This window comes from Stenotrophomonas sp. YJH_SMC_64 (genome assembly GCF_059371375.1).
Window position 1 is genome coordinate 1 of sequence record NZ_JCAFUN010000005.1, and the last position, 54,941, is coordinate 54,941.

A 54,941-nucleotide genomic window follows, 5' to 3' on the forward strand; every position below is an offset into this window, starting at 1 on the left:
GCAGTTCTACTTCCGCACCACCGACATCACCGGCGCAGCTGCTCTGCCGGAAGGCGTCGAAATGGTGATGCCGGGTGACAACGTCAAGATGGTCGTCACCCTGATCAACCCGGTGGCAATGGACGAAGGCCTGCGCTTCGCTATCCGCGAAGGCGGCCGTACCGTCGGCGCCGGCGTGGTCTCGAAGATCATCGAGTAATCTGGTAGTATCTGCGCCCCGATGTTGCCTGGGTAGGGCATCGGGGCGTATCAAATGGGAAAGCAGGCACAGGATGTGCCTTGTGTTCCCCGGACCAGGAAGGGTCAATGCCATTCAGGCGGCGTCAACAGGCGACTGTTGACAGCTGCCTTGCGTGCCATTATGCTTCTACGTCTGGGCAGGCCGGGAAACTGGTCTGCCTACGTTTTTGAGGTCTATGGATTGACCTTGGCGGCCTGCAGGAGTGCGGGCCGTCCGTATTCAGGAATTTCATGGGGCAAAGCAACCCAGAGGCTTTGTCTGTCGCTCTTTTAACGAAGGAACCTACCGCCATGGCGGACCAAAAGATCCGGATCCGGCTGAAAGCGTTCGATCATCGTCTGATCGACCGTTCGGCCAGCGAGATCGTTGAAACGGCAAAGCGGACCGGCGCGCAAGTGCGTGGCCCGATCCCGCTGCCGACCAAGATCGAGCGTTACACCGTTCTCGTTTCCCCGCACGTCGACAAGGACGCGCGTGACCAGTACGAGACCCGCACGCACAAGCGCGTGCTCGATATCGTTGACCCGAATGACAAGACCGTGGACGCGCTGATGAAGCTCGAACTGGCTGCCGGCGTCGACGTTCAGATCAAGCTGACCTGAGGACTACGACCATGACGAAGAAGTATTCGTTGGGCTTCGTGGGCCGCAAGGCTGGCATGAGCCGCGTGTTCACTGAAGATGGCCGCTCCATCCCGGTGACCCTGATCGAAGCAACCCCGAACCGCATCGCGCAGATCAAGACCGTCGAAACCGACGGCTACAGCGCCGTGCAGGTGACCGTCGGCGCGCGTCGCGCTGCCCTGGTCAACAAGCCGGAAGCCGGCCACTTCGCCAAGGCGAAGGTGGAAGCGGGTCGTGGCCTGTGGGAATTCCGCGTTGAAGACGCGCAGCTCGGCGATTTCGCCGTGGGCGGCGAAGTCAAGGCGGACATCTTCGAAGTCGGCCAGATCGTCGACGTCCAGGGTGTCACCAAGGGTAAGGGCTTCCAGGGCACCATCAAGCGCCACAACTTCCGTATGGGCGATGCAACCCACGGTAACTCGCTGTCGCATCGCGCGCCGGGTTCGCTGGGTCAGCGCCAGACCCCGGGTCGCGTTTTCCCGGGCAAGAAGATGTCGGGCCACATGGGCGCGGTGCAGCAGAGCACCCAGAACCTGGAAGTGGTCAAGGTCGACGTCGAGCGCGGTCTGATCGCCGTTCGCGGCGCCGTTCCGGGCGCGGCGGGTGGCGACGTGATCGTCCGTCCGGCGAGCAAGGCATAAGGAGAGATGACGATGGAACTCGTTATCACGGGTAGCAACAACAAGGTCTCGGTCTCCGACGCCGTGTTCGGTCGCGATTTCAGCGAAGATCTGGTCCACCAGGTCGTCGTTGCCTACCGCAACGCCGGTCGCGCCGGCACCAAGGCACAGAAGACTCGCTCCGAAGTGGCTGGTACCACCAAGAAGTCGAAGAAGCAGAAGGGCGGCGGCGCGCGTCATGGCGCACTGACGGCTCCGATCTTCGTCGGCGGCGGTGTCACCTTCGCGGCCAAGCCGCGCAGCTTCGAGCAGAAGGTCAATCGTAAGCAGTACCGTGCCGCCATGTGCGCGATCCTGTCCGAGCTGAACCGTCAGGGCCGTCTGACCATCGTGGAGTCCTTCGATGTCGAAGTGACCAACACGAAGGGTCTGATCGCCAAGCTGGCCGGCCTGGAAGTGGGCAAGCGCCCGCTGATCGTCACCGAAGAAGCGTCCGAGCACCTGTACCTGTCCGCCCGCAATCTGCCGTACGTGCAGGTGCGTGACGTCCAGGGTCTGGATCCGGTCTCGCTGGTGGGTGCCGACACGGTCGTCATCACCGCTGACGCGGTCAAGAAGGTCGAGGAGTGGCTGGCATGAACAGCAACGAAAAAATCTTCAGCGTGCTGCGTGCCCCGCGTGTCTCCGAAAAGACCGCGCGCCTGCAGGAACTCTCCAACCAGTATGTCTTCGAAGTTTCGAACGAAGCCACCAAGGCCGATGTAAAGGCCGCGGTTGAGCAGCTGTTCGACGTCAAGGTCGAAGCCGTCAACGTGGTCAACGTCAAGGGCAAGAACAAGTCCTTCCGTAACCGTGCTGGCCGCCGCGGCGATTGGCGCAAGGCGTACGTTCGCCTGGCCGATGGCCAGTCGATCGATGTAACGGCCAAGGCCTGAGGTACATCCCATGCCATTGATGAAATTCAAGCCCACTTCCCCCGGCCGCCGTTCGGCCGTGCGCGTGGTCACTCCCGACCTGCACAAGGGTGCTCCGCACGCTGCGCTGGTCGAGTCGCAGAGCCGCTCGGGTGGTCGTAACCACCATGGCCGCATCACCGTGCGTCACGTCGGTGGTGGTGCCAAGCAGCACTACCGCATCATCGACTTCAAGCGCAACAAGCTGGGCATCCCGGCGCGCGTGGAACGCATCGAATACGATCCGAACCGCACCGCGCACATCGCTCTGCTGTGCTACGTCGACGGTGAGCGTCGCTACATCATCGCCCCGAAGGGCCTGAAGGCCGGTGATCAGGTGATCGCTGGTTCGGATGCCCCGATCAAGGCTGGCAACACCCTGCCGCTGCGCAACATCCCGGTCGGCACCACCATCCACTGCATCGAACTGAAGCCGGGCAAGGGCGCTCAGATCGCTCGCGCCGCTGGTGCGGCCGTGCAGCTGGTGGCTCGCGAAGGCATCTACGCCACCCTGCGCCTGCGCTCGGGTGAAATGCGTAAGGTTCCGGTCGAGTGCTGCGCCACCATCGGCGAAGTCGGCAACGACGAGCACAGCCTGGAAAAGCTGGGCAAGGCCGGTGCCAAGCGTTGGCGCGGCGTCCGCCCGACCGTTCGTGGTGCTGCCATGAACCCGGTTGACCACCCGCACGGTGGTGGTGAGGCGAAGGCCGGCCAGGGTAACCCGCATCCGGTCACCCCGTGGGGTGTCCCGACCAAGGGTTACAAGACGCGCCATAACAAGCGCACTCAGCAGTTCATCGTCCGCGATCGTAGGGGCTAATCGACCATGGCACGTTCACTCAAGAAGGGCCCGTTCGTCGATCACCACCTCGTCAAGAAGGTGGAGGCCGCTGCGGGTAGCAAGAAGCCGATCAAGACCTGGTCGCGCCGTTCGATGATCCTGCCTGACATGGTAGGCGTCACCATTGCCGTGCATAACGGCAAGAACCACATCCCGGTTCTCGTCAACGAGAACATGGTCGGCCACAAGCTCGGCGAATTTGCCATCACCCGGACCTTCAAGGGTCACGGTGGTGACAAGAAGTCGGGCAAGTAAGGAGAGATGACAATGGAAGCGAAAGCCATCCTGCGCACTGCGCGCATCTCCCCGCAGAAGGCTCGTCTGGTCGCTGACCAGGTGCGCGGTCTGCCGGCCGAGCGTGCGGTCAACCTGCTGAAGTTCTCGGACAAGAAGGCTGCCCACCTGATCAAGAAGGTGGTGGAGTCGGCTATTGCCAACGCCGAGAACAACCAGGGCGCCGACGTCGACGAGCTGAAGGTTCAGACCATCATGGTTGATGAAGGTCCGACCCTGAAGCGTTTCATGGCGCGGGCGAAAGGCCGCGGTACCCGCATCCTCAAGCGCACCAGCCACATCACTGTGGTTGTGGGCGCCGCCAAGTAAGCGGATAAGGAAAAGACCATGGGTCATAAAGTTCATCCGATTGGTATCCGCCTCGGCATTTCCAAGGACTGGAACTCCAAGTGGTACGCCAACAAGGCCGAGTTCGCTGGTTACCTGGCAGCCGACCTGAAAGTGCGCGAAATGCTGCGCAAGAAGCTGGCTCAGGCCGGCATCAGCAAGATCCTGATCGAGCGTCCGGCCAAGACCGCTCGCGTGACGATCCACACCGCCCGTCCGGGCGTGGTGATCGGCAAGCGCGGTGAGGACATCGAGAAGCTGCGCAAGGAAGTGAGCGAGATGATGGGCGTCCCGGCGCACATCAACGTCACCGAAGTGCGCAAGCCGGAACTGGACGCGCAGCTCGTTGCCGAGTCGATCGCCCAGCAGCTGGAGCGTCGCATCATGTTCCGCCGCGCAATGAAGCGCTCGGTCGGCAACGCGATGCGCCTGGGTGCCCTGGGCATCAAGGTCAACGTGGGTGGCCGCCTCAACGGTGCAGAAATCGCCCGTTCGGAGTGGTACCGCGAAGGCCGCGTGCCGCTGCACACCCTGCGTGCCGACATCGACTATGGCTTCGCTGAAGCCAAGACGACCTACGGCATCATCGGCATCAAGGTCTGGATCTACAAGGGCGAGGTCTTCGATTTCTCCCAGGTTGGCCAGGAAAAGCAGGACGACACCCCGTCGCGCAACGATCGTCACGATCGCGGCGACCGTGGTGACCGTCAGCGCCCGGCCCGTGAAGCGAGGTAACGACAATGTTGCAACCCAAGCGAACCAAGTACCGCAAGGTACACAAGGGCCGTAACGATGGCCTGAGCTGGAGCGCCAACGCTGTCAGCTTCGGCGAATACGGCCTGAAGGCAACCGCACACGGTCAGCTGACCGCGCGTCAGATCGAAGCGGCCCGCCGCTCGATCAGCCGCTACGTCAAGCGCGGCGGCAAGATGTGGATCCGCGTGTTCCCCGACAAGCCCATCACCAAGAAGCCCATCGAAGTCCGAATGGGTTCTGGTAAGGGTAACGTGGAATACTGGGTGGCCCAGATCCAGCCCGGCCGCATGATCTATGAAATCGAGGGTGTTTCCGAGGAAGTGGCTCGCGAGGCGTTCCGCCTGGCCGCCGCCAAGCTCTCGGTCACCACCACTTTCGTGACCCGTACGGTGCGCTGATGGATATCAAAACTCTCCGTGAAAAGTCGGCTGACGAACTCAAGGCCCACCTGATCGACCTGCGTAAGGAACAGTTCTCTGTCCGTATGCAGCAGGTCACCGGCCAGCTGCCGAAGACCCACGACATTCGCCGGGTCCGTCGCGAGATTGCTCGCGTCAAGACCCTGCTCGGCAGCACGAAGTAAGGATGGCCGCTATGAGCGACAATACTGAAAAGAAGACGCTGCGCACGGTCGAAGGCCGTGTCGTCAGCAACAAGATGGACAAGACGGTTACCGTCCTGGTTGAGCGTCAGGTCAAGCACGCGCTGTACGGCAAGTACATCAAGCGCTCGACGAAGCTGCACGCCCACGATGCCGACAACGCCTGCAAGGAAGGCGATGTCGTCCGCGTGACCGAGATTGCTCCGATGTCCAAGACCAAGAACTGGCGCGTGGTGGAAGTCATCACGCGCGCGGCTGAATAAGGAGCTGAATCATGATCCAGATGCAGAGCTACCTTGACGTCGCGGACAATTCGGGTGCCAAGCAGGTGATGTGCTTCAAGGTGCTGGGTGGTTCCAAGCGCCGTTACGCCGGCATCGGCGACATCATCAAGGTCACCGTGAAGGATGCGATTCCGCGCGGCAAGGTCAAGAAGGGTGAAGTGTATGACGCCGTCGTGGTGCGTACCCGCAAGGGTGTGCGTCGCGCCGACGGCTCGCTGATCCGCTTCGACGGCAACGCTGCCGTTCTGCTGAACAGCAAGCAGGAGCCGATCGGTACCCGTATCTTCGGGCCGGTGACCCGTGAACTTCGTTCGGAGAAGTTCATGAAGATCGTCTCGCTCGCTCCCGAAGTGCTGTGAGCGACAGGAGATAATCATGGCTAACCGTATCAAGAAGGGCGACCAGGTTGTCGTCAACGCTGGCAAGGACAAGGGCAAGCAGGGCGAAGTCGTCCGCGTCGACGGCGACCGTGTGGTCGTCGCCAACGTGAACATCGTCAAGCGCCACACCAAGCCGAACCCGCAGGCAGGTGTTGCCGGCGGCGTGGTCGAGCGCGAAGCTTCGATCCATATCTCCAACGTGAATGTTCTGAACCCGGCTTCGGGCAAGGGCGAACGCGTTGGCTTCAAGGTGCTGGAGGATGGACGCAAACTGCGTGTGTTCCGCTCCAGCGGTGAGGCGCTCGACGCCTGAGGAATGAGAAGATGAGTTCCCGTCTCGAAAAGTTCTACAAGGACGAAGTGGTGCCGGCGCTGATGAAGCAGTTCGGCTACACCAATCCGATGGAAGTGCCGAAGCTGGTCAAGGTCACCCTGAACATGGGTGTCGGCGAAGCGGCCACCAACAAGAAGATCCTGGAAAACGCCGTCGGCGACATGACCAAGATTTCCGGCCAGAAGCCGGTTGTCACCAAGTCGCGTGTGTCGGTTGCGTCGTTCAAGATCCGCGATGGTTGGCCGATCGGCTGCAAGACCACGCTGCGTCGCCACAAGATGTACGAGTTCCTGGATCGCCTGATCAACATCTCGCTGCCGCGCGTGCGCGACTTCCGTGGTGTTTCCGGTCGTTCCTTCGACGGCCGCGGCAACTTCAACATGGGTGTGAAGGAGCAGATCATCTTCCCGGAAATCGACTTCGACGCCGTCGACGCGATCCGCGGTATGGATATCGCCATCACCACCACTGCGAAGACCGACGCGGAAGCGAAGGCGCTGCTGGCAGCGTTCAAGTTCCCGTTCCGTAACTGATCTGTCGAGGAAACCGAAATGGCAAAGACCTCCATGGTCAACCGCGACATCAAGCGGGAAAAGCTGGCAAAGAAGTACGCTGAAAAGCGTGCAGCTCTGAAGAAGATCGTGTCCTCCGTGGACGCGACCTACGAAGAGAAGATCGACGCCGCAACCAAGCTGGCCAAGCTGCCGCGCGATTCGTCGCCGAGCCGCCAGCGCAACCGTTGCGAGCTGTCGGGTCGTCCGCGTGGCGTCTACAGCAAGTTCGGCCTGGGCCGTAACAAGCTGCGTGAAGCCACCATGCGTGGCGACGTCCCGGGTCTGCGCAAGGCCAGCTGGTAATCCCAGCCGGCCCTGCGATCAGGAGCCCCTTCGGGGGTTCCTGAACCGGGCAGGGGAGGCATTCAGCTTTCCCGGCGCAAAAAAACCGAAGAGCCCGGCGCAAGCCGGGCTCTTTTGGCGTATACTCCCGCGTCTTGCCCTGTGCAGACGGGGTTGTAGGAGTGGGCTTCCGGCCCACTGCAACAAGGGACCTGGCCCGTTTCCAGGAGACAACAGATTTTCGCGAAAGCGGATATCGGTGCACTCAAAGGTACTCATATGAGCATGACTGATCCCATCGCCGACCTGCTGGTCCGCATCAAGAATGCGGCCGCGGTTGGCAAGCAGACGGTGAAAGCCCCGTCGTCCAAGATCAAGGTTGCGATTGCCCAGGTCCTGAAGGACGAGGGTTACATCACCGACCTGCGCGTGACCCAGCTGGAAAACAACAAGTCCGAGCTGGAAATCGTGCTGAAGTATTTCGAAGGCAAGCCGGTCATCGCGACCCTGAAGCGCTTCTCGCGTTCGGGCCTGCGCCAGTACCGCGGCAAGAGCGAGCTGCCGAAGGTCATGAACGGCCTGGGTATCTCCATCATTTCCACCTCCAAGGGCATCATGACTGATGCGCAGGCGCGCCAGCTGGGCGTCGGCGGCGAAGTCCTGTGCTTCGTGGCCTAAGGCGAAAGGAGTAGAACTATGTCCCGCGTAGCCAAGAAGCCGATCGACCTGGGTAAGGTTGAACTGAACGTCCAGTCGGACAGCGTCACCGCCAAGGGCCCGAAGGGCACCCTGTCGCTGGCCAAGCCGGCCGGTATTGCCATCAACGTCGACAACGGCGTTGCCACCCTGAGCACCGAGAACGCTGACCTGGTCGCACTGACCGGTACCGTGCGTGCGATCCTGTCCAACATGGTCAAGGGCGTGTCCGAAGGCTTCGAGCGCAAGCTGGAGCTGGTCGGCGTGGGTTACCGCGCTGCCATGCAGGGCAAGGACCTGAGCCTGTCGCTGGGCTTCTCGCATCCGGTCGTGTTCGTGGCGCCGGAAGGCATCACCCTGTCGACCCCGACCCAGACCGAGATCCTGGTCCAGGGCGCTGACAAGCAGGTCGTCGGTGAAGTTGCCGCCAAGATCCGTGCGTTCCGCAAGCCGGAGCCGTACAAGGGCAAGGGCGTGAAGTACTCCGACGAAGTCATCATCCGTAAGGAAGCCAAGAAGGCATAAGCGCGAGTCCCTCGCAAGAGCCCGCACATCCCTGTGCGGACTTCTCAGGGAAAAGCTCTTCCTTCAGCTTTCAAGGAATAATCAAAATGAACAAGAACATCGCCCGCCTGCGTCGCGCCAAGTCGACCCGCGCCCACATCCGTGAGCTCGGCGTCGCCCGCCTGTCGGTGCTGCGCACCGGCCAGCACCTGTACGCCCAGGTCTTCACCGCCGACGGTTCCAAGGTGCTGGCTGCCGCCAACACCACCCAGACCGACGTCATGGAAGGCCTGAAGAACGGCAAGAACGCCGATGCCGCCGCCAAGGTTGGCCGCATCGTCGCCGAGCGCGCCAAGGCCGCCGGCGTCGAGAAGGTTGCCTTCGATCGTTCGGGCTACCGCTACCACGGCCGCATCAAGGCCCTGGCAGAAGCGGCCCGCGAAGCCGGCCTGCAGTTCTAAGGGACAAGGGCAGGGGGCCATTGGCCTCCTGCCTGCCTGCTCGCCAGCCTGAGTGAGGCTGGACGGCGCCGCTCTTCTGCAGCGGCCCACCGGAACGCCGCGTCACGCCACAACCATAAGCGGCTTCGAGCCGTACATACCCAAACAACCAAGGAATCAACATGGCAGAAGAGCGTCAGCAGCGGGGTCGCGATCGCGACCGTAACCGCGAAGAGAAGATCGACGACGGCATGATCGAAAAGCTGGTCGCGGTCAACCGCGTCAGCAAGACCGTCAAGGGTGGCCGCCAGTTCACCTTCACCGCCCTGACCGTTGTCGGCGACGGCGAAGGCAAGGTCGGTTTCGGTTATGGCAAGGCACGCGAAGTGCCGGTCGCCATCCAGAAGTCGATGGAACAGGCCCGCAAGAACCTGGTCAGCGTTGACCTGAACAACGGCACCCTGTGGCACACCATCAAGGATGGTCACGGCGCAGCCCGCGTGTTCATGCAGCCGGCTTCGGAAGGTACCGGCGTCATCGCCGGCGGTGCCATGCGCGCCGTGCTGGAAGCGGTTGGCGTGAAGAACGTGCTGGCCAAGGCCACCGGTTCGCGCAACCCGATCAATCTGGTGCGTGCCACCGTGAAGGGCCTGTCTGCTGCGCAGTCGCCGGCCCGCATCGCGGCCAAGCGCGGCAAGAAGGTGGAGGAACTCAACCATGGCTAATGAGTCCAACAAGACTGTCAAGGTCCGCCTGGTGCGTGGCCTGCGTGGCACCCAGTCGCGTCACCGCCTGTCGGTGCGTGCCCTGGGCCTGAACAAGCTCAACGATGTGCGTGAACTGAAGGACAGCCCGCAGGTGCGCGGCCTGATCAACAAGGTTCAGTACCTCGTCCAGGTTGAGGAGTAATCGACCATGACTCTGCGTCTCAATGAACTGAGCCCGGCACCGGGCGCCCGCACCGAGCGTACCCGCGTCGGTCGCGGTATCGGCTCGGGCCTGGGCAAGACTGCCGGCCGCGGCCACAAGGGTTCGTTCGCCCGCAAGGGTGGCGGCAAGATCAAGGCTGGCTTCGAAGGCGGCCAGACCCCCATGCAGCGTCGTCTGCCGAAGATCGGCTTCCGTTCGCCGATCGCCAAGGACACCGCTGAAGTGCTGCTGTACGCGCTGGACAAGCTGCCGGCCGGTGAGATCGACTTCGCCGCCCTGCGTGCTGCCAAGCTGGTCCCGAGCACTGCCAAGAAGGCCAAGGTCGTCGTCAAGGGCGAAGTGACCAAGGCGTTCACCCTGAAGGGTATTGCTGCCACGGCAGGTGCCAAGGCCGCGATCGAAGCTGCCGGCGGCAGCGTAACGGAGTAAGAAAATCATGGCGCAAGCTGGCATCGGTAACCTCGCGGGCGGAATGGGCAAGTTCACTGAACTTCGCCAACGTTTGCTGTTCGTCGTCGGGGCTTTGATCGTCTATCGCATCGGCTGCTACGTGCCGGTGCCGGGCGTCAATCCCGATGCCATGCTTGCCATGATGCAACAGCAGGGCGGCGGCATCGTGGACATGTTCAACATGTTCTCGGGCGGCGCCCTGCACCGTTTCAGCATCTTCGCGCTGAACGTGATGCCGTACATCTCGGCATCGATCGTGATGCAGCTGGCCGTGCACATCTTCCCCGCCCTGAAGGCGATGCAGAAGGAAGGTGAGTCCGGCCGCCGCAAGATCACCCAGTATTCGCGCATCGGCGCCGTGCTGCTGGCAGTGGTGCAGGGCGGCTCGATCGCGCTGGCCCTGCAGGGCCAGGTCTCGCCGTCGGGCGCTCCGGTCGTGTACGCGCCGGGCATGGGCTTCGTGCTCACCGCCGTGGTCGCGCTGACCGCCGGCACCATGTTCCTGATGTGGGTCGGTGAGCAGGTCACCGAGCGCGGCATCGGCAACGGCGTGTCGCTGATCATCTTCGCCGGTATCGTCGCAGGCCTGCCGGGTGCGATCATCCACACCTTCGACGCCTACCGCGACGGCAACATCCAGTTCATCCAGCTGCTGCTGATCGCCATCGTCGTGCTCGCCTTCACCTTCTTCGTGGTGTTCGTCGAGCGTGGCCAGCGCCGGATCACGGTCAACTACGCGCGCCGCCAGGGCGGTCGCAACGCGTACATGAACCAGACCTCGTTCCTGCCGCTGAAGCTCAACATGGCCGGCGTCATCCCGGCGATCTTCGCCTCGAGCCTGCTGGCCTTCCCGGCCACCCTGGCCATGTGGTCCGGCCAGGCTGCCAACCAGAGCAGCTTCGGCCAGGTCCTGCAGAAGGTCGCCAATGCCCTCGGCCCGGGCGAGCCGCTGCACATGATCGTGTTCGCTGCGCTGATCACCGGTTTCGCGTTCTTCTATACCGCGCTGGTGTTCAACTCGCAGGAAACCGCCGACAACCTGAAGAAGTCGGGCGCGCTGATTCCGGGCATCCGTCCGGGCAAGGCCACCGCCGATTACATCGACGGCGTGCTGACCCGCCTGACCGCAGCCGGCTCGGCCTACCTGGTGATCGTCTGCCTGCTGCCGGAACTGATGCGCACGCAGCTGAACGCCTCGTTCTACTTCGGTGGTACTTCGCTGCTGATCGTGGTGGTGGTGGTGATGGACTTCATCGCCCAGGTGCAGGCGCACCTGATGTCCCACCAGTACGAGAGCCTGCTGAAGAAGGCCAACCTGAAGGGCGGCAACCGCGGCGGTTTTGCCCGCGGCTGATTGGCCTGTTATACTTTCGTCTTCCTGACGTGATGGTCCCTCCGCTTCGCGGACTCCGGCCACACAAACGAAGGGCGGCCCCCGCAGCGGTTCCGGGTGGGGGTGTGATGAGGTGGTCCCGCGCTGGAGTAGCGCGGGCGGCCCCGGGGGAAACCCCAGGTCCAACCCCATCCGGCGCCGGAGCCTGGGCACACTCCCCAGGCCGGGTTCATGAAACCAATGGTTTCACGGGCTTCCATGTAAACCGGAACCTTGTTAGTATCGCTAGTTCACTTTTTTGATCCATCCTGCCGGATTGGCGTGCCCGAGGCGCGCTGTCGGCCATCACTCAGCTGGAGAACCGCGTCATGGCGCGTATTGCAGGCGTCAACCTGCCAGCCCAGAAGCATGTCTGGGTCGGGTTGCAAAGCATTTACGGCATCGGCCGTACCCGTTCGAAGAAGGTCTGCGAAGTCGCAGGCGTTGCTTCGACCACCAAGATCCGCGATCTGTCGGAGCCGGAAATCGAGCGCCTGCGCGCCGAAGTCGGCAAGTACATCGTGGAAGGCGATCTGCGCCGTGAGATCGGCATCGCGATCAAGCGCCTGATGGACCTGGGCTGCTACCGCGGCCTGCGTCACCGTCGTGGCCTCCCGCTGCGTGGCCAGCGCACCCGTACCAACGCCCGCACCCGCAAGGGTCCGCGCAAGGCGATCAAGAAGTAAGGGACTGAGAAATGGCTAAGCCCGCTGCTAAGACCAAGAAGAAGATCAAGCGCGTCGTCACCGACGGCGTTGCCCACGTCCACGCTTCGTTCAACAACACCATCGTCACCATCACCGACCGCCAGGGCAACGCTCTGTCGTGGGCGACCTCCGGTGGCGCTGGTTTCCGCGGTTCGCGCAAGTCGACCCCGTTCGCTGCCCAGGTGGCCGCTGAAAAGGCCGGTCGTGCTGCGCTGGACTACGGCGTGAAGTCGCTGGAAGTCCGCATCAAGGGCCCGGGTCCGGGCCGTGAGTCGGCCGTGCGTTCGTTGAACAACGTCGGCTACAAGATCACCAACATCATCGACGTGACGCCTATCCCGCACAACGGGTGCCGTCCGCCGAAGAAGCGTCGCGTCTAAAGGGAGCGATAAGAAATGGCTCGTTATATCGGTCCTACCTGTAAGCTCGCCCGTCGCGAAGGCGCCGACCTGTCCCTGAAGAGCCCGGCGCGTGCGCTGGACTCGAAGTGCAAGCTGGAGCAGAAGCCCGGCCAGCACGGCGCCACTGCCCGCAAGGGCAAGCTGTCCGACTACGCCACCCAGCTGCGTGAAAAGCAGAAGGTCAAGCGTATCTACGGCCTGCTGGAGCGTCAGTTCCGCAACTACTACAAGAAGGCCTCGACCAAGAAGGGCAACACCGGCGAGAACCTGCTGCAGCTGCTGGAAACCCGCCTGGACAACGTCGTCTACCGCATGGGCTTCGCTGTGACCCGTCCGGCTGCCCGTCAGCTGGTGTCGCACCGCGGCGTCACCGTGAATGGCAAGTCGGTCAACCTGGCTTCGTACCAGGTCAAGGCTGGCGACGCCATCGCTCTGTCTGAAAAGGCTGCCAAGCAGCTGCGCGTCCAGGAAGCCCTGACCGTCGCCGCCCAGCATGACCTGAGCCCGTCGTGGGTTGAAGTGGATTCCGGCAAGTTCACCGGCATCTTCAAGGCTGTTCCGGATCGTTCGGATCTGCCTGCGGACATCAACGAAGCGCTGATCGTCGAGCTGTATTCGAAGTAATTCACATTGGAGAGCCCCCGGCGACGGCCGGGGGTTCACTAGGAGAACCCGCAACATGACGGTTACCGCCAACCAGGTTCTGCGTCCTCGCGGTCCGCAGATCGAACGCCTTACCGACACTCGTGCAAAGGTCGTTATCGAACCTTTGGAGCGGGGTTACGGGCATACGCTGGGTAATGCCCTGCGTCGCGTGCTGCTGTCGTCCATCCCGGGCTTCGCCATCACGGAAGTCGAAATCGACGGCGTGTTGCATGAGTACACCACGGTCGAAGGTCTGCAGGAGGACGTGCTCGAAGTCCTGCTGAACCTCAAGGACGTGGCCATCCGTATGCACTCCGGCGACAGCGCCACCCTGTCCCTGTCCAAGCAGGGCCCGGGCGTTGTCACCGCTGCCGACATCAAGGTCGACCACAATGTGGAGATCCTGAACGGCGACCATGTGATCTGCCACCTGACCAAGGACACGGCAATCAACATGCGTCTGAAGATCGAACGTGGTTTCGGCTACCAGCCGGCTGCCGCGCGTCGTCGTCCGGACGAAGAAACCCGTGCCATCGGCCGCCTGGTCCTGGATGCCTCGTTCTCGCCGGTCCGCCGCGTCGCCTATGCCGTGGAAGCGGCCCGCGTCGAACAGCGTACCGACCTGGACAAGCTGGTCATCGATATCGAGACCAACGGCACCATCGACGCCGAGGAAGCCGTGCGCACCGCCGCCGACATCCTCAGCGACCAGCTGTCGGTGTTCGGTGACTTCACCCACCGCGACCGCGGTGCGGCCAAGCCGGCCAACAACGGCGTGGATCCGGTGCTGCTGCGCCCGATCGACGATCTGGAGCTGACCGTGCGTTCGGCCAACTGCCTGAAGGCTGAAAGCATCTACTACATCGGCGATCTGATCCAGAAGACCGAAGTGGAGCTGCTGAAGACCCCGAACCTGGGCAAGAAGTCGCTCACCGAGATCAAGGAAGTGCTGGCTCAGCGCGGCCTGTCGCTCGGCATGAAGCTGGAGAACTGGCCGCCGGCCGGTGTCGCCAGCCACGGCATGCTGGGCTGATATCGGTAATGCCTGAAGGCTCCACCGTTCGCGGTGGGGCCTTCAACGCAACACACCATGCCATGACGAACCGCAGGTTCGCGCGGCAGGTCGTCCAGGACGGGCGGCCAGGACCATCCGCAGTCCGCGCAGCAACGCCAGGATGGCGACAACGATCCACACAGCCACATCATTAACCAAGGAATATCACCATGCGTCACCAGAAGTCTGGCCGTAAGTTCAGCCGCACCAGCGCCCACCGCGAAGCGATGTTCAAGAACATGGCCGCCTCGCTGTTCAAGCACGAGCTGATCAAGACCACCCTGCCGAAGGCCAAGGAACTGCGCCGCGTTGCCGAGCCGCTGATCACCCTGGCCAAGGTCGACTCCGTCGCCAACCGCCGTCTGGCCTTCGCCCGCCTGCGCGACAACGAAGCCGTGGGCAACCTGTTCACCATCCTGGGCCCGCGCTACGCGAACCGTCCGGGCGGCTACCTGCGCCTGCTGAAGTGCGGCTTCCGCGCCGGCGACAACGCGCCGATGGCCTACGTCGAGCTGGTTGACCGTCCGGTCGTGGCCGAGGAAGTGGCCGAGTAATCGGACCGCTCCAACGCGACACAGCGAAAGCCCGGCCTCCGCCGGGCTTTTGCGTTTCCAGGGCTCGGATCCCTTTCCGCAGGAAAGGGCCCTGACCCCGGGCAGGCAGCACCGCAGGCCAGAGCCCTTTGCATTCGCACTGGGATCTGACCCGCACCGTTCCGACAGGCGTCACCTGTGGCGGTTCGAATGGCACGCACTCTCGGTTACGCTTGGCGCCTGATCCATTTGAGCGTTGACGATGAATCCACTGCGCTGGCCCTTCCGCGCCCAGTTCTTCCTGGGCTTCCTGATCTGCGCGGGCCTGCTTGGCTACGCGATCTTCCTGCAGTTGAAGATGGGCCTGGAGCCGTGTCCGCTGTGCATCTTCCAGCGCCTGGCCTTTGCCGCGCTCGGCCTGCTGTTCCTGATCGGTGCGCTGCACGGGCCCTCCAACCGCCCGGGACGCGCGACCTATGGCGTGCTGGCGTTCATTGCCGCCGCAGTGGGGGCCGGCATCGCCGCGCGCCACGTCTACGTGCAGATGCTGCCCCCGGAAATGGGTTCCACCTGTGGCCCGCCGCTGGCGTTCCTGAGCGAGACCATGGGGCCGCTGGAAGTATTCCGCACGGTACTGACCGGTACCGGCAACTGCGGCAACATCGACTGGACCTTCCTGGGCCTGACCATGCCGATGTGGTCGGGCGCGTGGTTCGTGCTGCTGGCGTTGTGGGCGCTCGTGGTGTCGCTGGGCAAGGTCAAGCGCTGAAAGCGAAACGGGGTCGCGTCCCTTGGCATCGCAAAGGGCTCTGACCCCAATCGTTGACGCAGGGTAGTGCCGGCCGCTGGCCGGCACACCGTGAGGATGCCGGCCAGCGGCCGGCGCTACCTCAGAAGTCCTGCTGCAGGCTCAGGTAAGCACCTCGGCGCGGTCCCCACTGCGGGGCGAAGACGCCGACACCGCCACCGTCGCGCAGTTGATAGCTGCGATCCAGTGCGTTGATCACGGCCAGTTGGACGTGCAATGGATGGCCGCTGTCGGCATTGAAGTCGTGCCCGGCGCTGAGGTTCACCTGCAGGTACGACGGCAGCTCGCCGCCGTTGGGTACGCCTTCGATGTCCGAACGCAGGCCGCTGCCGAACACGTAGTTGGCGCCGATCCGGTTGTGTCCGGCGAAGGCGTAGCTGAGACCACCCGATGATGTCAGCTTCTGGTCGTGGTCGAGGTGGATCCAGTGGTTGGCCACATAGGCCAGCGCTTCCGGGTCGAGGTTGTACTGGCTGGTGATGACGTCGGTACCGATGGCCTTGTTCAGCGCGGCGTTGAAGTAGGCACTGAACGGACCGTTGCTGTAGTCGGCGCTGAACTCCAGGCCGCGGATGTGGCCACGGCGGTAGTTGAAGGTCGAATAGATGTAGGCAGCGCCGAACTGGCCTTCGTCCTGCAGGCGTGCGACGCGTCGGTCATACGCGTCCAGGCCCAGGGTCAGGTGCTCGCCCAGTTGCTGCGAGACGCCGATGTCGTAGTAGTCGCTGCGCTCGGCCAGCGGCGTGTTGTTGCCGCCGCTGGGCTGCTGGTTGGTGGTGCCGTCGTACAGCGCGATGTCGCTGCTGGCAATCAACTCGCTGGCCGGTGGCGTGAAGTAGCGCGAATAGCCGGCGTGCACGGTGGTGCTGTCGCTGGCATTCCAGACCACGCCCACGCGCGGGCTGAGCTGGCCTTCGGTGCGGCCGAAGGCCTTGTAGCGGTCGCCACGCAGGCCGTAGTTCACGGTCCAGTCGTCGCCGATCTTCCACTCGTCCTGTACGTACAGTGCCAGCGTACTGGCGTGGAACGCGCTGCGGTCGGGGATCAACAGCGGCGTCGTGCCGGACTGCTGGCCGCCGTCATCAACCGGGAACACCCAGCTGTTGCTGTTCGCCCGCGCGTTCTCGTAATTGCCGTACAGGCCATAGCGCAGCGTGTGGTCGTTGCCCAACGGCGTTGAGAAGTCGGCCTGCAGGGTGTTGGCGCGGTTGCTGCGCTGGACCTGCGAGGCGACGCCGCTGAACACCAGGTCGCCCACCACGTCCGGGTTGAACGCCACGTCGCTGTAGCGCTGTCCGGCCGATAGCTGGTACGCGGTGCTGCCCAGCGTGCCCTGCAGCACCAGCATGCCGAAGCGGGTGGTCTCGCGCTGGGTCTCATCCAGCTGGCTGGAGTCGAAGGTGGTGGTGTCCAGATATCCGAACTGTGGCGTCTGGCCCGGGTTGACCGGGATCTGGAAGCGGTTGTTGGCGAAACCGGCGAACACACTCAGGCGGGTGTTGTCGTTGACCAGGTAGGTGAGGTCGGCGAAGGCCTTTCCCTGGTGAGTATCGTCGTGCAGCGGCTTGCGCGAGTTGGTGGGGTTCTCCAGGCCGACCTCATGCTGGTCGTAGTTGCCGGTCAGGAACCAGCTCCAGCGCCCCTGGTTGCCCCACCAGGAGGCGTTCGGATTGATCTTGCCGAACGAGCCGGTGGTCAGCCCCGCGCTGCCGCCATTGCCCAGCTCGGCACCGTTGCGGGTGGTGATGTCGACCACCGCTGCGGTGCGCTCGCCGAACTGCGCCGGCAGTGCGCCGTCCATCAGGCGGATGCTCTTGATGGTGCGCGCGTCCAGGGTCTGGCCGAAGCCGGAGATCGATTCGGGCAGCAGCACGCCGTTGATGCGGTACTGCAGGTTGGCGTGGTCGCCACGCACATGCACGCCGCCATAGGAGTCCTGGACCACGCCAGGGGCCTGCAGCAGTACCTGGCTGAGTGGCGCGGAGGCACCCAGCGGCTGCTTCTGGATGTCCTCGGCGGTGATCTGGTACTGGCTGCTGCCGATGTCCGGCGACAGCGTGTTGCGGGCCTGGTCGAGCCGGGCGTGGACGGTGACCGCATCCAGATCCTTGACGGACGAAGCGGGGGCGTCGGATGCCGAGGCGAAGGCGGGCAGGCTGGCCAGGGCCAGGGCGAAGGTGATGCCGGTAGCGAGGGGCGAGGGCTTCATGGTGGGAGAGGTGGCGGCTGGATGTGGAAGGGGCCGGTCCATGACATTGAAGTGTTACTCCGTAACAAAGCATGCGCCTGTCCCGGGTGGCTGACCATGCAGGATCTGGCCGCTGGCGTCGGCCTTTCTCTGCCGTTCAGGCGAGCCGGTAGGCCGGACCGGCCCTTTGCGTCAGCGGCCGGCTCTGCGACCATGACCGCCCCCCATCCCGGAAGTCTGCAATGAGCCTGTCCGCCGTTCCGCCCGTGCCCGATCCCGCCGCGACCGCCGCCGGCGCTGCCTGGTCGCCGGAGAGCTGGCGGGGCAAGACCGCGCTGCAGATGCCGACCTATCCCGACCCGGTAGCCCTGGAGGCGGCCCTGCACGAGCTTAAGCGGCTGCCACCGCTGGTCACCTCATGGGAGATCCTGGCGCTGAAGCAGCAGTTGGCCGAGGCCCAGGAAGGCAAGCGCTTCCTGCTGCAGGGCGGCGACTGCGCCGAGAACTTCAGCGACTGCGAATCGGGCACCATCTCCAACCGGCTGAAGGTACTGCTGCAGATGAGCCTGGTGCTGGTGCACGGCCTGCGCCAGCCGGTGATCCGCGTTGGCCGCTTTGCCGGCCAGTACGCCAAGCCGCGTTCGGCCGATACCGAGACCCGCGACGGCGTAACCCTGCCGAGCTACCGCGGCGATGTGATCAACGCCCCCGCTTTCACTGAAGCAGCGCGTCTGCCGGACCCGAAGCGGATGCTGCAGGCCCACGCGCATTCGGCGATGACGATGAACTTCGTGCGTGCGCTGATCGACGGTGGTTTCGCCGACCTGCACCACCCCGAATACTGGAACCTGGAGTGGGTAAGCCACTCGCCGCTGGCGGCCGATTACCAGAAGATGGTGGCCTCGATCGGCGATGCGGTGCACTTCATGGAGACCCTGGCCGGGGCCCGCGTGCACAACCTCAACCGCATCGACTTCTACACCTCGCATGAAGCGCTGCTGCTGCCCTACGAGCAGGCGCTGACCCGCCAGGTGCCGCGCCAGCAGGGCTGGTTGAACCTGAGCACGCATTACCCGTGGATCGGCATGCGCACGGCTGCGCTCGATGGCGCGCACGTGGAATACCTGCGTGGCGTGCGCAATCCGATTGCGATCAAGGTCGGCCCGTCGGTGACGCCGGACCAGCTGCTGCGCCTGATCGACGTGCTCAACCCGCACGACGAACCGGGTCGACTGAGCTTCATCCACCGCATGGGTGCGGCGCAGATCGCCGAGAAGCTGCCGCCGCTGCTGGATGCCGTCAAGCGTGATGGCCGCCGCGTGCTGTGGGTGTGCGATGCGATGCATGGCAACACCGAAAGCACTGCCAATGGCTTCAAGACGCGTCGCTTCGACAACGTGCGTGGCGAAGTGGAGATGTCGTTTGATCTGCATGCGGCCGCGGGAACGCGCCTGGGTGGCGTGCACCTGGAGCTGACCGGCGAGGACGTGACCGAATGCACCGGTGGTGCGCGCGAACTGACCGAGCGTGACCTGGAGCGTGCGTATCGCTCAACGGTGGACCCGCGGTTGAATTACGAGCAGTCGCTGGAGATCGCGATGGCGATCGTGCGCAAGCAGGAGCAAGTGCGGTAATGGGTTTTCGGCAGGGCTTGCATCCCTGCACCTGCTGCAATCAACGTCAACGGCAAAAGCTGAAGCAGCGGCAACAGCATGCATTCCGTGGGCTGGCGGGGCGGTGTCGGAGTGCGGGGGCGCTGCAAGTACGTCCCTGTAAGCTTGGCAGCCGCATCCATGCGGCTGACACCCCGCACTCCGACACCGCCCCACCTTCGACAGGTTCAGGTCGCTATTGGTGGGTGCCGACCGTTGGTCGGCACATCTGTCAGATGTCGAATGAATCATCCACGCATGGCGTGGATCTACTGGTAACTGCGGCGATTGGCATGCGCGGCTGTTGGTAGGTGTCGACCGTTGGTCGATACGATTTTTCTGTCAGATAGCAGTATTCAAAATGGGCTCCGACCCCGTGCCGACCAACGGTCGGCATCCACCATCAGCAGCAGGTTCCGACAGATCGCAGAAAACTGTCGAAGGCGGGGTGGGTCCGGTTGCGGGGGCGTGAGCCGCATGGGCCCGAGGCATGCCTCGGGCGGGTTGGGCAGGACGCCCAACCCCGGTCTTGCCGTGTGCGCAGGACTGCGCACACGAGCAAGCGGCGACCGAGCTTACATGGGTGAGGGCGCTTTGCTTGCGAAGCACTGCTTCGCAAGCGCCCGAACGCACAGCCGCCGACGGCTGGGCCGGGCCCCGGAGGGGGACTTGCAGCGACCCCCGCAACCGGACCCACCCCGCCATCCCACAAGAAATCCGCTTCTGCTTCTGCTTCGGCTGTTGCTCCAGCACGCAGCAGGTGCAGGGCTGCAAGCCCTGCCGACCAACACCCTGCTTACGAACGGCTGACGTGACGCTCATGCGCCATGCGCGAGGCTGTCCACCTGGTTGTCCGACTGGAGGTGGCAACGGTGCACTGGCAGAGCGCACAGGCCTACGCATGGCCGTTGGGATTGGCCGTAGTGGTGGGCGGCATAGGCGCATGGCTGATCCTGTGGATCTATCACCGGCTGAAAGGGCGTGATCGCCGACGTGCGCGTATCGGTCGAGTACTCGGGTTGCCGCTGGCCACCGCGTGGCCGCTGCTGCTGCTGATTCCCGCCTTGCAGGCGACGCCGCTGCAGGATCCGTTGCTGGGCCATCTGCAGCACGGACTGCACATTGCGTTGATGGCCTGCTTCGTCTGGCTGCTGGTACGCGCGGTGGCGGCGGGCGAGCGCGCGATCCTGCGCAGCCATCCCATTGATGTCTCCGACAACCTGGAGGCACGCCGCATCCAGACCCAGACGCGCGTGCTCAGCAGGGTGTTGATGGGCGGCATCATCGTGCTCGGTGCGTCGCTGGTGCTGTTGACCTTCCCGATGGTGCAGAAGATCGGCACGGCGCTGCTGGCGTCGGCAGGCCTGATCGGGCTGGTGGCGGGCATCGCCGCCAAGCCGGTGTTCGGCAACCTCATCGCCGGCCTGCAGATCGCACTGACGCAGCCGATCCGCCTGGACGACGTGGTGATCGTCGAAGGCGAGTGGGGACGCATCGAGGAGATCGGCAGCAGCTACGTGGTCGTGCGGATCTGGGATGAGCGGCGGATGGTGGTGCCCTTGACCTGGTTCATCGAGAACCCGTTCCAGAACTGGACGCGGCGCAGTGCCGATCTGCTCGGCACTGCGTTTCTGTGGCTGGACTATCGGGCACCGATCGCGGCGATCCGTGCCGAGCTGGAGCGCATCTGCCATGGCCAGGCGCTATGGGATGGGCGCGTCTGCGTGACACAGGTGACCGAAACCAACGAGCGCGCGATCCAGGTGCGCCTGCTGGTCAGCGCGCGCAGTTCCGGTGATGCTTTTGATCTTCGCTGCCTGGTGCGCGAACGCATGCTCGATTTCCTCGCACGTGAGCATCCGCAGTCGCTGCCGCAGGTGCGTGCGCGGCTGCAACACGAAGACGAGCTGGATATGCCGCGTGGTCCACGTGCACGCACTGCGGATGTGCGTTCGCCAGGTGCTGAAGATGGTGAGGCGGCGATCGTGCCGGTGGAGCCACAGGATCGGTAGTGCCGGCCGCTGGCCGGCAACGCCGGAGCGATCGAGCTGCCGGCCAGCGGCCGGCACTACCGGAAGCAAGATGTCGCGGCGTCACCGGAGCTCACGGCTCGCCGGCGTCGATCAGCGCATCGGTATCAAAGTGTGGCGGCCGCCGCGCACGGGTGCGCTGCTCGTAGGCGTAGGCCATTTCGATCAGCTTCGGCTCGCTCCAGGCGGTGCCCATGAACAGCAGGCCGACGGGAAGGCCGTTGATCTGGCCCATCGGCACGGTCAGGCTGGGGTAACCGGCCACGGCAGCGGCGCTGTAGCTCTCGCCGGGGAAGTCGTCGCCTTCGCTGCGGATCGGCCACGCCACACCGGTGGTCGGCGCCACCAGCGCATCGAGCTGATGGGCGGCGAGAGCTGCATCGATGCCTTCCGGGCCGGCCAACCGGCGCGCATCACTGCGCGCGCGGATGTAGGCAGGGTCTGCCAGGCCGGTGGTGGCATCGGCCTCCACCAGCAGCTCCTGGCCGAACAGGCCCAGTTCCTGCTTGCTGTGCGCCTGGTTGAAGGCGATCAGTTCGGCCAGGCTGCGCAGTGGCGCGCGGTGGGTGCTGAAGTAGCGCTCCAGCCCGGCCTTGAACTCGTACAGCAGCAGCGTGCGCTCAGCCTCGGCCCACGCGCCCTGGTTGGGCAGCTCCACTGGCACCACCACGGCGCCGGCGCGACGCAGCTCGGTCGCTGCCTGATCGATCAGCGGCGGCATGCCGCGGTACTTCAGCAGCGGCGTCTGCAGCAGACCGATGCGTTTGCCGCGCAGGCCCTGCGGGTCCAGGCGCGCGGTGTAGTCGTAGACCGCACGGCCGGGCATGGTCGCGGTGGCGGGATCGGCGTCATCGCGGCCGGCGATCGCAGTCAGCACGGCAGCAGCATCGGCGACGCTGCGGGTCATCGGGCCGGCGGTGTCCTGGCTGAAGGAGATCGGCACGATGCCATCACGACTGACCAGCCCGACCGTCGGCTTCAGACCGACCACGCCGTTGATCGCGGCCGGGCAGACGATGCTGCCGTCAGTTTCGGTGCCGATCGCCACGCTGGCCAGGTTGGCGGCCACGGCCACCGCGCTGCCGCTGCTGGAACCGCACGGTGAATGGCTGATGCGGTAGGGGTTGCGGGTCTGGCCGCCGCGCGCGCTCCAGCCGGAGATGGAGTCATTGCCGCGGAAGTTGGCCCACTCGCTGAGGTTGGTCTTGCCCAGCACTACGGCGCCAGCCTCGCGCAGCCGGCGTACCAGGTAGGCATCGTCCGGACGGAAGCCCTGCAGGGCCAGTGAGCCGGCACTGGTGACCATCGGTGCGGCGTTGATGTTGTCCTTCAGCAGCAGGGGGATGCCGTGCAGCGGCCCACGCAGGCGCCCTTCGCGGCGCTCGCGGTCGCGTGCGGCGGCTTCCTTCAGCGCGTCGGGGTTGAGCTCGATCACCGCGCGCAGGCGGGGCCCGGTGCGGTCCAGGGCGGCGATACGCTGCAGGTAGGCCTGGGTCAGGGTGGTGCTGTCCAGATCTCCGGCAGTCATCCGCGCCTGCAGGTCGGCGACATCGGTTTCGGCGTACGGGAACGGCACGTTGCGGCTCGCAGGTTCGGCCGCATGCGCGCTGGGCGTGGCCGGGCTGCAGCCAGCCGAAAGCAGCGCCGGCAGCGCGGCGAGCAGGCAGGTCAGCAGAGGCGGCAAGGACGGGCGCATGGGGCGGCTTGGTCGGCTCCAATCCCCAGTGTAGCCGGTGCTCAGCGGTGGCGCTTGCGCAGGTCGCGGGCGAGGACGTAGACCACGATCAGGTTGATCGCAAGGATCGTCCATGACGGCCAACCGGGATGGCGGATGATCGCGAAGATGTCGAAAGGCAGGTACAGGGCGGCGGTCAGGCAGCCGAGCCAGGACGCCCAGGCCTTGGCCCGCCACAGGCCCCAGGCTTCGACCAGGTGCAGCAGGCCGTAGCCGATCATCCCCGCCGCGGCCAGGTGGACCGCGTCGGGACTGATCATATGCAGCAGCGAGGGCAGGGTGCCATGGTCCGGATCCAGGCTGAAACGCCGGATCAGGGCCATGATGCCGTGCCGCAGCGGCTGCGGTCCGAGCACTTCCAGCCCGGTGGCGGCCAACAGCGCCAGCATCGCCTTGCTCGCTTCGAGCAGGGCGATGACGTGCAGACCCGGATGCCGGTGTGGATCCGGGTTGTAGCCGCTCTGGTTCACGGGGTGCTGGCTCAGCCGCCGCGCGAAGCCTTCTTGCGATCGCTCTCGGTCAGGAACTTCTTGCGCAGGCGGATCTCCTTCGGGGTGATCTCGACCAGCTCGTCGTCTTCGATGAAGTCCAGGGCCTGTTCCAGCGAGTACTTGATCGCCGGGGTCAGCTGGATCGCATCGTCCTTGCCCGAAGCGCGCATGTTGGTCAGCGGCTTGGTCTTGATCGCGTTGACGGTCAGGTCGTTGTCCTTGGAGTGGATGCCGACCAGCTGACCTTCATACACGTTGTCGCCTTCAGCAGCGAACAGCTTGCCGCGCTCCTGCAGCGGGCCCAGCGAGTAGGCCGGCGTGGTGCCCGGTGCATTGGCGATCATCACGCCGTTGATGCGCTTGGCAATCGCGCCCTGTTCCTTCGGACCGTAGTGGTCGAACACGTGGAACAGCAGGCCCGAACCCTGGGTCAGGGTCTTGAACTCGTTCTGGAAACCGATCAGGCCACGGGCCGGGATCTGGTACTCCAGGCGCACGCGGCCCTTGCCGTCCGATTCCATGTTCTTCAGCTGGCCCTTGCGGGTGCCCAGCTTTTCCATCACGCCGCCCTGGTGGATTTCTTCGATGTCCACCACCAGCTGCTCGATCGGCTCCATCAGCTGGCCGTCGATTTCCTTGATGATCACTTCCGGGCGCGACACGGCCAGCTCGTAGCCTTCGCGGCGCATGTTCTCGATCAGCACCGACAGGTGCAGTTCGCCACGGCCGGAGACCAGGAACTTGTCGGCGTCTTCCAGCTGCTCGACCTTCAGGGCCACGTTGTGGACCTTTTCACGGTCCAGGCGGTCCTTGATCTGGCGGCTGGTCAGGAACTTGCCACCGGACAGGTCCTTGTTGCCGGCGAACGGCGAGTTGTTGACCTGGAAGGTCATCGAGATGGTCGGCTCGTCGACGGTCAGCGCCGGCAGCGCTTCCGGGAAGTCCGGTGCGCAGATGGTGTCGGAGATGGTCAGCTCCTGGATGCCGGAGATGGCCACGATGTCGCCGGCCTCGGCCGAATCCTGCTCGATGCGCTCCAGGCCCATGAAGCCCAGCACCTGCAGCACCTTGCCGTTGCGCTTCTTGCCTTCACGGTCGATGACCGCGACCTGCATGTTCTTCTTCAGGGTGCCGCGCTGGATGCGGCCGATGCCGATCACGCCCACGAAGTTGTTGTAGTCCAGCTGGCTGATGCGCATCTGGAACGGGCCTTCCGGATCCACTTCCGGCTTCGGCGCGTGCTGCATGATCGCTTCGTACAGCGGGGTCATGTCGCCGTCGCGCACGGTGTCTTCCAGGCCGGCATAGCCGTTCAGGCCCGAGGCGTAGACGATCGGGAAGTCCAGCTGCTCGTTGGTGGCGCCGAGCTTGTCGAACAGGTCGAAGACCTGGTCGATCACCCATTCCGGACGGGCGCCCGGACGGTCAACCTTGTTGACCACGACGATCGGCTTGAAGCCCATCGCGAAGGCCTTCTGGGTCACGAAGCGGGTCTGCGGCATCGGGCCGTCCATCGCGTCGACCAGGATCAGCACGGTATCGACCATCGACAGCACGCGCTCGACCTCACCACCGAAGTCGGCGTGGCCGGGGGTGTCGACGATGTTGATCCGGTTCTTGATGCCGGTCTTCTTGTCTTCCCAGGTGATGGCGGTGTTCTTGGCCAGGATGGTGATGCCGCGTTCCTTTTCCTGGTCGTTGCTGTCCATCACGCGCTCGGCGAGGACGGTGCGCTCGGACAGGGTGCCGGACTGCTTCAGCAGCTGGTCGACCAGGGTGGTCTTGCCATGGTCGACGTGGGCGACGATGGCGATGTTGCGAAGATTTTCGATGGACATACGAAAGGGGGCCAGTCGGCGCCGGATTTGGAAAAAGAAGTCCAACATTATACGTCGAACTTGACGATTCGCGAAAAGGTGGATTTCACATCCGTCGCGGGGCCCATTCAGCTGGCCGTCCGCCGCGTCGGCCGGGGCCGCCAGCGCCCGGAGACGCGGCTTCCCGTCCACGGGCTGAAGCCGGGTTCTTCACCGATGGTCGAAGCCGCCGCCGCCACGAGGCAGGTGTAAACTAGGTGGCTAGACGCGTTCCCCTCTGCATCAAGGATCTTCATGTCCCTCATCGCCACTTTCGACACCACCCAGGGCCCGATCAAGGTCGAGCTGTTCGCCGACAAGGCGCCGCTGACCGTGGCCAACTTCGTGAACCTGGTCAAGCACGGCTTCTATGACGGCCTGATCTTCCACCGCGTGATCGCCGACTTCATGATCCAGGGCGGCTGCCCGCAGGGTCGTGGCACCGGCGGCCCGGGCTACAAGTTCGAAGACGAGAAGAACGGCGTGAAGCACGAGGTCGGCTCGCTGTCGATGGCCAACGCCGGCCCGAACACCAACGGCAGCCAGTTCTTCATCACCCACATCAAGACCGACTGGCTGGACGGCCGCCACACCGTCTTCGGCAAGGTCCTGGAAGGCCAGGCCATCGTTGATTCGGTCAAGCAGGGCGACGTGATCCATTCGATCACCCTGGAAGGCGACGTCGACGCCGTGCTGGCCGCCCAGGCCGACCGCGTCGCGGAGTGGAACAAGCACCTCGCCGCCTGATCCCCCTTCGAAACGGCCACCCATGGGTGGCCGTTTCCCTGTTCCCCGCCGCCCGCCTGGCCTGCGTGGCTCTGCCCGCGGCGTCCCATCAAACGCTTGCAAGCAAGAGGAAACCCCCATGAAAGCACCCGTTCGTGTTGCCGTGACCGGCGCCGCCGGCCAGATCGGTTATGCCCTGCTGTTCCGCATCGCCTCCGGCGAAATGCTGGGCAAGGACCAGCCGGTCATCCTGCAGCTGCTGGAACTGCCGGTCGACAAGGCCCAGGCCGCCCTGAAGGGCGTGATGATGGAGCTGGAAGACTGCGCCTTCCCGCTGCTGGCCGGCATGGTCGGCACCGATGACGCCGAAGTCGCGTTCAAGGACGCCGACATCGCCCTGCTGGTCGGCGCACGTCCGCGTGGCCCGGGCATGGAGCGCAAGGACCTGCTGCTGGAAAACGCCAAGATCTTCACCGCCCAGGGCGCAGCGCTGAACAAGGTCGCCAGCCGTGACGTGAAGGTGCTGGTGGTCGGCAACCCGGCCAACACCAACGCCTACATCGCCATGAAGTCGGCGCCGGACCTGAAGCCGGAAAACTTCACCGCCATGCTGCGCCTGGACCACAACCGCGCGCTGAGCCAGCTGTCGACCAAGCTGGGCAAGCCGGTCGGTGGCATGGAGAAGCTGGTCGTGTGGGGCAACCACAGCCCGACCATGTACCCGGATTACCGTTTCGCCACCGCCGATGGCGCATCGATCGCCGATGCGATCAACGACCAGGAGTGGAACGCCAACACCTTCATCCCGACCGTGGGCAAGCGCGGCGCGGCGATCATCGAAGCCCGTGGCTCGTCCTCGGCTGCTTCGGCCGCCAACGCTGCCATCGACCATGTGCGTGACTGGGTGCTGGGCAGCAACGGCAAGTGGGTCACCATGGGCGTGCCGTCCGACGGTTCCTACGGCATTCCGGAAGGCGTGATCTTCGGCTTCGCAGTGACCACCGAGAACGGCAAGTACACCCTGGTCAAGGATCTGCCGATCGACGACTTCAGCCAGAAGTACATTGACAAGACCCTGGCCGAGCTGGAAGAAGAGCGCGCCGGCGTCGCCCACCTGCTGGGCTGATGCAGGCGGTACCGGCCACGGCCGGTACCTCCACCGCGATGGTGGGTACCGACCGTTGGTCGGTACGCTCACCGCAGAAGACGGGGAGGCTTCGGCTTCCCCGTTTTCATTTGGAATTCCTGGAATCGCATGATCCACCTGCACTACATCGACGACGCGCTGCTGGTTGCCGAGAAGCCGGCCGGCCTGCTGTCCGTGCCCGGCCGCAGCGCCGAGAACCAGGACTGCGTGGTCGCGCGCCTGCAGGCGCTGTACCCGGATGCGTTGACGGTGCATCGGCTGGATCAGGTCACCTCCGGCCTGCTGCTGCATGCGCGTGGCAAGGACATGCAGGCGGCGCTGTCGATGCAGTTCGAGCGGCGCCAGGTCGGCAAGCGGTATGAAGCGGTGGTGCAGGGGCTGCTCGAGGGTGATGCCGGCGAAGTGGACCTGCCATTGATCGTGGACTGGCCGAACCGGCCGAAGCAGATGGTCGACCATGAGCGCGGCAAGCCGGCGCTGACGCGTTGGCGCGTGTTGGCTCGTGATGTTGAAGCGCAGCGCACGCGCGTGGAACTGGAACCGATCACCGGCCGCAGCCATCAGCTGCGCCTGCACATGGCCAGCCTTGGCCATCCGATCGTCGGCGATGTGCTGTATGACGCGGCACTGGCGCAACGCGTGCATCTGCATGCGCGCAGCCTGCGGTTTACGCATCCGCTGACGGGCGAGGCGCTCGCGTTCGAGTCCGCGGCTCCGTTCTAGAGAGTAGGTGTATCGGCAGGGCTGCGCCCTGCACCTGCTACGAACCGGAGCAACGCGAAAGACCAAGGCGGCTCTGGTTTTCTGCTTGTTGGGCGGGGCGGTGTGGGTTGGCAGGACACGCCGTAAACCCATCCATGGGGGCTCGATGGCGCCATCCATGGCGCCAACGGTCCTGCCAACCCACACCGCCCCGCCTTCGACAGATCTCCGGTGACGGATGGTCTATCCACGCTTTGCGTGGATCAAATCCATCGGAATCGAATATTTCGACAATTGATCGAAAAGGATCCACGCATGGCGTGGATCTACCGTGTCGACCAAGGTCGACACCCACCAAGAGCAGGCAATGCCAGCCCGAAAGATTGCGGGGAACTGTCGAAGGGGGGGTGGGCCCGGTTGCGGGGGGGCGTGAGCGCCTTGGATGGCGCGACCGAGCCTCCATGGACGGATTCACGGCGTCCCCCGCAACCGGACCCGCCCCGCCATCCCCGGTAAGCCAGCTTCTGCTGTTGCTTCGGCTTCTGCAGGTGCAGGGCTGCAAGCCCTGCAGAACAAACCCACCCCCTACCAAGGTAGGGCGGCCCGCTCGCCAGCGCCGGACTATCCTCGAACCCATGACTTTGTCTGGGAGGGCTGCGTCATGAACTACGAGGAAACCTACCGTCGCTCGATCGACGAGCCGGAGGCCTTCTGGGGCGAGGAAGCCAAGCGCATCCATTGGCACAAACCGCCGCAGCAGGTGCTCGACTACAGCAACCCGCCGTTCCGGCGCTGGTTCGTCGGTGGTGAAACCAATCTCTGCTACAACGCCGTGGATCGCCACCTGGCCGAGCGCGCCGACCAGCTCGCGCTGGTCGCCATCTCCACCGAAACCAACAGCACGCGTGAGATCACCTATCGCCAGCTGTATCGCGAAGTGAACGACTTCGCCGCCGTGCTCAAGCACCTCGGCGTCGGTCACGGTGACCGCGTGGTGATCTACATGCCGAACATGGCCGAAGCCGTGTTCGCGATGCTGGCCTGCGCGCGCATCGGTGCGGTGCACTCGGTGGTGTTTGGTGGCTTCGCCGCGCACAACCTGGCGCTGCGCATCGACGATGCGAAGCCCAGGCTGCTCATCGCCGCCGATGCCGGCATGCGTGGTGGCAAGCTGATTCCGTACAAGCCGATGGTCGACGCCGCCTGCGCCGAAGCGGCTTCGCCGCCACCGCATGTGCTGATCGTGTCGCGTGGGCTGGATGCAGCCGAACCACGCGTGCCGGGCCGTGATGTGGAGTACGCCACGCTGCGTGCGCAGATCGGGGAAGTCGATGTGCCGGTGCAATGGCTGGAAGCAAGCGAACCGAGCTACCTGCTGTACACCTCCGGCACCACCGGCAAGCCGAAGGGCGTGCAGCGTGATGTCGGTGGCTATGCCGTGGCGATGGCGCAGTCGATGGAGACGGTATTCGACTGCAAGCCTGGCCAGGTGATGTTTTCCACCTCTGATGTCGGCTGGGCTGTCGGTCATTCCTACAATGTGTACGGCCCGCTGATCGGTGGTTGCACCTCGCTGCTGTACGAAGGGCTGCCGACCAATCCGGACCCGGGCATCTGGTGGGCACTGTGCGAGCAGTACAACGTGCGAACGATGTTCTCTTCGCCCACCGCCATCCGCGTGCTGAAGAAGCACGACGCAGACTTCATCCATCGCCACGACCTGCGCGCGCTGAAGTACCTGTTCCTGGCCGGTGAGCCGCTGGATGAACCGACCGCGCACTGGATCAGCGAAGCGCTCGGCAAGCCGATCATCGACAACTACTGGCAGACCGAAACCGGCTGGCCGGCACTGACCCTGCTGCCGGGCCTGGAGATGAAGCCGGTGCGCTTCGGTTCGCCGGGTTTCCCCAATCTCGGCTATCGGATGAAGGTGATCGACGAGAACACCGGTGAGGAAGTCGCACCGGGGCAGAAGGGCGTGCTGGTGGTGTCGCCGCCGTTGCCGCCGGGCTGCATGAGCACGGTGTGGAATGATGACAGCCGCTTCCTGCAGAGCTACTTCAGCCACTTCAAGGAACTGCTGTACAGCTCGCTGGACTGGGCGATCCGCGATGATGATGGTTACACCTTCATCCTCGGCCGCACCGATGATGTGATCAACGTGGCCGGGCACCGCCTGGGCACGCGCGAGATCGAGGAGGCCATTTCCAGCCATCCGCGCGTGGCCGAGGCTGCCGTGATCGGGGTCAAGGACGAACTGAAGGGGCAGGTGCCGCTGGTGTTCGTCACCCTCAAGCAGGGGCTCGATGGCGAGGATCCGGCGCCGGTTGTGGCCGAGATGATGGCGACGGTGACGACTTCGCTTGGTGCGGTAGCGCGCCCAGCGCATGTGCACGTGGTCAATGCACTGCCCAAGACCCGTTCGGGCAAGCTGCTGCGGCGCTCGTTGCAGGCGTTGGCCGAACAGCGCGACCCGGGTGACCTGTCGACGCTGGATGATCCCAGCGCGCTGGAGGAAATCCGCCGCGCGCTGGGCCGCTGACCTGCTTCTGCAGAGCCGAGCCGATGCTCGGCTCCGCATGCCTTGCCAAAGCAGCCGAGCATGGGCTCGGCTCTACAGGGGAGGCCGTTGCTGCACCGCAGCTTCCTCCCTGCAACCGGTGCGCTAAGCTCGGTTGCAGGGGAGCGTGCCCGCCAGGGCGCGCCGGCATTGCGCATCGAGGGAGGGGGAGGCAATGGCATTGCTGCACGCCAAGACGGCGGCTGGCCGTCAGGAGATCGAAGACCGTGGCCGGCGCCTGCCGGCGGCATTGCGTTCGATCCTGCTGATGGTCGACGGCCATCGCGATGACACTGAATTGCGCGGCCTGTTCGAAGGCCTGCGTGCGCCGCCCGACGCACTGGAGCAATTGTCAGCGCAGGGCCTGATCGAAGTGATCGGCGGAAGTGCCGAGGTGACACCGCTGCGCGGCATCAGCACCGGGCGCGAACAGGACCCGGCGCTGTACCAGCAGCTGTACGACGCGATGAGCGAGGCGGTACGCCGCCACCTGGGCCTGAAGGGCTACTTCATGCAGTTGAAGATCGAACGCTGCACCGATGCGCTGGCGCTGGAACGCCTGTGCCCGGAACTGCTGGCGGCGGTGGGCAAGGCGCGCAGTCCGGCGCTGGCGCAGCGCTGGTGGCAGGAAACCCAGGCTGCCGTGGTCAATGGTGGTGGCGAGGTCGTGCAGGCCTGAGCCACCGCGTAAAGTGATCGGTTCACTTCCCCCACAAGGAGTCCCGCGTGCAGGACGACCACGACGACACCGACACCCCTGGCTGGGACGCGATCAATGCGGCGCTGGCGCCCCTGTATGCCGGGCAGGAGCCGCGTCACTTCGGCACCGCGCTGCCGTACACGCTCGGTGGCCAGGATCCTCTCGATGGCATCAGCGTGTACTGGGCGGATGCGCCTGTACCCCACTGGCACTACATCACTTATGGCTTCTCCGAACTGTATGCCAAGGAGAGCAGTGATGCCGCCACCAGCGGCTATGGTTTCGAGCTGACCTTCCGCCTCGCTGCCGACGCCGGTGAGAACGCCGGCAGCACCCCGCCGGTGTGGCCGATGAACCTGCTGCAGAACCTGGCGCGCTATGTGTTCGGCAGTGGCAACGTGTTCGAGGACGGTCACCATCTCAATGCCAACGGCCCGATCGCGCTGGAGACCGGCACGCGCTTGTGCCATCTGGCCTTCGTCGCGGATCCGCAGTTGCCCGCACGCGACACCGCCAATGGCCACCTGCAGTTCCTGCAGCTGGTCGGGCTGACCGATGAGGAGATGGAAGCGGTCAAGCGCTGGTCGACGCGCGGCGTGCTGCAGGTGCTGCAACCGGCGATGCCGCTGTGGATCAGCGACCTGCATCGCGGCAACCTGCTGGAGGAACCGGCGCTGGCCGCACAGGTGCAGGCCGGCAGCGAGCGCGAGGGCTCCAGTACCGGCATGTTGTTCATCGAGACACTGGATTGGCGGCAGGAGGCGGGCGTCACCACCCTGGTGCTCGGCGCCGGGCAGGTGGCCAGTGTGTGCGAGCTGCTGCCATTGCGCCTGCGCCACGGCAAATCGCTGGAACTGGCCAGCCGCGAGCGGCAGTGGGAGTTCATTCCGGCAGCGCGCGGTGAAACCGGCGAGGTATCGGCCGACAGCGCGCGCTGGGCGCTGGACGAGACGGGGCTGCAGGCCCTGGCGGGCGTGCGTGCCGAACGTGGCATCTACCCGGTGGCGGGAGCGCTGCGCATCGAAGTGGTGCCGACCTACCTGCGCGATGCCAACGGTGAAGTGATCCGCCAGATCGGCTGAGTGTGGTGATGGCGCCGGTGGGGTCAGAGCCGCCTGCTGTGCAGACGGATCCGACCCCGCCCTGGCAGCGGTATCGGGGTCGGATCCGTTCGCCACGCGAACGGCTCCGACCCCGGGTCAGGCTCAGGCCAGGCCTTCGGCCTTCAGTGCGGCCTGCACGCCGGCATCGGCGTCCATGCGTGCCTTGTAGGCGGCCAGGTTGTCCAGGCCCGACAGGTCGACCTTGGTGCCGGCGGCCCAACGCAGGGTGATGTAGAAGTACGGGTCGGCGAAACTGCGGAAGCCGGCCAGCCAGGGCTTGTCGGCCAGCTGCCTGTCAGCGGTCTCGAACAGGCCACGCAGGCGCTTGTGTGCGGCGGCGCGGATCGCGTCGAACTGGCTTTCGTCGGCGATGAACTTGCCCGGTGCGAACAGCGGCGAGAAGGCCGGATGCACGTCGGAATTGACGAAGGCCAGCCAGCGGGTGGCTTCGGCACGCTGGCGCGCGCTGCCATCGCCGCCTAGGCCGGCCTGCGGGTAGGTGTCGGCGATATAGCCCATGATCGCGGCGTTCTGCAGCAGCACGAAGTCGCCATCGACCAGCGCGGGAACGGCGCCGGCCGGATTGATCTTGAGGAATTCCGGACCCTTCAGGGTGTCCTTGTTCAGCAGTTCGACCTCGAACGGCTGGCCGGTCCACTGCAGGGCGATGTGGTCGGCGGTGGAACAGGCACCGGGCTTGCTGTACAGCTTCATGGGAACTCCAGGTGATGCGGGCGGGAAACGCCCACTATCCCAGAGCCTGCCAGCGGGCGGCAACGCTGCCGCCAGCACGGATCGTTACGACTGCCGCGGCTTGAGGTTCTGCACCTTATAGAAGGTGTGATCGCCGATGGTGGCCACCTGGTAGGCATTGCGCCAGTTCGGGCTGGCGATGGACAACGCGGCGAAGTGGCTGGCTCCGGGCACGATCTCGCGGCGCTCGCCGGCCGGCAGCGCCCAGTTGCGCTCGGCGTCGAAGGCCACGTTCATTGCCTCGCTCCAGGCCGCGTCATTGCCCAGCTGGGTGCCGGGGGAGACGATGGTCGGCGCGAACTGCTTGCGCGCGGTGACCACCTGGCACATCGAGTCGCCCCACAGGCCACTGTCGAGGCGGCGCAGGGCGACCTCGGCAACGGCTTGCTGGCCGCGCAGGGTCTGGTCGCGGGCTTCCAGGTAAACGGTGGTGCTCAGACACAGTGAATCAGCGGCCGGCTGCGGCAACAACTGCGACAGCCAGAGAATCCAGGCCAGTTTCATATAACTCCTTGCTCCGTATGGGCCGCACTCTCCGCTTCCAGTCGCGGGGGCGACAGGATGCGGGGTACGACTTGGCGTCATGGGGAGGCGGCCATCGGGGCCGCCCCGTGGGCAGCCCCAAAAGAAACGACCAGTACCGATCGTGGGGGCTGCGCCGGCTCACCGGAAACTGGCTGGTGAGCGGAAAGATGGCGCAAGGTAGGGGGGCGTAGCCGAACGCATCGTGAACCGTCCGGCTTGACATTCAGGTTCGGGAGGGGTGACGGAAATCACATTCCGTCCCCCATTCATGCGCTCATCAGAGCGCGGCGGCCACCCGGCTGCCCTGGTCGATGGCCCGCTTGGCGTCCAGTTCGGCCGCTACATCGGCACCGCCGATCAGCTGCGCGTTGATGCCGGCGGCCTGCAGCTCGGCCTGCAATGCGCGGTTCGGTTCCTGCCCGGCGCAGATCACCACATGGTCGACCGGCAGCAGCTGTTCGCTGCCTTCCACGCGGATGCGCAGGCCTTCGTCGTCCACGCCCAGGTACTCGACGCCGCCGAGCATGCGCACGCCCTTGGCCTTCAGCGTGGCGCGGTGGATCCAGCCGGTGGTCTTGCCCAGCCGCGCGCCGGGCTTGCCCGGGCTGCGCTGCAGCAGCCACAGCCGCCGCGGCGATGCCTCGGGCTGCGGCCTGGCCAGCGAGCCGCGGGCCTCGAACGTGCTGTCCACGCCCCATTCGGCCATCCAGCGCTGTGGGTCCAGCGCGGGGGACTCACCAGCGTGGCTGAGGAATTCGCCGACATCGAAGCCGATGCCGCCCGCGCCGATGATCGCCGCACTGGCGCCCACTTCGACCCGGCCCAGCAGCACGTCCAGGTAGCTGACCACCTTGGCGTGGTTGGCGCCGGGGAAGTCGACCTTGCGCGGCGTGATGCCGGTGGCCAGCACCACCTCGTCGAAGCCGGCCAGGCTGGCCGCATCTGCTCGCGTGCCCAGGCGTAGCTGCACGCCGGTTTCAGCCAGCTTGTGGCGGAAATAGCGCAGGGTCTCGTGGAACTCTTCCTTGCCGGGGATGCGCTTGGCCACGTTGAACTGGCCACCGATCTCGTCGTTGGCATCGAACAGGGTGACCTGGTGGCCGCGCTCGGCGGCCACCGTGGCGCAAGCCAGGCCGGCCGGACCTGCGCCGACCACCGCGACCTTTTTCGGCGTGGCAGCCGGGCGGTAGACCAGCTCGGTCTCGTGTGCGGCACGCGGATTGACCAGGCAGCTGGCCAGCTTGTTCTCGAACACGTGGTCCAGGCAGGCCTGGTTGCAGGCGATGCAGGTGTTGATCGCCTCGGCGCGGCCGGCGCGGGCCTTGTTGGGCCATTGCGGGTCGGCCAGCAGCGGGCGCGCCAGCGACACCATGTCGGCGCCGCCGCTGGCGAGGATGTGCTCGGCGACGTCGGGCATGTTGATGCGGTTGGTCGCCACCAGCGGCACCGTTACATGCAACTTGAGCTTGGCGGTGACAGCGGCGAAGGCGGCGCGCGGCACCGAGGTGGCAATGGTCGGGATGCGCGCTTCGTGCCAGCCGATGCCGGAATTGATGATCGTCGCGCCAGCCGCCTCGATGGCCTGGGCCTGCTGCACGATCTCTTCCCAGTTGCTGCCGTCGTCAACCAGATCCACCAGCGACAGGCGGTAGATGATGATGAAGTCCGGGCCGCAGGCCTCGCGGATGCGGCGCACGATCTCCACTGCAAAACGCATGCGTTGGTTGGCGTCGCCACCCCAGCGGTCGGAGCGCTTGTTGGTGCGCGGGGCGATGAACTCGTTGATGAGGTAGCCCTCCGAGCCCATCACTTCGACGCCATCGTAGCCGGCTTCGCGGGCCAGCTTTGCGCTGCGTGCGTAGTCGGCGATATGCCGCTCGACGCCGCTGGCCGACAGCGCACGGGGGGTGAACGGGTTGATCGGCGCCTTCAGCTTCGACGGTGCCACCGACAGGGGATGGTAGGCATAGCGGCCGGCATGCAGCAGCTGCAGGCAGATCTTCGCGCCGTGCTGGTGCGCGGCCGCGGTGAGCTGCCGGTGCGGGCGCACTTCCCAGGGCCAGGACAGCTTTCCGCCAAAGGGCTTCAGCCAGCCGACCACGTTCGGCGCGAAGCCACCGGTGACGATCAGGCCGACGCCACCTTCGGCGCGTTCGGCGAAGTAGGCGGCCAGGCGCGGGAAGTCGCGGGCGCGATCTTCCAGGCCGGTGTGCATCGAACCCATCAGCACGCGGTTGCGCAGCTGGGTGAAGCCCAGGTCCAGCGGGGCGAACAGGTGGGGATAGGCGCTTTCGTTGGCTGGCGACATGATCGATACGCTTGCGTACGGAAGCGCGAAGCGTGCCGGGAAACGGCGGCTGGGGCAAGGGGCGCGGGCGGTAGTGCCGGCCGCTGGCCGGGTACGCTCGGCACATGCGTGCTGTCGCTCCCGCATTTCGCTGCGCGAACCGCGGGCCCCACTTATCTGCCTCCAACCCCGCGCCTGCGGCGCTGCCCCCGAACTCCGGGGGCGGTAGTGCCGGCCGCTGGCCGGCATTCGATCAGCTCAGGGTGATTGCGGTTGCCGGCCAGCGGCCGGCACTACCGGGGGACGCCCAATCCCGAACCAGCCCAGCGTTACTCCGCACAGGGGGCCAATCAGCAGGGCGAAGGCGAGGGTGCCGACACCGACATTGCCGCCGAGCCACCAGCCCAGCAGCAGCACGCTGCCCTCGATCAGGCTGCGCACCTTCCAGATCGGCCAGCCGGTGCGGGCATGCAGGCCGGTCATCAGGCCGTCGCGCGGGCCGGGCCCGAGCTTGGCGCCGATGTACAGGCCGGTGGCCAGGGCGACCAGCAGCATGCCGGCGCAGAACATCGCCAGCTGCCAGCCAAGGCCGACCGCCGGGGGAAGCAACCACAGCCCGAACTGCGCGGATGGGCCGATCAACATCACGTTGAGCACGGTGCCGACGCCCGGCTTCTGTCGCAATGGCCACCACAGCAGCAGCACCAGGGCACCGATCACATTGGTGGCCAGGCCGAACGATAGCGGCGTCTGTGCGGCGATGCCCTGCGACAACACGTCCCAGGGGGCCACGCCGATCGCTGCACGGATCATCAGCGAGGCGCCGAAGCCGTACAGGAACAGGCCGATGATCAGTTGCAGCAGACGCAGGGGCAGGGCGGTGGGCATGGTGGCGCTCGGGGAGAGGGGGGGCTGTTTCCACCGTAATCCCGATTCAGTCACTCCCATAGATACAGATGCCGGCCGATCCACCGCTACAGGAGTCGTCGATCCTGCGTATGGGCCGTTCTGTGGAGGTGGGCCATGCTCCGGCTGCTTTGCCTGGCACCGCCAGCCGAACATGGCTCGGCACTGCACCGGCGTTCCAGCCTGGCTCAGTCGCCCCAGCCGGCCAGCGCCAGCTTGCCCACCGTGCGCCCGCTGGCCAAGCGCTGATGCGCGATGTCCAGATTCGCCGCATTGATCGCGCCCAGCGTCTCGCTGAGGGTGCCGCGCAGCTGGCCAGCGTCGATCATGCTGGCCGCGCGGCTGAGGATGCGGTGCTGTTCGATGCGGTCCGCCGTGGCGAAGCGCGAACGCGCGAACATGAACTCCCAGTGGATGCCGATGCACTTGGCCTTGTAGGGATCACCGATGCGCAGCGCGCCGCGCGGTTCGACGATGAGGCCGACATGGCCCTGTGGCGCCAGCAGCTGACCCAACGCATCCCAGTAATGGTCGGTGTCGGCCAGGTTGAGCGCGACCTGTACTGCGTCGATGCCCAATGCCTGCAGCTGGGGCAGCAGCGGCTGCCGGTGGTCGATTACATGCTGGGCACCCATCTGCCGGCACCAGTCGATCGACGATTCACGCGAGGCGGTGGCGATCACCTCGAATCCAGCATGCCGGCCCAGCTGGATCGCCATCGATCCAACACCGCCTGCTCCGCCGATCACCAGCAGGTGCTGGCCGGCATGGCGGCGATCATCCAGCTGCAATGGCATGCGCTGGAACAGCAGTTCCCATGCGGTGAGCGTGGTCAGTGGCAGTGCGGCCGCTTCGGCGAAGTCGAGCGTGGTCGGCTTGCGCGCTACCAGCCGTTCGTCCACAAGATGGAACTGCGCATTGCAGCCTGGCCGGGTGACATCACCGGCGTAGTAGACCTCGTCGCCGGACGCGAACAGGCTGGCGTCCTCGCCGATCGCTTCGACCACCCCGGCGGCGTCCCAGCCGAGTACGCGGGGTGCTTCGAGCGTGGCCGGATCGGTGGTCGCCCGCTGCTTGCCGTCGACCGGGTTCACCGAGACGGCCTCGACCCGGATCAGCAGGTCGCGGCCACCCGGAGGCAGCGGCGGGGGCAGATGGATATCGCAGAGGGCGGGGGCGGATTCACGACTCAGGGCGACAGCTTTCATCTCGGCTCCGGCTGGGTTCGTGGCTCCATCATAGAGTTCCTCACGTTTCAGCAGATACGCTGAATCGGGTGGAGCAAGCTGTTGCGCAATATGTCGTATTCCGCACTTAAACCCCGTCAAACCCTTGCAGCGTGAGGGTCTTGCGGATTTTCATCATCCTGTATAGGGTTTCAACGTCGGACCGGTGGAGGGTCGGGCGCGATACTTCACATGTTACGGGACTGTTAACATGACCTTCACCCGCCTGAGCATAATGTTCGCGGCGGTGGCGTGCTGAATCGGCTGTCGAACATCGACGCACTAGTGCTGGCCCATGCCTCTACCGGTTTCATACCCCCGAAATAGGAGCTGTACTCAATGAACAAGAAGATCCTTACTGCCGCGCTGCTGGGTGGTCTGGCTTTCGCCCAGGCTGCGTCCGCGCAGGAGTTCGATGACCGCTGGTACCTGACCGGTTCGGCCGGCTTCAACTTCCAGGACAGCGACCGCCTGACCAATGACGCTCCGTTCGTCACCCTGGGCCTGGGCAAGTTCATCAGCCCGAACTGGTCGCTGGACGGTGAGCTGAACTACCAGAACCCGAACTTCGACGCCAACAAGGACATGAACTGGTCGCAGTACGGCGTCTCGCTGGACCTGCGTCGCCACTTCATCAAGGAAGGCCGCGGCTGGAACCCGTACCTGCTGGCCGGCCTGGGCTACCAGAAGTCGGAAGAAGAGTACAACCCGATCAGCGGTGGCCTGGCTGACCGCAAGGACGGCAACTTTGCCGCCAAGGTCGGCGTCGGTCTGCAGACCACCTTCGAGAAGCGCGTCGCTGTCCGTGCCGAAGTCGCCTACCGCGCTGATTTCGACGACCAGAGCGTGAACCCGAAGCGTGCCGGCAACGATGAAAGCTGGTTCGGCGACGTGCTGGCTTCGGTCGGCGTCGTGATCCCGCTGGGCCCGGCTCCGGTCGCGGCTGCTCCGGCTCCGGCTCCGGTTGCCCCGAGCTGCGCCGACCTGGATGACGACGGTGACGGCGTCAACAACTGCGACGACAAGTGCCCGAACTCGCAGCCGGGTCAGACCATCGGTCCGGACGGTTGCCCGGTGCCGGTCTCCATCGACCTGAAGGGCGTCAACTTCGACTTCGACAAGTCGAACCTGCGTCCGGACGCCGTGGCGATCCTGAGCGAAGCCACCGAGATCCTGAAGCGTTACCCGGATCTGCGCGTTGAAGTCGCCGGTCACACCGACTCGAAGGGTACCGACGCTTACAACCAGAAGCTGTCGGAGCGTCGTGCTACCGCCGTGTACAACTACCTGACCAAGAACGGCGTTGACGCCGGTCGCCTGGTCGGCCCGATCGGCTACGGCGAGAGCCGTCCGATTGCTCCGAACACCAACCCGGATGGTTCGGACAACCCGGAAGGTCGCGCCAAGAACCGTCGTACCGAGCTGAACGTCCAGAACTAAGTTCTGACGCTCTGCCAGTAGGACACAGCAGGACCCGGCTTCGGCCGGGTCTTGTTGTTTCTGCGGCCCGGAATCCGGTGCCTGCCGGTCCGGGGGTAACCGTTCGTCGGGTTTTTGTCCGTAAAACCAATGGGTTGCCGTATTCATTGAAAGTGGCGCTTGAAAGCTGTCGCGGCATTGCTAAACTCGCCGCGTCACTTCCTTTCGTGGATGCCCTTCATGCTGCGCTCTGCATCGGCCGCCGTCCTGGCGCTGGCCCTGGTTCCCGCCGCCCACGCTGCGGTCGATTGCTCGGTCAACACCAGCGCCTCGCCGCTGCCGTTGCCGGCCACGACCATCGCGCCGGTGGCCGACGAGCTCTACATCCGTGGCAACCAGCTGGGCATGCCGGCCGGCGTGCTGAGCAGCAACTACGATCCGTCGCAGTCGCTGGACCAGGTGCTGCAGCGCCTGCGCATCGATGGCTGCCAGAACATCGCCAAGGCCATTCCGAGCGCACCGGCGGTGAAGCCGAATGATCCTGCGGCCTACAAGCCGCAGACCGAATTCGACAACACGCCCTGGCGCTTCGACATGAGCCAGAACGGCAAGCGCATGACCGCCGAAGAGTTCGACGCCTGGATGAAGGCGCGTGGCGTGCGTGTGGTCAAGGCGCGTCCGGCTCCGGCCGCCACTCCGGCCCCGGCCGAAGCACCGGCTGAGACCAAGCCGGTCGACAAGAAGTAAGCACCGCGGGGAGCAGAGGCTTGCGCACGCGCCGCCCACCTGCCGCCCCCGCCGCCCGCTCCCACGCATCGCGTGGGCGTGCGACTCCCGCTGCCACCGCCGCCGGTGTCCGTCATGGCCTGGCGCGCGTGCTGTCCAAGGCCGGCGTGTGCTCGCGCAGCGAGGCCGCGCGCTGGATTGCCGACGGACGCGTACGCGTCTCCGGCCGCATCGTGCGGGATCCCGAGTTCCCGATTGGCCAGCCGGCGCCGCCGATCGAGGTCGATGGCCAGCCGATGGGCGCGCCGCAGCGGCTGTACCTGATGCTCAACAAGCCGCGCGGGGTGGTGACCACCGTGCAGGACGAGCGTGGCCGCGACACCGTCTACCGCTGTTTCGATGGTGCAGGGCTGCCGTGGATAGCGCCGGTCGGGCGCCTGGACAAGGCCAGTGAAGGGCTGTTGCTGTTCAGCAACGATCCGCAGTGGGCGGCGCGCCTGACCGATCCGGAAACCGGTCCGCAGAAGACGTACCACGTGCAGGTCGACCGCCTGCCAGATGACGCCACGCTGGCGGCCCTGCAGGCTGGCGTGGATGACGAGGGCGAGTTCCTCGTGGCCCAGGCCGTGCGCGTGCTGCGCAGCGGCGACAAGACCGCGTGGCTGGAGGTGGTCCTCGACGAGGGCCGCAACCGCCACATCCGCCGCCTGCTGGCGGCCTTCGACCTGCAGGTGCTGCGCCTGGTCCGGGTTGCGATCGGCGGGCTGCAGCTCGGCGATCTCGGCAAGGGCCAGTGGCGGATGCTGGAGGTCAATGACCAGCAGCGGCTGGGGGCCGCTGCACCGGGCTGATCATCGCCCGCGGCCGGCGGTTGCCGGCCACCGTTCCAGGCGTAGGGGGCGCCTGGTTGCTGAACTTCCCGAACGGAGCCTGCCCATGTACCACCTGACCCTCAACCAAACCCTGCGCTGCGCAGGCCTGCTGCTGCCGATGGTGCTGCTGACCGCCTGTGGTGGCCACAAGAAGGTGGCCAAGGCAGAAACGCCGGCCGAAACCCCGGTGGTGGAAGTGAAGACCCCGGAGCTGGATGGCCGCGGCAGCTACCGCTTCCTGATGAGCAACGGCGACAAGAAGATGACCGCCGATGAGTTCGATGCCTGGATGAAGGCCAACGGCATCAGCGTTGCAAAGGGCAACGGCCAGGACGCTGCCGCCAAGCCGGTGGTGGTGGCCAGCAAGGACGAGCCGAAGGGCAAGAAGAAAAAGAAGTGATGCCGGGAAGGTGCCGACCTCGGTCGGCACGCCCTCAAGCTCTGGTAGGTGCCGACCTTGGTCGGCACGCTTTGACCGCTGGGATCAACCCTTGATCACGCCCAGCTCGACGCCAATGCGGGTGAACGCATCGATCGCGCGGTCCAGGTGCTCGCGGCTGTGCGCAGCGCTGATCTGGGTGCGGATGCGCGCCTGGCCCTTGGGCACCACCGGGAAGAAGAAGCCGATCGCGTAAATGCCTTCTTCGAGCAGGCGCTCGGCGAACTTCTGCGCCAGCGGTGCGTCGTACAGCATCACCGGGCTGATCGGGTGCACGCCCGGCTTCACGTCGAAACCGGCGGCGACCATCTTTTCGCGGAAGTAGCGGGTGTTCTCCACCAGGGTGTCGCGCAGGTCGTCAGCGGCGGCCAGCATCTCGAACGCCTTGATGCCGGCGGCCACCACATGCGGCGGCAGCGAGTTGGAGAACAGGTACGGCCGCGAACGCTGGCGCAGCAGCTCGATCACCTCGGCGCTGGCGCAGGTGAAGCCGCCCAGTGCGCCGCCCATGGCCTTGCCCAGGGTGCCGGTGATGATGTCGATCTTCTCCAGCACGCCCTTCACTTCGGCCGAGCCGCGGCCGGTGGCACCGAGGAAGCCGGTGGCGTGGCATTCGTCGATGTGCACCAGCGCGTTGTACTTCTTCGCCAGCGCGGTGATCTCGTCCAGCGGGGCAATGAAGCCGTCCATCGAGAACACGCCGTCGGTGGTGATCAGCTTGGTCTTGCAGCCGGCGGCATCGGCGGCCTGCAGCTGGGCTTCCAGGTCGGCCATGTCGCAGTTGGCGTAGCGGAAGCGCTTGGCCTTGCACAGGCGCACGCCGTCGATGATCGAGGCGTGGTTCAGTGCATCGGAAATGATCGCGTCGTTCTCACCGAGCAGCGGTTCGAACAGGCCGCCGTTGGCGTCGAAACAGGCCGCGTACAGAACGGTGTCCTGCTTGCCGAAGAAGTCGGTGATCTGCTTCTCCAGCTGCTTGTGCAGGTCCTGGGTACCGCAGATGAAGCGCACCGAGGCCATGCCGAAGCCGTGGGTATCCAGCGCATCCTTGGCGGCCTGGATCAGGTCCGGATGGTCGGCCAGGCCCAGGTAGTTGTTGGCACAGAAGTTCAGCACCTTGCGGCCATCCTCGAGGGTGATCTCGGCCGACTGCGGGCTGGTGATGATCCGCTCGGACTTGAACAGGCCCTGGGCGCGGATGGCGTCCAGTTCCTCGGCGTAGTGGCGGGTCAGGGCGGAGGAGGCGTCGGTCATGGCGTGGGCACGGCTCTGAACGGGGAAACCGTTGATTCTACCGGGCTACGACGGTCTTCGACCGGGCCGGGCAGGGCACCGCCACGGGTGGCACATGTTGCATCGCAATAGCAAACGGGTTAAAAATTCGTGAACCGCGCCTGTCTGGCGCCGGTTGCCCGCTCCCCCTTCCCGCCCCCGCCACCCTCGGAGACGCCCATGAAGCACGCCCGTGCCTGCCTCGCCATTGCCGCTGCCCTGACCCTGGCCGCCCCGTTCGCCGCCAGCGCTCAGGAAAACGAATCGCCGTACAGCTGGAACGTCACCGCTGTTTCCGATTACCTGTTCCGTGGTGTGTCGCAGACCGACGAGGATCCGACCCTGCAGGCCGGTTTCACCTACACCAGCCCGGTTGGCCTGTACGCAGGCGTGTGGGGCTCGGGCGTGGATTTTGGTGCGGGTGACCCGAAGACCGAGGTCGACTACCTGATCGGCTACGGCGTGGACGTCACCGAGCGCGTCAACTTCGACGTGCTGCTGAACCGCTACACCTACCTGAAGTCCAGCCACCAGAACTACAACGAGCTGATCACCACCACCACGCTGGATGACACCTACAAGCTGACGGTGGCCTACACCAACGATGTCTGGAACAGCAGCACCGATGGCTGGTACTTCGGCCTGGGCGGCAGCTGGGGCCTGCCGAAGGACTTCACCCTGAATGCCAACGTCGGTCGCAGCACCTTCGAGGACGGCATCGCCAAGGACTACACCGACTGGAACGTCGGCGTCGCGCGCCAGTTCGGCCTGTTCAACGTCGGCCTGGGCTACTACGGCACCGACGGCAACGGCCGCGACAACTCCGGCAAGCTGGCCCACAGCCGGGTGATGCTGAGCGTCGCCGTCGGCAAGTAACGCCGCAGGCGTTACGGGTAGTGCCGGCCGCTGGCCGGCAACACCAAAGAAAAAGGCGCCCATCGGGCGCCTTTTTCAATTTCAAGGTGTGCCGAGCAGGCTCGGCACCCACCCATCGCGCACGGCGAAGGGTCAATTCCAGCTCAAAACAACCTTGCCGGCCTTGCCTTCTTCCATCAGGTCGAAGCCCTTCTGGAAGTCGTCGATCGGCAGCTGGTGGGTCATCACCTTGCCGAGCGGGAAGCCGGACAGCACCAGCTGGGTCATCTTGTACCAGGTCTCGTACATCTTGCGGCCGTAGATGCCCTGCACGGTCAGGCCCTTGAAGATGATCTTGTCCCAGTCGCAGCCGGCGCCCTTGGGCATGATGCCGAGCATGGCGATCTTGCCGCCGTGGTACATGCAGTCGAGCATGTCGTTGAACGCACGCGGGTTGCCGCTCATTTCCAGGCCCACGTCGAAGCCCTCCATGTGCAGTTCCTTCATCACGTCCTTCAGCGACTGGTTGGCCACGTTGACCACGCGGGTGGCGCCCATGTCGGCGGCCAGCTTCAGGCGGAAATCATTGACGTCGGTCACCACCACGTTGCGTGCACCGATGTGCTTGCAGATGCCGGCGGCGATGATGCCGATCGGGCCGGCACCGGTGATCAGCACGTCCTCGCCGATCACGTTGAATTCCAGCGCACAGTGCGCGGCGTTGCCGTAGGGGTCGAAGAACGCAGCCAGCTCCGACGGGATCTGGTCCGGGATCGGCCACAGGTTGCTGGCCGGCATCACCATGTATTCGGCGAAGGCGCCGTTGACGTTGACGCCGATGCCGACGGTGTTCGGGCACAGGTGCGGGCGGCCGCCACGGCAGTTGCGGCAGTGGCCGCAGACGATGTGGCCTTCGGCCGAGACGCGCTGGCCGATTTCATAGCCGGTCACGGCCGAGCCGAGTGCGGCGACGCGACCGACGAATTCGTGGCCGATGGTCAGGCCCGGCTTGATGGTGCGCTGGCTCCACTCGTCCCACAGGTAGATGTGCAGGTCGGTACCGCAGATCGCGGTCTTCTCCAGCTTGATCAGGACCTCGTTCGGGCCCGGGGTCGGCACCGGAACCTCTTCCAGCCAGATGCCCTTGGCCGCTTCGCGCTTGACCAGGGCCTTCATCGTTTGCTGCGCCATCGGGGTGGAACTCATCAGGGGGAAAGCGCGGATTATAGGGTGCCGCGCGGATTTCCCATGTTGCGCTGCGGGTGCATTGGCGGAACGAAAGGCGTGCGCCGGCGGGCGTTTCGAACGTGCCGCAAACAGCAGCGCCTCCCTGATTCCGGGGGAGGGGGCGTGGTCACCCTGGCCGGGACACGCAAAAGCCCATCCATGGTGCTCGATGGCGCCTTGCTCGTGCGCGCTGTCCTGCGCACACGGCAAGACCGGGGTTGGGCGTCCTGCCCAACCCGCCAGTCGCATGCGCCCGGCCCATGGCGCCATCGGTCCCGGCCAGGGTGACCACGCCCCCTCTGGACGATTCCATGTGCGCGGCCGACGTGCGCATGGCAGCGCAAGAAGTAGGCCCATGACTTCCGGGGTTCGGGCCGGGGCAGGGCGGCGGGCTACAATCGAGGGTTCCACTACCAGGGGCCGCTCCATGCGCTCGAACCTGCTTGCATTCTCCATCGTCGCCAGCCTCGGGCTGGCCCAGGTCGCCCATGCCGCTGAAGGCATGTGGGTGCCGCAGCAGCTGCCGGAAATCGCCGGCCCGCTGCAGAAGGCCGGCCTGAAGCTGTCCCCGGAACAGCTGTCCAACCTGACCGGCGACCCGATGGGCGCGGTCGTCGCCCTCGGCGGCTGCACCGCCAGCTTCGTCTCGCCGCAGGGCCTGGTGGTCACCAACCACCACTGCGCTTATGGCGCCATCCAGCTGAATTCGACCGCGCAGAAGAACCTGATCAAGGACGGCTTCAACGCGCCGACCCTGAAGGACGAACTGAGCGCCGGCCCGAACGCCCGCGTGTTCGTGCTCGACCAGATCACCGACGTCACCACCCAGGCCAAGGCCGCCATCGCTGCCGCCGGCAACGACCCGCTGGCCCGCAGCCGCGCGCTGGACGCCTTCGACAAGGCCCAGGTCGCCGCCTGTGAAGCCGATGCCGGCTTCCGCTGCCGCCTGTACAGCTTCTCCGGCGGCAACACCTACCGCCTGTTCCGCAACATGGAAATCAAGGACGTGCGCCTGGTCTACGCGCCCCCGGGCAGCGTCGGCAAGTTCGGCGGCGACGTCGACAACTGGATGTGGCCGCGCCACACCGGCGATTTCTCGTTCTACCGCGCCTACGTCGGCAAGGACGGCAAGCCGGCCGCCTTCGCCGCCGACAACGTGCCGTACCAGCCCAAGCACTTCCTGAAGTTCGCCGACCAGCCGCTGGGTGCCGACGACTTCGTGATGGTGGCCGGCTACCCGGGCCGCACCAACCGCTATGCACTGGCCGGTGAATTCAACGAAACCGCCAGCTTCACCTACCCGACCATCGCCAAGCACTACAACGCCGTGCTGAAGATGATCGCCGACGCCGGCAAGGCCGACGCCGACGTCAAGGTGAAGTACGCCGCCACCGCCGCCAGCATGAACAACGTGGCCAAGAACTACCTGGGCCAGCTGGAAGGCTTCAAGCGCATCGACGCCGCTGGCCAGAAGCAGGCTGAAGAAGCTGCCGTGCTGGCGTGGCTGAAGAAGCAGGGCGCTGCCGGCAAGCCGGCCCTGGCGGCACACGCGCAGCTGCTCAAGCATCTGGATACCAGCAAGTCGACCCGCGAACGCGACCTGTTCGTCGGTCAGTTCAACAACACCTCGGCCGTTGGCGCGGCGATCACCCTGTACCGCCTGTCGATCGAGCGCAGCAAGCCGGATGCCGAGCGCGAAGCCGGTTACCAGGAACGCGACCTGACCACCATCGAAGGTGGCCTGAAGCAGATGGACCGCCGCTACGTGGCGAAGATGGACCAGCAGCTGCAGGCCTACTGGCTGGACCAGTACGTGGCCCTGCCGGCCGCACAGCGCGACAACGAAGTGCTGAACAAGTGGCTGGCCGGCAGCGATGCCGCTGCGGTGAAGTCGCTGGTGGGCAAGCTGTCGGGCACAGAGCTGGGCAGCCTGGACGCACGCCTGAAATGGTTCAAGGCCGACCGCGCCGCGTTTGAGGCCAGCAACGATCCGGCCATCCAGTACGCCGTGGCCGTCATGCCGGCGCTGCTGAAGCAGGAAGAGCAGAAGAAGATCCGCGAAGGCGAATCGCTGACCGCGCGCCCGCTGTACCTGCAGGCCGTGGCCGACTACAAGAAGAGCCAGGGTGAGTTCGTCTACCCGGATGCCAACCTGTCGCTGCGCATCACCTTCGGCAACGTCATGGGCTATGGCAAGGACGGCGTGAAGTACACCCCGTTCACCACCCTGGAAGGCGTGGCGGCGAAGGAAACCGGTGAGGATCCGTTCGATTCGCCGAAGGCGCTGCTTGATGCAGTCAAGGCCAAGCGTTACGGCGGCCTGGAAGACAAGCGCATTGGTTCGGTTCCGGTGAACTTCCTGTCCAACCTGGACATCACCGGTGGCAACTCGGGTTCGCCGGTGCTGGACGCCAACGGCAAGCTGGTCGGCCTGGCCTTCGATGGCAACTGGGAATCGGTCAGCTCCAACTGGGTGTTCGACCCGGTGATGACCCGCATGATCGCCGTCGACAGCCGCTACATGCAGTGGATCATGCAGGAAGTGGCGCCGGCGCCGCAGCTGCTGAAGGAACTGAACCTGGCGAAGTGAGGTGGTGCCGGCCGCTGGCCGGCAACCTCGACCAGATAGCCGGAGTTTCCGAAACCCCGCGACTCACGTCGCGGGGTTTTTTCATGCCCGGCCCGGCCCGGTGCGCCGAACAGGTATCATCCCTGTTCCGCGTACTTCACAGGATGTGAACGAAACGCGGAAACCTCCTCCCCCCAGGACCCCTTGTTCGCATGCGCATCCTGCTTGCCCGTCACGGCGAAACGCCGTGGAACGCCGAAGGCCGCTACCAGGGCCAGATCGACATCCCGCTTTCGCCGATCGGTGAAGCCCAGGCCCAGGCACTGGGTGCCCGCCTGGCCTCGGTGGATATCACCCGTGCCGTCGCTTCGCCGCTGTCGCGCGCGCAGCGCACCGCGCAGCTGGCGCTCGGCGCCGCCCGTGCCGACATGCTGCTGACCGAGCCGGAGCTGCAGGAAATCGCTCACGGTGAGTGGGAAGGCCTGCTGGCCAGCGAAATCAACGAAAAGGATCCGTCGCGCCTGCAGGCCTGGCGCGAAGAACCCGATACCGTGCTGATGCCTGGCGGCGAATCGCTGCGCCTGGTACTGGAGCGCAGCTGGCGCGGCCTGGCCCGTGCCACCGAAGGCCTCGGCGAGCACGACACCCTGCTGGTGGTCGCCCATGACGCGGTCAACCGCGTGATCCTGTGCAAGGTGCTGGGCCTGCCGATCTCCCGCCTGTGGACCTTCCGCCAGGCACCCACCACGCTCAACCTGCTCGAAGGCCCCGACCTGGACAGTCTGGAAGTGGTGCGCCTGAACGACTGCGCCCACCACACGCCGTTCTTTGGTGAAGCCAAGCACCGCGCCCTCTGATCCATCCCCCGCATCAACTGCTTCTGCTGGAACCGCTGCCGTGACGAACACCCCGACCACCCTGGCCGACTGGCTGGACTACATTGAACGCCAGCACCCGGCGAGCATCGACATGGGCCTGGAGCGCGTGCGCGCCGTGGCCGCGGCGATGGGCCTGGGCGCGCCGGCCAAGCGCACCATCGTGGTCGGTGGCACCAACGGCAAGGGCTCAACCGTGGCTTTCATCGAAGCCATTGCACGCGCCGCCGGCTGGAAGGTCGGTGCCTACACCTCGCCGCACCTGCTGCGCTACAACGAGCGCGTGCGCATCGACGGCCAGGACGTGGACGATGCCGCGCTGGTCGCCGCGTTCAATGCCATCGAAGCCGTGCGTGGCGAGATCACGCTGACCTATTTCGAGTACGGCACGCTGGCCGCGCTGCAGCTGTTCGCCGACGCCGGGCTGGACCTGGCGGTACTGGAAGTGGGCCTGGGCGGCCGCCTCGATGCGGTCAACATCGTGGACGCCGACGTGGCGGTGATCACTACCGTGGACATCGACCATGCCGAGTGGCTGGGCGAGGATCGCGAGGCGATCGGGACCGAGAAGGCCGGCATCATCCGCGGCTGGAAGCCGGTGATCCTGGGCGAGACCGATCCGCCGTCGAGCGTGCTGCGCCGTGCCTACCTGGTTGGCGCCAATGCGATCCGTGGTGGCAGCGACTATTTCTACGAGCCGATCGATGCCCAGCGTTGGCGCTGGCGCGATGTCGGCCTGCGCATGGAACTGCCGACCCCGGCGCTGGCCGGCCCGATCCAGCTGGCCAATGCGGGTGCCGCCATCGCCGCGCTGCGCGCGCTGGACAAGCCGGTGCCGCGTGCGGCGTGGGCCGCCGGTGTCGCAGCGGCACGCATTTCCGGCCGGCTGCAGGCGTTCGAGCGCGATGGCGTGCAGATCCGCGTCGACGTCGGCCACAACCCGCAGGCGGCGGGCCAGCTGGCGCGTGCGCTGAAGGCCGAGGTCTCTGCCGGGCGCACCCTGGCGGTGTACGCCGCGCTGCAGGACAAGGACGCAGCGGGGGTGGTGCAGGCGCTGGAGGACGTAGTGGGCGAGTGGACCCTGGCCGGGCTGGAAGGCCCGCGCGGGCAGAGCGCCGCCCAGCTGCAGGCACGCCTGGCCGGCACCGCCGCCGCCACGGCGCTGCTGGCTGACAGCGTCGAACAGGCACTGGCGCAGGTGCTGGCCCAGGCCGAGCGCGGTGACCGCGTGCTGGTGTTCGGCTCCTTCCATACCGCTGCCGCCGCCCTGCAATGGCTGCAGGGCGATGCCTGATACGCGTTCAGCCAACGCCGACGCCGTCCGGTCCGGCACCCGTATAATCGATGCCAATCTCCGGACAGTTGCCTGCCTCACGTGGATACGCCTCTGAAACAGCGTCTGATTGGTGCCATCGTGCTGGTGGCACTGGCCGTGATTTTCCTGCCGATGCTGGTCAAGGGGCCGGCACCGGACAGCGGCGTGGCCAATGTGCCGATCGCCGCGCCGGATGCACCGGCCTATGGCCAGTTCGAAACCCGTGAGCTGCCCCTGGTCGCCCCGGCCGGTGGTGCCACCGGCCTGCAGACCGGGCAGGCCAAGCCGCTGCAGGACGCCGCCACGCCGGCCACTCCGCCGACCGTGGACACCTCGCCGACGGTCGCCGCCGGCAACTATGCGGTTACCTTCGGTGCCTACGGCAGCAAGGCCGACGCCGATGCGGTGATCGCCTACCTGAAGCGCTCGCAGCTGCCGGGCTTCGCCGAAACGGCGACCATCAACGGCCGCCAGGCATGGCGCGTGCGCGTGGGGCCGTACGCCGACCGAGCACAGGCCGAGGCCGCCCGCCTGCAGGCGGTGAAGATCCGTGCCGATGTGAAGGCCGAAGTGATCACCCTGGATGCCGCAGCGGACAGCAGCGCCCCGGTGGCAGCCACCCCGGCACCGGCTACGCCGAGCGCCAGTACCCCATCCGCCGCCACCGCGCCGTCGGCCAGCAGCAACCCGGTGCGCAGTGAAAGCCTGCCGCCGAGTACGCCGACTGCAACGACCACTCCGGCGGCCAAGCCCGAGCCGCCGAAGCCGGCGCCGAAGCCCGAAACCCCGAAGCCCGAGCCGAAGCCGGAGGCCACCGCCAGCAAGCCGGCAACGGCCCCGGCCACGCCGGCAGCGCCGGCCGCCAGCGGCGTCGGCTTTGCCGTGCAGCTGGGCGCGTTCGGCCAGGCCAACGATGCCAACGCCCTGCGCGACAAGGTCCGCGCCGCCGGCTTCAGCGCTTTTGTCGAGCAGGTGCGCACCGAAAAGGGCACCCTGCATCGCGTCCGCGTCGGGCCGGTGGCCAACCGTGGCGATGCCGAGCAGCTGAAGGCGCAGGTTGCCGCCAAGGTCGGCGTGGCCGGCATGGTCCGACCGCACCCATGACCCACGCGCAGCCTCGTTGCCAGCGCCGCCGAAGGAGCGGGGCGCCATGATCGACGTGGTGCTGCTGATCGTGATCGCCGCCTCCACCCTGCTGGGGATGCTGCGCGGCTTCGTGGGAATCGTCATCGGCACCCTGTCGTGGCTGCTGGCCGCGTGGGCGGCCTTCGCCTTCGGCAATGACGCCGCACATTGGTGGGCCGCCCCGGCGGCCCCCGGTGGCGAACACTTCGTCGGTGGCTACCTGGGGGTCGGCATCGGCGTGATGATCGTGGTTGCGGTGATCGGCATGGTCATCAAGGCCCTGGTCCACCGCAGCATGCTGACCAGCCTGGACCGCCTGCTGGGCGGGGTGCTGGGCGCCGTGCGGGGCGGCCTGATCGCCGCGATCCTGCTGCTGCTGGGCAGTTTCACCCCGCTGACTGCCGAGCCTTCCTGGCAGCGCTCGGCGGTGCGGCCACTGCTGAACCCCACCGTTGCCTGGATGAACAGCAAGCTGCCGCACTGGGAGGTTCCCGGGGCCGATCTGCTGCCCAAGGCCTTGCCGACCGACGCGCTGTCCCCATCTGCATTGATGGAGTTGGGCAAGAACGCAGGCGCCGGGTTGGGAAAGCCGGGCGCGGCAGGCGATAATGGCATCCTCAACCAGGTAGTGGCAGGCAGCGGATGGCTGCGGCCTGCGAAAGCGGAACAGGGCGATTCCTACGATCCGGCCGAAGTGCGTCCGGACGCCCCAGCACTGCCGGACAGTATCGAGCCGGGCGATCCGGCCAATGTCGACCGCAGGCGCGGCGACCACCGCGGCCAGGTACGGCCACCTTCCTTGTAACTGGGCACAGCCCAGCGGAGACCTCGCACCATGTGTGGCATCGTCGGAATCGTCGGCAACCAGAACGTCGCCGGGCAGTTGTATGACGGCTTGACCGTCCTCCAGCACCGTGGCCAGGACGCGGCGGGCATCGCCACCGCCAACGGCAGCCGCCTGCGCGTGCAGAAGGCCACTGGCCTGGTCCGCGATGTGTTCGATGCCCGCACCATGTCCACCCTGGAAGGCAGCGTCGGCATCGCCCACGTGCGTTACCCGACTGCCGGTTCGGAAGGCATGGACGAGGCGCAGCCGTTCTACGTCAATTCGCCGTACGGCATCGCGCTGGCCCACAACGGCAACCTGATCAATACCGAGGCGCTGCGCCAGCAGGTGTTCGAACAGGACCGCCGCAACGTCAACACCGATTCGGACAGCGAAGTGCTGCTGAACGTGTTCGCCTACGAACTGGAGCAGCAGCGCCAGCTGAGCCCGGAAGCCGCGATCCGCGCGGTGGCTGGCGTGCACCGCCGCTGCAAGGGTGGCTATGCAGTGGTCAGCGTGGTGCTGGGCCTGGGCCTGGTCGCCTTCCGCGACCCGCATGGCATCCGTCCGCTGGTGCTGGGCAAGCGCAGCCATGCCGAGGGCGACGAGTACATCGTGGCGTCCGAGTCGGCCGCGCTGGACGTGCTGGGCTTCCAGCGCGTGCGCGATGTGCAGCCGGGCGAAGCGCTGGTGATCACCGCGCGTGGCGAGCTGTTCTCGGAGATCTGCGCCGAGCCGGCCGAGCACACCCCGTGCATCTTCGAATACGTGTATTTCGCACGCCCGGATTCGATGATCGACAACGTGTCGGTGCACAAGGCGCGCATGCGCATGGGCATCAAGCTGGGCGAGAAGATCCTGCGCCTGCGCCCGGACCACGACATCGACACCATCATCCCGATCCCGGATACCTCGCGCGACGCTGCGCTTGAGATCTCCAACGTGCTCGGCGTGAAGTACCGCGAAGGCTTCATCAAGAACCGCTACATCGGCCGCACCTTCATCATGCCGGGGCAGGGCGAACGCGTGAAGTCGGTGCGTCGCAAGCTCAACCCGATCCACCTTGAGTTCCGCAACCGCGTGGTGCTGCTGGTGGACGATTCGATCGTGCGTGGTACCACCAGCCAGCAGATCGTGCAGATGGCCCGTGACGCGGGCGCGCGCAAGGTCTATCTGGCCAGCGCCGCGCCGCCGGTGCGCTACCCGAACATCTACGGCATCGACATGCCGGCGGCCGAGGAACTGGTCGCGCACAACCGCACCGTGGAAGAGATCGAAGCCCACCTGGGCTGCGACTGGCTGATCTACCAGGACCTGGAAGACATGGAAGCGGCAGTGAGCGAGGGCAATCCGGCGCTGCGCAACTTCGATTCGTCCTGCTTCAACGGCCACTACCCGACCGGCATTGAACCGGGCTACTTCGAGCGCATCCAGCAGCTGCGGTCGGACGACGCCAAGCACAAGCGCCGCGCCTGAGGACCAGGCGTGGTTGACGTGCCCGACGTTGCTGGCGACCTGCTGCGCGCAGCGCAGCAGTGCCTGGCCGAAGCCGACCCGCTGCGCAAGGTTGCGCTGACCCAGGCCTACGCCGCTGCGTTCCGTGCCGGCCGCCTGAAGGTGGCTGCCGACGCGCCACCGCCAAAGCCGATCCGCATGCCGGGCCGGCCGGCGCAGCTGGTGCTGGTGCATCCGCGCGAAGTGCCGCGGCGCGGACTGGGCGGTGTGGAAGGACGGGCTGCCTTCATCCACGCCATCGCGCATATCGAACTCAACGCGATCGACCTGGCCTGGGACGCGGTGTACCGCTTCCGCGGCCTGCCGCCGGCGTTCCATGCCGACTGGGTCAGCTGTGCCGACGACGAATCGCGGCACTTCATGCTGCTGCGGGAGCGCCTGCAGGCGCATGGCCACGACTACGCCGACTTCCCCGCGCACAACGGCCTGTGGGAAATGTGCGAAAAGACCGCGCACGATGGCCTGGCACGCATGGCGCTGGTGCCGCGCGTGCTGGAAGCGCGCGGCCTGGACGTGACGCCCGGCATGATCGAGAAACTGCGCAATGTCGGCGATGGCCAGACCGCAGATGTGCTGGAGGTGATCCTGCGCGAGGAAGTGGCACATGTGGCTGCCGGTTCGCGCTGGTACCGCTGGTACTGCGACCGCGCCGGCGTCGAACCGCGTGCACGTTTCAAGGAACTGCTGGTGGAGTACGCCGGCGGCTACCTGCACGGACCGTTCAACATGGAAGCGCGCCTGCTGGCCGGTTTCGATGCGGATGAGCTCGCCAACCTGGTCGAACAGGCCGGTTGAAGAAAAGGGGACGGAGGGGATCAAGTCGTTTGTGGCACAAACGACTTGATCCCCTCCGTCCCCTTTTTTCAGGCGTTTGGCAACACCACGCGCTTGCCATCCACTGTGGGCCGGTTGATGTAGAACAGGCCGGGACCCGGCCGGTACGGCAGTTCGCTGACGCCGGCATCGGCGGCGTAGGTCAGTGCGGTGTCGCCCAGTGCATCGAAGTTCCAGTGCGCCGACTGCATCAGGTAGCGCCGCCGCAGCAGCGCCTCCTGTGTCTGCGTCAGCGGCTGCCCGGCCACCAGGCGCCGTGCGATCGGCTGCAGGGCGGACGGCAGCTCCCAGCCAGGAACCTCGGCGGCATTGGCGGTCCATTGCACGCCGGCGTCGATGGCCTGCTGCTGCATCACCTGCAGTGCGATCAGCTGGTAACGCCAGTCGATGCGCCGACGCAGCACCACCGCGGCGGTCACATACAGCACCGGTGACAACAGCACGCTGCGGCTGCCGGCGCGACGCTGCTGCTGCCACTGGTGCCAGACATCCACCCAGACCTCCTTCTCACCCACGCCCAGCTGCTGGCGCCAGCGTTCGGCATCGGCCTGCGTTTCGGCGTAGGCCGTGGTGGCCTGCAGCAATGCCAGTGGAGGGAGCTGGTAGTCGGCAACCCCTGGGCGGCGCAGCTGTTGCCGGCGCGGGCGGCTGAGCAGCTTGGGACCTTCTTCCAGCTGGTTGTAGCCACCGCCGATATTCGCGTGTACGCCGGGTAGGGCGATCTCGGCAAACGGCGGTGCCACGCTGGTCAACGGATAGTGCTGGCGATGTTCATCGCGTGCAGTGAGCTGCACGACGCGACCGGCGATGCCGCCGTGCAGGGCCAGCTGCGGCCGCTCATCGGCGCGGCCGCCA

61 protein-coding genes (1 of these 61 running past the window's edge) are annotated in these 54,941 nt (G+C 65.7%); 49 read left to right on the plus strand and 12 right to left on the minus strand.

The features are described 5' to 3' along the window. The 29 genes from AC5P9L_RS06040 to AC5P9L_RS06180 form a co-directional block, all read left to right on the plus strand. Positions 1-199 (plus strand): EF-Tu C-terminal domain-related protein (locus AC5P9L_RS06040; protein ID WP_495213722.1); only part of this gene is annotated, 199 nt, incomplete at its 5' end. A 332-nt stretch (positions 200-531) separates the two neighbouring features. Further along, a complete protein-coding gene (gene rpsJ / locus AC5P9L_RS06045) occupies positions 532-843 on the plus strand; it encodes a 30S ribosomal protein S10 (RefSeq protein WP_005408208.1) in 312 nt (103 codons plus the stop codon). A gap of 11 nt (positions 844-854) precedes the next feature. Beyond that, entirely contained in the window at positions 855-1,505 is a 651-nt protein-coding gene (gene rplC / locus AC5P9L_RS06050) for a 50S ribosomal protein L3 (RefSeq protein ID WP_004145336.1), read from the plus strand. A 12-nt stretch (positions 1,506-1,517) separates the two neighbouring features. Further along, positions 1,518-2,123 carry a 50S ribosomal protein L4 gene (rplD, locus tag AC5P9L_RS06055; protein ID WP_004145337.1) on the plus strand — a complete coding sequence of 202 codons (606 nt, stop codon included), beginning with the start codon at positions 1,518-1,520 and terminating at the stop codon, positions 2,121-2,123. Further along, entirely contained in the window at positions 2,120-2,419 is a 300-nt protein-coding gene (rplW, locus tag AC5P9L_RS06060) for a 50S ribosomal protein L23 (protein ID WP_004145338.1), read from the plus strand. The genes rplD and rplW overlap by 4 nt, the downstream gene beginning before the upstream one ends. Before the next feature lie 10 nt (positions 2,420-2,429). Beyond that, positions 2,430-3,257, plus strand: coding sequence for a 50S ribosomal protein L2 (rplB, locus tag AC5P9L_RS06065; protein ID WP_004145339.1), 828 nt, complete (start codon positions 2,430-2,432; stop codon positions 3,255-3,257). A gap of 6 nt (positions 3,258-3,263) precedes the next feature. Next, positions 3,264-3,533 (plus strand): 30S ribosomal protein S19, encoded by a 270-nt coding sequence (gene rpsS, locus AC5P9L_RS06070; RefSeq protein WP_004154485.1) that lies wholly within the window; start codon positions 3,264-3,266, stop codon positions 3,531-3,533. A 12-nt stretch (positions 3,534-3,545) separates the two neighbouring features. Further along, a complete protein-coding gene (gene rplV, locus AC5P9L_RS06075) occupies positions 3,546-3,881 on the plus strand; it encodes a 50S ribosomal protein L22 (protein WP_004145348.1) in 336 nt (111 codons plus the stop codon). Between the two features lie 18 nt (positions 3,882-3,899). Further along, on the plus strand, positions 3,900-4,634 hold the full coding sequence (gene rpsC, locus AC5P9L_RS06080; RefSeq protein ID WP_004145350.1) for a 30S ribosomal protein S3: 735 nt from the start codon (positions 3,900-3,902) through the stop codon (positions 4,632-4,634). A 5-nt stretch (positions 4,635-4,639) separates the two neighbouring features. After that, the gene (rplP, locus tag AC5P9L_RS06085) at positions 4,640-5,053 is read left to right on the plus strand and encodes a 50S ribosomal protein L16 (protein WP_004154486.1); all 414 of its coding nucleotides are present in this window, start codon (positions 4,640-4,642) and stop codon (positions 5,051-5,053) included. Further along, on the plus strand, positions 5,053-5,238 hold the full coding sequence (rpmC, locus tag AC5P9L_RS06090; protein ID WP_004154487.1) for a 50S ribosomal protein L29: 186 nt from the start codon (positions 5,053-5,055) through the stop codon (positions 5,236-5,238). The genes rplP and rpmC overlap by 1 nt, the downstream gene beginning before the upstream one ends. Before the next feature lie 11 nt (positions 5,239-5,249). Beyond that, positions 5,250-5,519, plus strand: coding sequence for a 30S ribosomal protein S17 (rpsQ, locus tag AC5P9L_RS06095; protein ID WP_004154489.1), 270 nt, complete (start codon positions 5,250-5,252; stop codon positions 5,517-5,519). Positions 5,520-5,530: 11 nt separating this feature from the next. Continuing rightward, complete coding sequence (rplN, locus tag AC5P9L_RS06100) at positions 5,531-5,899, plus strand: 50S ribosomal protein L14 (protein WP_004145357.1); 369 nt, start codon at positions 5,531-5,533, stop codon at positions 5,897-5,899. A gap of 16 nt (positions 5,900-5,915) precedes the next feature. Then, complete coding sequence (gene rplX, locus AC5P9L_RS06105) at positions 5,916-6,233, plus strand: 50S ribosomal protein L24 (RefSeq protein ID WP_004154490.1); 318 nt, start codon at positions 5,916-5,918, stop codon at positions 6,231-6,233. An 11-nt stretch (positions 6,234-6,244) separates the two neighbouring features. After that, positions 6,245-6,787 carry a 50S ribosomal protein L5 gene (gene rplE / locus AC5P9L_RS06110; protein ID WP_004154491.1) on the plus strand — a complete coding sequence of 181 codons (543 nt, stop codon included), beginning with the start codon at positions 6,245-6,247 and terminating at the stop codon, positions 6,785-6,787. Between the two features lie 18 nt (positions 6,788-6,805). Next, positions 6,806-7,111, plus strand: a complete 306-nt coding sequence (gene rpsN, locus AC5P9L_RS06115) for a 30S ribosomal protein S14 (RefSeq protein WP_005408209.1) — start codon at positions 6,806-6,808, stop codon at positions 7,109-7,111. A gap of 258 nt (positions 7,112-7,369) precedes the next feature. After that, positions 7,370-7,768 carry a 30S ribosomal protein S8 gene (gene rpsH, locus AC5P9L_RS06120; RefSeq protein ID WP_005408210.1) on the plus strand — a complete coding sequence of 133 codons (399 nt, stop codon included), beginning with the start codon at positions 7,370-7,372 and terminating at the stop codon, positions 7,766-7,768. An 18-nt stretch (positions 7,769-7,786) separates the two neighbouring features. Further along, positions 7,787-8,311 (plus strand): 50S ribosomal protein L6, encoded by a 525-nt coding sequence (gene rplF, locus AC5P9L_RS06125; protein ID WP_005408211.1) that lies wholly within the window; start codon positions 7,787-7,789, stop codon positions 8,309-8,311. Between the two features lie 80 nt (positions 8,312-8,391). Further along, the gene (gene rplR, locus AC5P9L_RS06130; protein ID WP_024957318.1) at positions 8,392-8,751 is read left to right on the plus strand and encodes a 50S ribosomal protein L18; all 360 of its coding nucleotides are present in this window, start codon (positions 8,392-8,394) and stop codon (positions 8,749-8,751) included. Positions 8,752-8,912: 161 nt separating this feature from the next. Continuing rightward, positions 8,913-9,455: a 30S ribosomal protein S5 gene (gene rpsE, locus AC5P9L_RS06135; RefSeq protein WP_005408213.1), complete on the plus strand. Its 543-nt coding sequence runs from the start codon at positions 8,913-8,915 to the stop codon at positions 9,453-9,455. Continuing rightward, a complete protein-coding gene (rpmD, locus tag AC5P9L_RS06140; protein ID WP_005408214.1) occupies positions 9,448-9,639 on the plus strand; it encodes a 50S ribosomal protein L30 in 192 nt (63 codons plus the stop codon). Before rpsE ends, rpmD begins: the two co-directional genes overlap by 8 nt. A 6-nt stretch (positions 9,640-9,645) precedes the next feature. Continuing rightward, a complete protein-coding gene (gene rplO, locus AC5P9L_RS06145) occupies positions 9,646-10,089 on the plus strand; it encodes a 50S ribosomal protein L15 (RefSeq protein WP_004154498.1) in 444 nt (147 codons plus the stop codon). A gap of 7 nt (positions 10,090-10,096) precedes the next feature. Beyond that, positions 10,097-11,464: a preprotein translocase subunit SecY gene (gene secY, locus AC5P9L_RS06150; RefSeq protein WP_005408215.1), complete on the plus strand. Its 1,368-nt coding sequence runs from the start codon at positions 10,097-10,099 to the stop codon at positions 11,462-11,464. A gap of 347 nt (positions 11,465-11,811) precedes the next feature. Then, positions 11,812-12,168 carry a 30S ribosomal protein S13 gene (gene rpsM, locus AC5P9L_RS06155; RefSeq protein WP_004154500.1) on the plus strand — a complete coding sequence of 119 codons (357 nt, stop codon included), beginning with the start codon at positions 11,812-11,814 and terminating at the stop codon, positions 12,166-12,168. Between the two features lie 11 nt (positions 12,169-12,179). After that, on the plus strand, positions 12,180-12,569 hold the full coding sequence (rpsK, locus tag AC5P9L_RS06160) for a 30S ribosomal protein S11 (protein ID WP_004145443.1): 390 nt from the start codon (positions 12,180-12,182) through the stop codon (positions 12,567-12,569). Positions 12,570-12,584: 15 nt separating this feature from the next. Next, complete coding sequence (rpsD, locus tag AC5P9L_RS06165) at positions 12,585-13,214, plus strand: 30S ribosomal protein S4 (protein ID WP_004145446.1); 630 nt, start codon at positions 12,585-12,587, stop codon at positions 13,212-13,214. 55 nt (positions 13,215-13,269) lie between these two features. Then, a complete protein-coding gene (locus AC5P9L_RS06170) occupies positions 13,270-14,268 on the plus strand; it encodes a DNA-directed RNA polymerase subunit alpha (protein ID WP_005408216.1) in 999 nt (332 codons plus the stop codon). A gap of 191 nt (positions 14,269-14,459) precedes the next feature. Next, positions 14,460-14,843 (plus strand): 50S ribosomal protein L17, encoded by a 384-nt coding sequence (gene rplQ, locus AC5P9L_RS06175; protein WP_005408217.1) that lies wholly within the window; start codon positions 14,460-14,462, stop codon positions 14,841-14,843. A 241-nt stretch (positions 14,844-15,084) separates the two neighbouring features. Next, on the plus strand, positions 15,085-15,591 hold the full coding sequence (locus tag AC5P9L_RS06180) for a disulfide bond formation protein B (protein WP_012479237.1): 507 nt from the start codon (positions 15,085-15,087) through the stop codon (positions 15,589-15,591). Between the two features lie 121 nt (positions 15,592-15,712). On the opposite strand, the gene AC5P9L_RS06185 is transcribed toward AC5P9L_RS06180, so the two are convergent. Continuing rightward, entirely contained in the window at positions 15,713-17,839 is a 2,127-nt protein-coding gene (locus tag AC5P9L_RS06185; protein ID WP_227415238.1) for a TonB-dependent receptor, read from the minus strand. Positions 17,840-18,060: 221 nt separating this feature from the next. Between AC5P9L_RS06185 and AC5P9L_RS06190 the strand changes: the two genes are divergently transcribed. Next, positions 18,061-19,452, plus strand: coding sequence for a class II 3-deoxy-7-phosphoheptulonate synthase (locus AC5P9L_RS06190; protein ID WP_005408220.1), 1,392 nt, complete (start codon positions 18,061-18,063; stop codon positions 19,450-19,452). 845 nt (positions 19,453-20,297) lie between these two features. After that, positions 20,298-21,482 carry a mechanosensitive ion channel family protein gene (locus AC5P9L_RS06195; RefSeq protein ID WP_033835444.1) on the plus strand — a complete coding sequence of 395 codons (1,185 nt, stop codon included), beginning with the start codon at positions 20,298-20,300 and terminating at the stop codon, positions 21,480-21,482. Between the two features lie 91 nt (positions 21,483-21,573). Here AC5P9L_RS06195 and AC5P9L_RS06200 read toward each other — a convergent pair whose 3' ends face one another. Genes AC5P9L_RS06200 through typA form a run of 3 tightly spaced genes read right to left on the minus strand, consistent with a single transcriptional unit; the run spans position 21,574 to position 25,564 of the window. Next, complete coding sequence (locus AC5P9L_RS06200; protein ID WP_043033752.1) at positions 21,574-23,196, minus strand: amidase; 1,623 nt, start codon at positions 23,194-23,196, stop codon at positions 21,574-21,576. Between the two features lie 41 nt (positions 23,197-23,237). Beyond that, entirely contained in the window at positions 23,238-23,705 is a 468-nt protein-coding gene (locus AC5P9L_RS06205; RefSeq protein ID WP_005408223.1) for a DUF2127 domain-containing protein, read from the minus strand. An 11-nt stretch (positions 23,706-23,716) separates the two neighbouring features. Further along, on the minus strand, positions 23,717-25,564 hold the full coding sequence (typA, locus tag AC5P9L_RS06210; RefSeq protein WP_005412346.1) for a translational GTPase TypA: 1,848 nt from the start codon (positions 25,562-25,564) through the stop codon (positions 23,717-23,719). A 273-nt stretch (positions 25,565-25,837) separates the two neighbouring features. On the opposite strand from typA, the gene AC5P9L_RS06215 reads away from it, so the two are divergent. From AC5P9L_RS06215 to AC5P9L_RS06240, 6 genes are all read left to right on the plus strand, one after another. Then, positions 25,838-26,329, plus strand: a complete 492-nt coding sequence (locus AC5P9L_RS06215; RefSeq protein ID WP_005408225.1) for a peptidylprolyl isomerase — start codon at positions 25,838-25,840, stop codon at positions 26,327-26,329. Between the two features lie 118 nt (positions 26,330-26,447). After that, entirely contained in the window at positions 26,448-27,434 is a 987-nt protein-coding gene (locus AC5P9L_RS06220; RefSeq protein WP_004153634.1) for a malate dehydrogenase, read from the plus strand. A gap of 129 nt (positions 27,435-27,563) precedes the next feature. Then, positions 27,564-28,178: an RluA family pseudouridine synthase gene (locus AC5P9L_RS06225; RefSeq protein WP_227415239.1), complete on the plus strand. Its 615-nt coding sequence runs from the start codon at positions 27,564-27,566 to the stop codon at positions 28,176-28,178. A 640-nt stretch (positions 28,179-28,818) separates the two neighbouring features. Beyond that, positions 28,819-30,699: a propionate--CoA ligase gene (prpE, locus tag AC5P9L_RS06230; protein ID WP_010483967.1), complete on the plus strand. Its 1,881-nt coding sequence runs from the start codon at positions 28,819-28,821 to the stop codon at positions 30,697-30,699. A gap of 193 nt (positions 30,700-30,892) precedes the next feature. Continuing rightward, entirely contained in the window at positions 30,893-31,396 is a 504-nt protein-coding gene (locus AC5P9L_RS06235) for a hypothetical protein (protein ID WP_010483966.1), read from the plus strand. 47 nt (positions 31,397-31,443) lie between these two features. After that, a complete protein-coding gene (locus AC5P9L_RS06240; protein WP_262101835.1) occupies positions 31,444-32,499 on the plus strand; it encodes a suppressor of fused domain protein in 1,056 nt (351 codons plus the stop codon). 123 nt (positions 32,500-32,622) lie between these two features. On the opposite strand, the gene AC5P9L_RS06245 is transcribed toward AC5P9L_RS06240, so the two are convergent. From AC5P9L_RS06245 to AC5P9L_RS06265, 5 genes are all read right to left on the minus strand, one after another. Further along, complete coding sequence (locus AC5P9L_RS06245) at positions 32,623-33,234, minus strand: glutathione S-transferase N-terminal domain-containing protein (protein WP_005408230.1); 612 nt, start codon at positions 33,232-33,234, stop codon at positions 32,623-32,625. Between the two features lie 84 nt (positions 33,235-33,318). Further along, positions 33,319-33,777 (minus strand): cell wall hydrolase, encoded by a 459-nt coding sequence (locus AC5P9L_RS06250; protein WP_004154513.1) that lies wholly within the window; start codon positions 33,775-33,777, stop codon positions 33,319-33,321. 298 nt (positions 33,778-34,075) lie between these two features. Further along, complete coding sequence (locus AC5P9L_RS06255) at positions 34,076-36,106, minus strand: NADPH-dependent 2,4-dienoyl-CoA reductase (protein WP_262101836.1); 2,031 nt, start codon at positions 36,104-36,106, stop codon at positions 34,076-34,078. Between the two features lie 237 nt (positions 36,107-36,343). Next, positions 36,344-36,973 (minus strand): membrane protein YczE, encoded by a 630-nt coding sequence (yczE, locus tag AC5P9L_RS06260; RefSeq protein ID WP_005408232.1) that lies wholly within the window; start codon positions 36,971-36,973, stop codon positions 36,344-36,346. A gap of 206 nt (positions 36,974-37,179) precedes the next feature. Further along, positions 37,180-38,199 carry a zinc-binding alcohol dehydrogenase family protein gene (locus tag AC5P9L_RS06265; protein ID WP_012479247.1) on the minus strand — a complete coding sequence of 340 codons (1,020 nt, stop codon included), beginning with the start codon at positions 38,197-38,199 and terminating at the stop codon, positions 37,180-37,182. Between the two features lie 357 nt (positions 38,200-38,556). Here AC5P9L_RS06265 and AC5P9L_RS06270 point away from each other — a divergent pair, with 357 nt between their 5' ends. The 4 genes from AC5P9L_RS06270 to AC5P9L_RS06285 all read left to right on the plus strand — a co-directional run bounded on the left by AC5P9L_RS06270 (position 38,557) and on the right by AC5P9L_RS06285 (position 41,634). Next, positions 38,557-39,657 (plus strand): OmpA family protein, encoded by a 1,101-nt coding sequence (locus AC5P9L_RS06270; RefSeq protein WP_005408234.1) that lies wholly within the window; start codon positions 38,557-38,559, stop codon positions 39,655-39,657. A gap of 219 nt (positions 39,658-39,876) precedes the next feature. Next, entirely contained in the window at positions 39,877-40,383 is a 507-nt protein-coding gene (locus tag AC5P9L_RS06275; protein WP_005408235.1) for a hypothetical protein, read from the plus strand. 20 nt (positions 40,384-40,403) lie between these two features. Next, complete coding sequence (locus AC5P9L_RS06280) at positions 40,404-41,213, plus strand: pseudouridine synthase (RefSeq protein WP_262101837.1); 810 nt, start codon at positions 40,404-40,406, stop codon at positions 41,211-41,213. A gap of 85 nt (positions 41,214-41,298) precedes the next feature. Further along, the gene (locus AC5P9L_RS06285) at positions 41,299-41,634 is read left to right on the plus strand and encodes a hypothetical protein (RefSeq protein ID WP_262101838.1); all 336 of its coding nucleotides are present in this window, start codon (positions 41,299-41,301) and stop codon (positions 41,632-41,634) included. Positions 41,635-41,718: 84 nt separating this feature from the next. On the opposite strand, the gene kbl is transcribed toward AC5P9L_RS06285, so the two are convergent. Further along, on the minus strand, positions 41,719-42,927 hold the full coding sequence (gene kbl, locus AC5P9L_RS06290; protein ID WP_012479249.1) for a glycine C-acetyltransferase: 1,209 nt from the start codon (positions 42,925-42,927) through the stop codon (positions 41,719-41,721). Between the two features lie 198 nt (positions 42,928-43,125). Between kbl and AC5P9L_RS06295 the strand changes: the two genes are divergently transcribed. Further along, complete coding sequence (locus AC5P9L_RS06295; RefSeq protein WP_005412357.1) at positions 43,126-43,821, plus strand: TorF family putative porin; 696 nt, start codon at positions 43,126-43,128, stop codon at positions 43,819-43,821. Between the two features lie 132 nt (positions 43,822-43,953). On the opposite strand, the gene tdh is transcribed toward AC5P9L_RS06295, so the two are convergent. After that, the gene (tdh, locus tag AC5P9L_RS06300; RefSeq protein WP_010483949.1) at positions 43,954-44,976 is read right to left on the minus strand and encodes an L-threonine 3-dehydrogenase; all 1,023 of its coding nucleotides are present in this window, start codon (positions 44,974-44,976) and stop codon (positions 43,954-43,956) included. 478 nt (positions 44,977-45,454) lie between these two features. On the opposite strand from tdh, the gene AC5P9L_RS06305 reads away from it, so the two are divergent. From AC5P9L_RS06305 to AC5P9L_RS06335, 7 genes are all read left to right on the plus strand, one after another. Next, positions 45,455-47,617 carry a S46 family peptidase gene (locus AC5P9L_RS06305; RefSeq protein ID WP_005412359.1) on the plus strand — a complete coding sequence of 721 codons (2,163 nt, stop codon included), beginning with the start codon at positions 45,455-45,457 and terminating at the stop codon, positions 47,615-47,617. A 191-nt stretch (positions 47,618-47,808) separates the two neighbouring features. Further along, entirely contained in the window at positions 47,809-48,453 is a 645-nt protein-coding gene (locus tag AC5P9L_RS06310) for a histidine phosphatase family protein (RefSeq protein ID WP_049430321.1), read from the plus strand. Between the two features lie 40 nt (positions 48,454-48,493). Further along, positions 48,494-49,765, plus strand: a complete 1,272-nt coding sequence (gene folC / locus AC5P9L_RS06315; protein WP_049395206.1) for a bifunctional tetrahydrofolate synthase/dihydrofolate synthase — start codon at positions 48,494-48,496, stop codon at positions 49,763-49,765. A gap of 81 nt (positions 49,766-49,846) precedes the next feature. Beyond that, positions 49,847-50,890 (plus strand): SPOR domain-containing protein, encoded by a 1,044-nt coding sequence (locus tag AC5P9L_RS06320; RefSeq protein WP_323162972.1) that lies wholly within the window; start codon positions 49,847-49,849, stop codon positions 50,888-50,890. Between the two features lie 46 nt (positions 50,891-50,936). Further along, positions 50,937-51,716, plus strand: coding sequence for a CvpA family protein (locus AC5P9L_RS06325; protein ID WP_012479253.1), 780 nt, complete (start codon positions 50,937-50,939; stop codon positions 51,714-51,716). 30 nt (positions 51,717-51,746) lie between these two features. After that, positions 51,747-53,213 carry an amidophosphoribosyltransferase gene (purF, locus tag AC5P9L_RS06330; protein WP_005408246.1) on the plus strand — a complete coding sequence of 489 codons (1,467 nt, stop codon included), beginning with the start codon at positions 51,747-51,749 and terminating at the stop codon, positions 53,211-53,213. A gap of 9 nt (positions 53,214-53,222) precedes the next feature. Further along, the gene (locus AC5P9L_RS06335; RefSeq protein ID WP_049460296.1) at positions 53,223-54,047 is read left to right on the plus strand and encodes a ferritin-like domain-containing protein; all 825 of its coding nucleotides are present in this window, start codon (positions 53,223-53,225) and stop codon (positions 54,045-54,047) included. Positions 54,048-54,115: 68 nt separating this feature from the next. Here AC5P9L_RS06335 and AC5P9L_RS06340 read toward each other — a convergent pair whose 3' ends face one another. Then, positions 54,116-54,941 carry the 3' portion of a T6SS phospholipase effector Tle1-like catalytic domain-containing protein gene (locus AC5P9L_RS06340; protein WP_049441499.1) on the minus strand. The gene runs 632 nt beyond the window's last position, so only the last 826 of its 1,458 coding nucleotides appear in the window; its start codon lies off the right edge, out of view; the stop codon is at positions 54,116-54,118.

Coding starts and splice junctions, on each gene's coding strand:
- AC5P9L_RS06285 (WP_262101838.1), top strand. CDS start 41,299: ATGTACCACCTGACCCTCAACCAAACCCTGCGCTGCGCAGGCCTGCTG.
- rplW (WP_004145338.1), top strand. CDS start 2,120: ATGAACAGCAACGAAAAAATCTTCAGCGTGCTGCGTGCCCCGCGTGTC.
- AC5P9L_RS06200 (WP_043033752.1), bottom strand. CDS start 23,196: ATGCGCCCGTCCTTGCCGCCTCTGCTGACCTGCCTGCTCGCCGCGCTG.
- AC5P9L_RS06245 (WP_005408230.1), bottom strand. CDS start 33,234: ATGAAGCTGTACAGCAAGCCCGGTGCCTGTTCCACCGCCGACCACATC.
- AC5P9L_RS06220 (WP_004153634.1), top strand. CDS start 26,448: ATGAAAGCACCCGTTCGTGTTGCCGTGACCGGCGCCGCCGGCCAGATC.
- kbl (WP_012479249.1), bottom strand. CDS start 42,927: ATGACCGACGCCTCCTCCGCCCTGACCCGCCACTACGCCGAGGAACTG.
- rpsH (WP_005408210.1), top strand. CDS start 7,370: ATGAGCATGACTGATCCCATCGCCGACCTGCTGGTCCGCATCAAGAAT.
- AC5P9L_RS06235 (WP_010483966.1), top strand. CDS start 30,893: ATGGCATTGCTGCACGCCAAGACGGCGGCTGGCCGTCAGGAGATCGAA.
- AC5P9L_RS06255 (WP_262101836.1), bottom strand. CDS start 36,106: ATGTCGCCAGCCAACGAAAGCGCCTATCCCCACCTGTTCGCCCCGCTG.
- yczE (WP_005408232.1), bottom strand. CDS start 36,973: ATGCCCACCGCCCTGCCCCTGCGTCTGCTGCAACTGATCATCGGCCTG.
- rplN (WP_004145357.1), top strand. CDS start 5,531: ATGATCCAGATGCAGAGCTACCTTGACGTCGCGGACAATTCGGGTGCC.
- rpsE (WP_005408213.1), top strand. CDS start 8,913: ATGGCAGAAGAGCGTCAGCAGCGGGGTCGCGATCGCGACCGTAACCGC.
- prpE (WP_010483967.1), top strand. CDS start 28,819: ATGAACTACGAGGAAACCTACCGTCGCTCGATCGACGAGCCGGAGGCC.
- AC5P9L_RS06310 (WP_049430321.1), top strand. CDS start 47,809: ATGCGCATCCTGCTTGCCCGTCACGGCGAAACGCCGTGGAACGCCGAA.
- AC5P9L_RS06170 (WP_005408216.1), top strand. CDS start 13,270: ATGACGGTTACCGCCAACCAGGTTCTGCGTCCTCGCGGTCCGCAGATC.
- AC5P9L_RS06275 (WP_005408235.1), top strand. CDS start 39,877: ATGCTGCGCTCTGCATCGGCCGCCGTCCTGGCGCTGGCCCTGGTTCCC.
- rpmD (WP_005408214.1), top strand. CDS start 9,448: ATGGCTAATGAGTCCAACAAGACTGTCAAGGTCCGCCTGGTGCGTGGC.
- rplC (WP_004145336.1), top strand. CDS start 855: ATGACGAAGAAGTATTCGTTGGGCTTCGTGGGCCGCAAGGCTGGCATG.
- rpmC (WP_004154487.1), top strand. CDS start 5,053: ATGGATATCAAAACTCTCCGTGAAAAGTCGGCTGACGAACTCAAGGCC.
- rplX (WP_004154490.1), top strand. CDS start 5,916: ATGGCTAACCGTATCAAGAAGGGCGACCAGGTTGTCGTCAACGCTGGC.
- rpsQ (WP_004154489.1), top strand. CDS start 5,250: ATGAGCGACAATACTGAAAAGAAGACGCTGCGCACGGTCGAAGGCCGT.
- rplQ (WP_005408217.1), top strand. CDS start 14,460: ATGCGTCACCAGAAGTCTGGCCGTAAGTTCAGCCGCACCAGCGCCCAC.
- rpsM (WP_004154500.1), top strand. CDS start 11,812: ATGGCGCGTATTGCAGGCGTCAACCTGCCAGCCCAGAAGCATGTCTGG.
- AC5P9L_RS06270 (WP_005408234.1), top strand. CDS start 38,557: ATGAACAAGAAGATCCTTACTGCCGCGCTGCTGGGTGGTCTGGCTTTC.
- rpsK (WP_004145443.1), top strand. CDS start 12,180: ATGGCTAAGCCCGCTGCTAAGACCAAGAAGAAGATCAAGCGCGTCGTC.
- AC5P9L_RS06225 (WP_227415239.1), top strand. CDS start 27,564: ATGATCCACCTGCACTACATCGACGACGCGCTGCTGGTTGCCGAGAAG.
- typA (WP_005412346.1), bottom strand. CDS start 25,564: ATGTCCATCGAAAATCTTCGCAACATCGCCATCGTCGCCCACGTCGAC.
- AC5P9L_RS06295 (WP_005412357.1), top strand. CDS start 43,126: ATGAAGCACGCCCGTGCCTGCCTCGCCATTGCCGCTGCCCTGACCCTG.
- rplO (WP_004154498.1), top strand. CDS start 9,646: ATGACTCTGCGTCTCAATGAACTGAGCCCGGCACCGGGCGCCCGCACC.
- AC5P9L_RS06250 (WP_004154513.1), bottom strand. CDS start 33,777: ATGAAACTGGCCTGGATTCTCTGGCTGTCGCAGTTGTTGCCGCAGCCG.
- rpsJ (WP_005408208.1), top strand. CDS start 532: ATGGCGGACCAAAAGATCCGGATCCGGCTGAAAGCGTTCGATCATCGT.
- AC5P9L_RS06180 (WP_012479237.1), top strand. CDS start 15,085: ATGAATCCACTGCGCTGGCCCTTCCGCGCCCAGTTCTTCCTGGGCTTC.
- AC5P9L_RS06265 (WP_012479247.1), bottom strand. CDS start 38,199: ATGAAAGCTGTCGCCCTGAGTCGTGAATCCGCCCCCGCCCTCTGCGAT.
- rplV (WP_004145348.1), top strand. CDS start 3,546: ATGGAAGCGAAAGCCATCCTGCGCACTGCGCGCATCTCCCCGCAGAAG.
- tdh (WP_010483949.1), bottom strand. CDS start 44,976: ATGAAGGCCCTGGTCAAGCGCGAAGCGGCCAAGGGCATCTGGCTGGAA.
- rpsN (WP_005408209.1), top strand. CDS start 6,806: ATGGCAAAGACCTCCATGGTCAACCGCGACATCAAGCGGGAAAAGCTG.
- rplP (WP_004154486.1), top strand. CDS start 4,640: ATGTTGCAACCCAAGCGAACCAAGTACCGCAAGGTACACAAGGGCCGT.
- rplF (WP_005408211.1), top strand. CDS start 7,787: ATGTCCCGCGTAGCCAAGAAGCCGATCGACCTGGGTAAGGTTGAACTG.
- rpsS (WP_004154485.1), top strand. CDS start 3,264: ATGGCACGTTCACTCAAGAAGGGCCCGTTCGTCGATCACCACCTCGTC.
- AC5P9L_RS06195 (WP_033835444.1), top strand. CDS start 20,298: ATGCGCGAGGCTGTCCACCTGGTTGTCCGACTGGAGGTGGCAACGGTG.
- purF (WP_005408246.1), top strand. CDS start 51,747: ATGTGTGGCATCGTCGGAATCGTCGGCAACCAGAACGTCGCCGGGCAG.
- rplB (WP_004145339.1), top strand. CDS start 2,430: ATGCCATTGATGAAATTCAAGCCCACTTCCCCCGGCCGCCGTTCGGCC.
- AC5P9L_RS06325 (WP_012479253.1), top strand. CDS start 50,937: ATGATCGACGTGGTGCTGCTGATCGTGATCGCCGCCTCCACCCTGCTG.
- AC5P9L_RS06190 (WP_005408220.1), top strand. CDS start 18,061: ATGAGCCTGTCCGCCGTTCCGCCCGTGCCCGATCCCGCCGCGACCGCC.
- rpsC (WP_004145350.1), top strand. CDS start 3,900: ATGGGTCATAAAGTTCATCCGATTGGTATCCGCCTCGGCATTTCCAAG.
- AC5P9L_RS06305 (WP_005412359.1), top strand. CDS start 45,455: ATGCGCTCGAACCTGCTTGCATTCTCCATCGTCGCCAGCCTCGGGCTG.
- rpsD (WP_004145446.1), top strand. CDS start 12,585: ATGGCTCGTTATATCGGTCCTACCTGTAAGCTCGCCCGTCGCGAAGGC.
- secY (WP_005408215.1), top strand. CDS start 10,097: ATGGCGCAAGCTGGCATCGGTAACCTCGCGGGCGGAATGGGCAAGTTC.
- AC5P9L_RS06185 (WP_227415238.1), bottom strand. CDS start 17,839: ATGAAGCCCTCGCCCCTCGCTACCGGCATCACCTTCGCCCTGGCCCTG.
- rplE (WP_004154491.1), top strand. CDS start 6,245: ATGAGTTCCCGTCTCGAAAAGTTCTACAAGGACGAAGTGGTGCCGGCG.
- rplD (WP_004145337.1), top strand. CDS start 1,518: ATGGAACTCGTTATCACGGGTAGCAACAACAAGGTCTCGGTCTCCGAC.
- AC5P9L_RS06215 (WP_005408225.1), top strand. CDS start 25,838: ATGTCCCTCATCGCCACTTTCGACACCACCCAGGGCCCGATCAAGGTC.